The sequence below is a fragment of the Bacillus sp. BML-BC051 genome (assembly GCF_019656175.1).
Classification (GTDB): domain Bacteria; phylum Bacillota; class Bacilli; order Bacillales; family Bacillaceae_G; genus Bacillus_A; species Bacillus_A mobilis.
In genome coordinates this window covers 1-57,671 of the sequence record NZ_BPLI01000013.1, presented here as the reverse complement: position 1 = coordinate 57,671, position 57,671 = coordinate 1, and the positions used below count along the sequence as shown (strand labels likewise).

Annotated in this window: 55 protein-coding genes, 1 pseudogene and 3 riboswitches (1 of these 59 running past the window's edge); of the genes and pseudogenes, 34 read left to right on the top strand and 22 right to left on the bottom strand. The window is 36.1% G+C overall.

Annotated elements, in window-relative coordinates; genetic code table 11:
* Positions 1–36 carry the beginning of a cysteine hydrolase family protein gene (locus K5S59_RS05850; RefSeq protein WP_097844158.1) on the bottom strand. It extends 528 nt beyond the left edge of the window, so 36 of the gene's 564 nt are visible here — the first part of the coding sequence; it begins with the start codon at positions 34–36; its stop codon lies beyond the left edge, outside the window.
* A gap of 393 nt (positions 37–429) precedes the next feature.
* Positions 430–534: riboswitch (SAM riboswitch) on the top strand.
* A gap of 123 nt (positions 535–657) precedes the next feature.
* Between K5S59_RS05850 and K5S59_RS05845 the strand changes: the two genes are divergently transcribed.
* From K5S59_RS05845 to K5S59_RS05835, 3 genes are read left to right on the top strand one after another with little or no spacing between them, the layout of a single operon-like run.
* Positions 658–1,677 carry a methionine ABC transporter ATP-binding protein gene (locus K5S59_RS05845; protein ID WP_000622990.1) on the top strand — a complete coding sequence of 340 codons (1,020 nt, stop codon included), beginning with the start codon at positions 658–660 and terminating at the stop codon, positions 1,675–1,677.
* Complete coding sequence (locus K5S59_RS05840; RefSeq protein WP_001261881.1) at positions 1,667–2,332, top strand: methionine ABC transporter permease; 666 nt, start codon at positions 1,667–1,669, stop codon at positions 2,330–2,332. Before K5S59_RS05845 ends, K5S59_RS05840 begins: the two co-directional genes overlap by 11 nt.
* A gap of 21 nt (positions 2,333–2,353) precedes the next feature.
* On the top strand, positions 2,354–3,196 hold the full coding sequence (locus K5S59_RS05835) for a MetQ/NlpA family ABC transporter substrate-binding protein (protein ID WP_000721611.1): 843 nt from the start codon (positions 2,354–2,356) through the stop codon (positions 3,194–3,196).
* 167 nt (positions 3,197–3,363) lie between these two features.
* On the opposite strand, the gene K5S59_RS05830 is transcribed toward K5S59_RS05835, so the two are convergent.
* From K5S59_RS05830 to K5S59_RS05815, 4 genes are all read right to left on the bottom strand, one after another.
* Positions 3,364–3,834 (bottom strand): HXXEE domain-containing protein, encoded by a 471-nt coding sequence (locus K5S59_RS05830; RefSeq protein WP_097844157.1) that lies wholly within the window; start codon positions 3,832–3,834, stop codon positions 3,364–3,366.
* A 58-nt stretch (positions 3,835–3,892) separates the two neighbouring features.
* Positions 3,893–4,084: a DUF3926 domain-containing protein gene (locus tag K5S59_RS05825; protein ID WP_001206439.1), complete on the bottom strand. Its 192-nt coding sequence runs from the start codon at positions 4,082–4,084 to the stop codon at positions 3,893–3,895.
* Positions 4,077–5,258 carry an ArsA family ATPase gene (locus tag K5S59_RS05820; RefSeq protein ID WP_098258340.1) on the bottom strand — a complete coding sequence of 394 codons (1,182 nt, stop codon included), beginning with the start codon at positions 5,256–5,258 and terminating at the stop codon, positions 4,077–4,079. Before K5S59_RS05820 ends, K5S59_RS05825 begins: the two co-directional genes overlap by 8 nt.
* Before the next feature lie 76 nt (positions 5,259–5,334).
* The gene (locus tag K5S59_RS05815) at positions 5,335–5,817 is read right to left on the bottom strand and encodes a MarR family winged helix-turn-helix transcriptional regulator (protein ID WP_000942464.1); all 483 of its coding nucleotides are present in this window, start codon (positions 5,815–5,817) and stop codon (positions 5,335–5,337) included.
* A 231-nt stretch (positions 5,818–6,048) separates the two neighbouring features.
* Here K5S59_RS05815 and K5S59_RS05810 point away from each other — a divergent pair, with 231 nt between their 5' ends.
* The 10 genes from K5S59_RS05810 to K5S59_RS05765 all read left to right on the top strand — a co-directional run bounded on the left by K5S59_RS05810 (position 6,049) and on the right by K5S59_RS05765 (position 16,709).
* The gene (locus K5S59_RS05810) at positions 6,049–6,285 is read left to right on the top strand and encodes a YiaA/YiaB family inner membrane protein (protein ID WP_001254393.1); all 237 of its coding nucleotides are present in this window, start codon (positions 6,049–6,051) and stop codon (positions 6,283–6,285) included.
* A 141-nt stretch (positions 6,286–6,426) separates the two neighbouring features.
* On the top strand, positions 6,427–6,717 hold the full coding sequence (gene gatC, locus K5S59_RS05805; protein WP_000086999.1) for an Asp-tRNA(Asn)/Glu-tRNA(Gln) amidotransferase subunit GatC: 291 nt from the start codon (positions 6,427–6,429) through the stop codon (positions 6,715–6,717).
* Positions 6,718–6,732: 15 nt separating this feature from the next.
* Complete coding sequence (gene gatA / locus K5S59_RS05800) at positions 6,733–8,190, top strand: Asp-tRNA(Asn)/Glu-tRNA(Gln) amidotransferase subunit GatA (RefSeq protein ID WP_000051449.1); 1,458 nt, start codon at positions 6,733–6,735, stop codon at positions 8,188–8,190.
* Between the two features lie 14 nt (positions 8,191–8,204).
* A complete protein-coding gene (gene gatB, locus K5S59_RS05795) occupies positions 8,205–9,632 on the top strand; it encodes an Asp-tRNA(Asn)/Glu-tRNA(Gln) amidotransferase subunit GatB (protein ID WP_046958896.1) in 1,428 nt (475 codons plus the stop codon).
* Between the two features lie 470 nt (positions 9,633–10,102).
* Positions 10,103–11,008, top strand: a complete 906-nt coding sequence (locus K5S59_RS05790) for a diacylglycerol kinase (protein WP_000977668.1) — start codon at positions 10,103–10,105, stop codon at positions 11,006–11,008.
* 137 nt (positions 11,009–11,145) lie between these two features.
* On the top strand, positions 11,146–11,892 hold the full coding sequence (locus tag K5S59_RS05785) for an HAD family hydrolase (RefSeq protein WP_000416673.1): 747 nt from the start codon (positions 11,146–11,148) through the stop codon (positions 11,890–11,892).
* Positions 11,893–12,046: 154 nt separating this feature from the next.
* Positions 12,047–13,411, top strand: a complete 1,365-nt coding sequence (gene gabT / locus K5S59_RS05780; RefSeq protein ID WP_174718021.1) for a 4-aminobutyrate--2-oxoglutarate transaminase — start codon at positions 12,047–12,049, stop codon at positions 13,409–13,411.
* Between the two features lie 115 nt (positions 13,412–13,526).
* Positions 13,527–14,894, top strand: coding sequence for a sigma-54 interaction domain-containing protein (locus K5S59_RS05775; RefSeq protein ID WP_000225128.1), 1,368 nt, complete (start codon positions 13,527–13,529; stop codon positions 14,892–14,894).
* Positions 14,887–16,338, top strand: a complete 1,452-nt coding sequence (gene gabD / locus K5S59_RS05770; RefSeq protein ID WP_000358097.1) for an NADP-dependent succinate-semialdehyde dehydrogenase — start codon at positions 14,887–14,889, stop codon at positions 16,336–16,338. Before K5S59_RS05775 ends, gabD begins: the two co-directional genes overlap by 8 nt.
* Before the next feature lie 47 nt (positions 16,339–16,385).
* The gene (locus K5S59_RS05765) at positions 16,386–16,709 is read left to right on the top strand and encodes a DMT family transporter (protein WP_000263259.1); all 324 of its coding nucleotides are present in this window, start codon (positions 16,386–16,388) and stop codon (positions 16,707–16,709) included.
* 40 nt (positions 16,710–16,749) lie between these two features.
* Here the strand turns inward: K5S59_RS05765 and K5S59_RS05760 are convergent, their stop codons facing one another.
* The 4 genes from K5S59_RS05760 to K5S59_RS05745 form a co-directional block, all read right to left on the bottom strand.
* Positions 16,750–17,979, bottom strand: a complete 1,230-nt coding sequence (locus K5S59_RS05760; protein WP_000007353.1) for an aminopeptidase — start codon at positions 17,977–17,979, stop codon at positions 16,750–16,752.
* A 116-nt stretch (positions 17,980–18,095) separates the two neighbouring features.
* A complete protein-coding gene (locus tag K5S59_RS05755; protein ID WP_001233704.1) occupies positions 18,096–19,178 on the bottom strand; it encodes a polysaccharide deacetylase family protein in 1,083 nt (360 codons plus the stop codon).
* 305 nt (positions 19,179–19,483) lie between these two features.
* A complete protein-coding gene (locus K5S59_RS05750) occupies positions 19,484–20,587 on the bottom strand; it encodes a polysaccharide deacetylase family protein (protein WP_000760995.1) in 1,104 nt (367 codons plus the stop codon).
* Positions 20,588–20,868: 281 nt separating this feature from the next.
* Positions 20,869–22,065 (bottom strand): NupC/NupG family nucleoside CNT transporter, encoded by a 1,197-nt coding sequence (locus tag K5S59_RS05745; protein ID WP_001200509.1) that lies wholly within the window; start codon positions 22,063–22,065, stop codon positions 20,869–20,871.
* Between the two features lie 202 nt (positions 22,066–22,267).
* Positions 22,268–22,369: riboswitch (purine riboswitch) on the bottom strand.
* Between the two features lie 121 nt (positions 22,370–22,490).
* Here K5S59_RS05745 and rlmD point away from each other — a divergent pair.
* From rlmD to K5S59_RS05720, 5 genes are all read left to right on the top strand, one after another.
* Positions 22,491–23,867, top strand: a complete 1,377-nt coding sequence (gene rlmD, locus K5S59_RS05740) for a 23S rRNA (uracil(1939)-C(5))-methyltransferase RlmD (protein ID WP_000105061.1) — start codon at positions 22,491–22,493, stop codon at positions 23,865–23,867.
* 96 nt (positions 23,868–23,963) lie between these two features.
* The gene (locus tag K5S59_RS05735; protein WP_120449402.1) at positions 23,964–24,953 is read left to right on the top strand and encodes a tRNA dihydrouridine synthase; all 990 of its coding nucleotides are present in this window, start codon (positions 23,964–23,966) and stop codon (positions 24,951–24,953) included.
* Positions 24,954–25,135: 182 nt separating this feature from the next.
* Complete coding sequence (locus K5S59_RS05730) at positions 25,136–27,154, top strand: GAF domain-containing sensor histidine kinase (protein ID WP_000947547.1); 2,019 nt, start codon at positions 25,136–25,138, stop codon at positions 27,152–27,154.
* Between the two features lie 398 nt (positions 27,155–27,552).
* On the top strand, positions 27,553–28,071 hold the full coding sequence (locus K5S59_RS05725) for a YehS family protein (RefSeq protein WP_097844151.1): 519 nt from the start codon (positions 27,553–27,555) through the stop codon (positions 28,069–28,071).
* Between the two features lie 94 nt (positions 28,072–28,165).
* Positions 28,166–28,873, top strand: a complete 708-nt coding sequence (locus K5S59_RS05720) for a M48 family metallopeptidase (protein WP_120449405.1) — start codon at positions 28,166–28,168, stop codon at positions 28,871–28,873.
* Between the two features lie 160 nt (positions 28,874–29,033).
* Here the strand turns inward: K5S59_RS05720 and K5S59_RS05715 are convergent, their stop codons facing one another.
* Positions 29,034–29,729, bottom strand: coding sequence for a hypothetical protein (locus K5S59_RS05715; RefSeq protein ID WP_000217573.1), 696 nt, complete (start codon positions 29,727–29,729; stop codon positions 29,034–29,036).
* A 14-nt stretch (positions 29,730–29,743) separates the two neighbouring features.
* Positions 29,744–30,853 (bottom strand): mandelate racemase/muconate lactonizing enzyme family protein, encoded by a 1,110-nt coding sequence (locus K5S59_RS05710; RefSeq protein WP_098872616.1) that lies wholly within the window; start codon positions 30,851–30,853, stop codon positions 29,744–29,746.
* 92 nt (positions 30,854–30,945) lie between these two features.
* On the opposite strand from K5S59_RS05710, the gene K5S59_RS05705 reads away from it, so the two are divergent.
* On the top strand, positions 30,946–32,217 hold the full coding sequence (locus K5S59_RS05705) for a hypothetical protein (protein ID WP_000972833.1): 1,272 nt from the start codon (positions 30,946–30,948) through the stop codon (positions 32,215–32,217).
* On the opposite strand, the gene nhaC is transcribed toward K5S59_RS05705, so the two are convergent.
* The gene (gene nhaC / locus K5S59_RS05700) at positions 32,206–33,627 is read right to left on the bottom strand and encodes a Na+/H+ antiporter NhaC (RefSeq protein ID WP_120449407.1); all 1,422 of its coding nucleotides are present in this window, start codon (positions 33,625–33,627) and stop codon (positions 32,206–32,208) included. The two genes, K5S59_RS05705 and nhaC, sit on opposite strands and share 12 nt — an antisense overlap.
* Positions 33,628–33,904: 277 nt before the next feature.
* Between nhaC and K5S59_RS05695 the strand changes: the two genes are divergently transcribed.
* The gene (locus K5S59_RS05695) at positions 33,905–35,020 is read left to right on the top strand and encodes a M20 peptidase aminoacylase family protein (protein ID WP_087982264.1); all 1,116 of its coding nucleotides are present in this window, start codon (positions 33,905–33,907) and stop codon (positions 35,018–35,020) included.
* Positions 35,021–35,214: 194 nt separating this feature from the next.
* Complete coding sequence (locus tag K5S59_RS05690; RefSeq protein WP_098872614.1) at positions 35,215–35,823, top strand: SAM-dependent methyltransferase; 609 nt, start codon at positions 35,215–35,217, stop codon at positions 35,821–35,823.
* Positions 35,824–35,871: 48 nt separating this feature from the next.
* Here the strand turns inward: K5S59_RS05690 and ahpF are convergent, their stop codons facing one another.
* Both ahpF and ahpC read right to left on the bottom strand, forming a co-directional pair.
* Positions 35,872–37,398, bottom strand: a complete 1,527-nt coding sequence (gene ahpF / locus K5S59_RS05685) for an alkyl hydroperoxide reductase subunit F (RefSeq protein ID WP_000599495.1) — start codon at positions 37,396–37,398, stop codon at positions 35,872–35,874.
* A 14-nt stretch (positions 37,399–37,412) separates the two neighbouring features.
* Positions 37,413–37,976 (bottom strand): alkyl hydroperoxide reductase subunit C, encoded by a 564-nt coding sequence (ahpC, locus tag K5S59_RS05680; protein ID WP_000924420.1) that lies wholly within the window; start codon positions 37,974–37,976, stop codon positions 37,413–37,415.
* A gap of 580 nt (positions 37,977–38,556) precedes the next feature.
* Here ahpC and mtnK point away from each other — a divergent pair.
* Genes mtnK through K5S59_RS05665 form a run of 3 tightly spaced genes read left to right on the top strand, consistent with a single transcriptional unit; the run spans position 38,557 to position 41,538 of the window.
* Positions 38,557–39,786 carry an S-methyl-5-thioribose kinase gene (gene mtnK / locus K5S59_RS05675; protein WP_212981669.1) on the top strand — a complete coding sequence of 410 codons (1,230 nt, stop codon included), beginning with the start codon at positions 38,557–38,559 and terminating at the stop codon, positions 39,784–39,786.
* 12 nt (positions 39,787–39,798) lie between these two features.
* Positions 39,799–40,842 (top strand): S-methyl-5-thioribose-1-phosphate isomerase, encoded by a 1,044-nt coding sequence (mtnA, locus tag K5S59_RS05670; RefSeq protein ID WP_120449409.1) that lies wholly within the window; start codon positions 39,799–39,801, stop codon positions 40,840–40,842.
* Positions 40,843–40,896: 54 nt separating this feature from the next.
* Complete coding sequence (locus tag K5S59_RS05665) at positions 40,897–41,538, top strand: L-fuculose-phosphate aldolase (protein WP_000926561.1); 642 nt, start codon at positions 40,897–40,899, stop codon at positions 41,536–41,538.
* Positions 41,539–41,719: 181 nt separating this feature from the next.
* On the opposite strand, the gene K5S59_RS05660 is transcribed toward K5S59_RS05665, so the two are convergent.
* The 5 genes from K5S59_RS05660 to K5S59_RS05640 all read right to left on the bottom strand — a co-directional run bounded on the left by K5S59_RS05660 (position 41,720) and on the right by K5S59_RS05640 (position 45,968).
* Positions 41,720–41,890, bottom strand: a complete 171-nt coding sequence (locus K5S59_RS05660) for a hypothetical protein (RefSeq protein WP_162937124.1) — start codon at positions 41,888–41,890, stop codon at positions 41,720–41,722.
* A 20-nt stretch (positions 41,891–41,910) separates the two neighbouring features.
* Positions 41,911–42,627 carry a hypothetical protein gene (locus K5S59_RS05655; protein WP_098239720.1) on the bottom strand — a complete coding sequence of 239 codons (717 nt, stop codon included), beginning with the start codon at positions 42,625–42,627 and terminating at the stop codon, positions 41,911–41,913.
* A 330-nt stretch (positions 42,628–42,957) separates the two neighbouring features.
* On the bottom strand, positions 42,958–43,965 hold the full coding sequence (locus K5S59_RS05650; protein ID WP_098258332.1) for a FecCD family ABC transporter permease: 1,008 nt from the start codon (positions 43,963–43,965) through the stop codon (positions 42,958–42,960).
* Positions 43,962–45,002 carry a FecCD family ABC transporter permease gene (locus K5S59_RS05645; RefSeq protein ID WP_002070316.1) on the bottom strand — a complete coding sequence of 347 codons (1,041 nt, stop codon included), beginning with the start codon at positions 45,000–45,002 and terminating at the stop codon, positions 43,962–43,964. The genes K5S59_RS05650 and K5S59_RS05645 overlap by 4 nt, the downstream gene beginning before the upstream one ends.
* 48 nt (positions 45,003–45,050) lie before the next feature.
* Positions 45,051–45,968 carry an iron-hydroxamate ABC transporter substrate-binding protein gene (locus K5S59_RS05640; protein ID WP_000732586.1) on the bottom strand — a complete coding sequence of 306 codons (918 nt, stop codon included), beginning with the start codon at positions 45,966–45,968 and terminating at the stop codon, positions 45,051–45,053.
* A 332-nt stretch (positions 45,969–46,300) separates the two neighbouring features.
* Between K5S59_RS05640 and K5S59_RS05635 the strand changes: the two genes are divergently transcribed.
* On the top strand, positions 46,301–47,350 hold the full coding sequence (locus K5S59_RS05635) for an NAD(P)/FAD-dependent oxidoreductase (protein ID WP_001078271.1): 1,050 nt from the start codon (positions 46,301–46,303) through the stop codon (positions 47,348–47,350).
* Between the two features lie 194 nt (positions 47,351–47,544).
* Here K5S59_RS05635 and K5S59_RS05630 read toward each other — a convergent pair whose 3' ends face one another.
* Positions 47,545–47,913 carry a hypothetical protein gene (locus K5S59_RS05630; protein WP_097844138.1) on the bottom strand — a complete coding sequence of 123 codons (369 nt, stop codon included), beginning with the start codon at positions 47,911–47,913 and terminating at the stop codon, positions 47,545–47,547.
* A gap of 179 nt (positions 47,914–48,092) precedes the next feature.
* Here K5S59_RS05630 and K5S59_RS05625 point away from each other — a divergent pair, with 179 nt between their 5' ends.
* From K5S59_RS05625 to K5S59_RS05595, 7 genes and pseudogenes are all read left to right on the top strand, one after another.
* Complete coding sequence (locus tag K5S59_RS05625; RefSeq protein ID WP_000993176.1) at positions 48,093–48,332, top strand: helix-turn-helix domain-containing protein; 240 nt, start codon at positions 48,093–48,095, stop codon at positions 48,330–48,332.
* A gap of 236 nt (positions 48,333–48,568) precedes the next feature.
* A complete protein-coding gene (locus K5S59_RS05620) occupies positions 48,569–49,093 on the top strand; it encodes a spore coat protein (protein ID WP_098872611.1) in 525 nt (174 codons plus the stop codon).
* A gap of 20 nt (positions 49,094–49,113) precedes the next feature.
* Positions 49,114–49,563, top strand: coding sequence for a PI-PLC domain-containing protein (locus K5S59_RS05615; RefSeq protein ID WP_063262205.1), 450 nt, complete (start codon positions 49,114–49,116; stop codon positions 49,561–49,563).
* A 163-nt stretch (positions 49,564–49,726) separates the two neighbouring features.
* Entirely contained in the window at positions 49,727–50,395 is a 669-nt protein-coding gene (locus K5S59_RS05610) for an LSm family protein (protein ID WP_098872610.1), read from the top strand.
* A 237-nt stretch (positions 50,396–50,632) separates the two neighbouring features.
* On the top strand, positions 50,633–51,898 hold the full coding sequence (locus tag K5S59_RS05605) for an S-adenosylmethionine decarboxylase related protein (RefSeq protein ID WP_098872609.1): 1,266 nt from the start codon (positions 50,633–50,635) through the stop codon (positions 51,896–51,898).
* 146 nt (positions 51,899–52,044) lie between these two features.
* A pseudogene (locus tag K5S59_RS05600) lies at positions 52,045–52,372 on the top strand (ATP-binding protein); the annotation flags it as partial.
* Between the two features lie 224 nt (positions 52,373–52,596).
* Positions 52,597–52,977 carry a hypothetical protein gene (locus K5S59_RS05595; protein ID WP_098872608.1) on the top strand — a complete coding sequence of 127 codons (381 nt, stop codon included), beginning with the start codon at positions 52,597–52,599 and terminating at the stop codon, positions 52,975–52,977.
* Between the two features lie 27 nt (positions 52,978–53,004).
* Here the strand turns inward: K5S59_RS05595 and K5S59_RS05590 are convergent, their stop codons facing one another.
* Positions 53,005–53,637 (bottom strand): cyclase family protein, encoded by a 633-nt coding sequence (locus K5S59_RS05590; RefSeq protein WP_098258330.1) that lies wholly within the window; start codon positions 53,635–53,637, stop codon positions 53,005–53,007.
* An 85-nt stretch (positions 53,638–53,722) separates the two neighbouring features.
* A riboswitch (SAM riboswitch) is annotated at positions 53,723–53,835 on the bottom strand.
* 149 nt (positions 53,836–53,984) lie between these two features.
* On the opposite strand from K5S59_RS05590, the gene K5S59_RS05585 reads away from it, so the two are divergent.
* Positions 53,985–55,094 (top strand): PRK06851 family protein, encoded by a 1,110-nt coding sequence (locus tag K5S59_RS05585; protein ID WP_098258329.1) that lies wholly within the window; start codon positions 53,985–53,987, stop codon positions 55,092–55,094.
* A 120-nt stretch (positions 55,095–55,214) separates the two neighbouring features.
* On the top strand, positions 55,215–55,997 hold the full coding sequence (locus K5S59_RS05580) for a nucleotidyltransferase domain-containing protein (RefSeq protein WP_098258328.1): 783 nt from the start codon (positions 55,215–55,217) through the stop codon (positions 55,995–55,997).
* Positions 55,998–56,011: 14 nt separating this feature from the next.
* Here K5S59_RS05580 and K5S59_RS05575 read toward each other — a convergent pair whose 3' ends face one another.
* Positions 56,012–57,313: an MFS transporter gene (locus K5S59_RS05575; protein ID WP_001183108.1), complete on the bottom strand. Its 1,302-nt coding sequence runs from the start codon at positions 57,311–57,313 to the stop codon at positions 56,012–56,014.
* Between the last annotated feature and the right edge of the window lie 358 nt (positions 57,314–57,671).

Sequence of the window (57,671 nt, the reverse complement as noted above, 5' to 3'; positions counted from 1 at the left end):
ATTTTGAATATCAACGAGTAAAAGAGCTGTTTTCATATATTTATCTTCCTCCGATTTCATATTCAAATAATGGTATTCAATTTATCCGACATTAACGGGCAGTAAAACTCCCACCTCAAAATTCGGCTGGAGCAAAGAAGTTAGGTGGGAGATCAACTGTCCGTAAATGTCCGATTGGTGAGGGCTGATAATCAGTGGGGGATGAACAAAACCCCCACTGATTATAGTTTCACTTTATAGAGAGGATTCTCCTTTTAAAAAATATGAGGGAAGGGAATTTAACATAACTTTAAAAATTACTATTGTATGTGATTTTTTATTTGAAAATTTTAATAGAGAAATAATTAATATTTTTCTAAAAAATGTATTGACTCTTATTATTCTGAGTTCTATAATGAGAATTAATTAAACGACAATTAAATCGATACATTCTTATCCAGAGAGGTGGAGGGACTGGCCCTACGATACCTCAGCAACGGGTTTTTTAATACCGTGCTAACTCCAGCAAGCCTATAAAGGCTTGGAAGATGAGAAGATGTGAACGAGTACATATAAGTGCTCTCCTTCTTATCTTTATGGTTGATAAGAAGGAGAGCACTTTTTATTTTACCTCGAAAGCTCTACTTCAAGGTTTTACAGCGTATAGGAGGGGAAAAAATGATTTCTTTTAACAATGTAAGTAAAGTATATGAATCAGGTGGGCAATCAGTTCATGCGGTGGAGGACGTAACATTATCCGTTAAGAAAGGTGAAATTTTCGGTATTATCGGTTTTAGTGGTGCTGGAAAGAGTACATTGTTACGATTAGTAAATATGTTAGAAAGACCAACAGCGGGAACGATTTCAATAGATGATAAAGATATTACATCGTTATCGACGAAAGAATTACGGAAGCTAAGACAAAGAATCGGGATGATTTTTCAAAGTTTTAATTTATTTAATTCAAGAACAGTGTTTGGAAATATTGCTTATCCATTAAAATTAGCGAAAGTACCAAAGAATGAGATAAAAGAAAGAGTAAATGAACTGCTGAAGTTTGTAGGATTAGAAGATAAAGCAGACTATTATCCAGAGCAACTATCGGGTGGTCAAAAACAACGTGTTGGTATTGCAAGAGCACTTGCAACATCACCGGATATTCTTATATGTGATGAGGCAACATCAGCTTTAGATCCAGAAACAACGACAGAGATATTAAACTTATTAAGGAAAGTTAATCGAGAATACAATGTAACAATTCTTCTTATTACACATGAAATGCACGTTGTGAAAGAAGTATGTCATCGTGTAGCTGTTATGGAGAAGGGGAAAGTTATTGAAGAAGGAAAACTGTTTGACGTTTTCACACAACCGAAAACAAAGACGACTCAAAACTTTGTACGTTCTATTATTAATGATCATTTACCAGAAAGTGTTCTAGCGAAAATTCAAAACGGAGGACAGATTTATCGCTTAACATTTACTGGTGAGGAGACAGGGCAACCAGTACTATCATATATCGCAAAAAACTATAACGTCGATGTAAACGTGCTTTATGGAAATATTATTGAACTTCAAAATGTGCTATTTGGAAATCTACTTGTAGAACTGCAAGGTGAGCAAAAAGAAATTCAAAAAGCATTACAACATCTAAGACTGCAAGTGCAGCTGAAGGAGGTAGAAGCTCATGCGAGTTGATTGGAGTATATTTTGGCCCCGCATAGTAGATGCGACGGGGGATACCCTCTTAATGGTAATTGTAACCCTTATATTCGCTACAATTCTTGGTATACCTCTAGGTTTACTATTATATGTAACGAGAAAAGGGAACTTTTTAGAAAATAAATGGGTCTTTTCTATTCTTAATATCATTATTAACACAATTCGTCCGGTTCCATTCATTATCTTCTTAGTAGCTTTAAGCCCACTAACAAGAAGTGTTATCGGAACGACGATTGGAACAGCAGCAGCAATCTTTCCGATGACGTTAGTTGCATCAATTGGTATTGCTAGAATGGTTGAAACAAATCTTGTTTCAGTTCCAAAGGGAGTCATTGAAGCAGCTCAAGCGATGGGGGCTTCACCAATTAGAATTGTTTTTGAAATCCTTGTGCCAGAAGCGTTAGCGCCATTGATTTTAGGTGTTACGTTTATGACAGTTGGTTTAATTGAATTTTCTGCAGTTGCTGGGCTTGTCGGTGGTGGCGGTCTTGGTGACTTGGCAATGACATATGGTTATCAACGTTTTGATACATCAGTTATGTTCGTAACGGTCGTTTTACTTATTATTCTCGTACAGGTAGCTCAAAACTTAGGGAACTACTTTGCGAAAGTCTTTTTACGCAGATCATAAAAGGGAAGAGGGGAAAAAGAAATGAAGAAAATTTTAGCATTTGCATTATCAACAATTGTAGGGATTTCAGCGTTAAGCGGCTGCTCGGATGCAGGAGCAAAAGAGAAAACAGTTCGCATTGGTGTAACTGGAACGGATGGAAACGCTTGGGAAATTGTAAAGGGAAAAGCTGAAAAAGAAGGGATTAAAGTTAAACTGATTGAGTTCTCTGATTACACAACGCCGAATAAAGCGTTAGCTGATGGAGATATTGAACTAAACTCATTCCAGCACGTTGCTTTCTTAGAGCAATTTAAAAAAGAGCATAAGTTAGATATTACAGCTGTCGGTACAACGCAAATTGCGCCAATGGGCTTATACTCTGAAAAACATAAGAAAGCAAGTGAAATCCCAGATGGTTCAGAAATTGCGATTCCAAATGATCCAACGAACCAAGCTCGTGCATTAAAACTTCTTGATGCAGCAGGTTTATTAAAGCTTAAGAAAGACTTTGGTTTATTCGGAGATCCAAGCGGCATTGCTGAAAATCCGAAGAAGTTAAAAATTACACCGGTTATCGCCCAGCAAACACCTCGTGTATTAAAAGATGTTGCAGCCTCAGTTATTAATAACGGTGTTGCTGGTCAAGCTGGATTAGATCCAGCGAAGGATCCAATTTTCTTAGAAGATCCAAAGAATGAAAATGCGAAGCCATATATTAATATTTTCGCAGCTCGTACGAAAGATAAAGATGATCCAACACTGAAAAAAGTAATTGAACTCTATCATTCAAAAGAAGTAACAGATGCAATTAAGAAAGAAACAAATGATGGTTCCATTTCAGTAGATCTTTCACTTGAGGAGCTTGAAAAAATCGTAAAATAATTATCGGGTTTAACGATTAATAGTAGGAACCCCTCCGCTGTTAGCTCGTTCAACATATAATCTACTTAACAAACAAAACCCTAATTCTGTACCTTCCAATTTTGTATAATGTAGAATCCAATGTTTGTTAAGTAGAGTGATGGACCAGGAGTTTTCCTGGTCTTTTTTTATGAATGAAAGTAGCTAGCGAATAGTAAAGTAATCCAAATTATAAAAGGATAAGAAAATAAGCTGAAAATGAGTGTAATTATAAATTGTTTTTTATGAATGAGGTGTTTTTCGAATGAAAAAAAGAAAATAGAAAAGATCATAATGAAAGCTGCCGATATTACGCCAGGGTTATAGGAACGGTAAATGAAAAACAAAATAATATGTTGAACGGAGTTGAAGAATATAGCCCCTTGTATAAAAATAACCCAGTATATAGAAGACAAGAAGTTTAGTTGATATAGAAAGACGATAAGTAAGACAAAGATTGTTAATGCGGAAATGGCAATGAAAAATTGTTGGCTTGTTATAAAATGAATTGAAAATTGATTAGCAAGATATTGTGGCATTTGGAAAGATTCTTCTAGGTTATGAATGAAAAATAACAAGGGAATAATCCAAAGCATAATAGTGGAATGTTTTTTCAACAACTTAGATCACTCCAATATGGAGATAGAAAGCCTACAAAGGCCCTCTATCCAGAGATGCTCATTCAATTATGATACTTTTTAAAGTATCTTTATGATGCTCTTGTTCTTGGGGATAAGCAGCTAGCTCCTCTTGTAAAATATTTAACATTTGCTTAGCTGATTGCTGAATTGGGGCAGGTAATTCTTCTAATATATTCATACCGACTTTTATTTTTGCATGAATCACCTTTCTTAGTAGTTCCTCACGCATGCACTACACCTCCAAACCGAATGTTTAGTACATCATCTTCGAATTTTGCTCCTTGAATAGAAAGGTGTGTTAAAGTTTTGGGTAATGTGATGTTCCGCTTAACGGAACCAGCACGAATGATAAGCTCATCACCTTTTTGATTTAATGCAAGTTCACTTTTGTTAGAGAAGGGAATGGACAGAACGAAAATATATTCATCACCATCTTTTTTTACATATTGAGTGCGACCGTTAAATTTCACTTCCGTAGGAGAAGAATCTGATTTAAATAAAGCATCTCCTACACGCTCTAACATAGACAAACCAACAACTTCTTGTTCAAACATAGGGGCTTCGTAAATAGGAAGTGGATCAAAACTATTTTGAATTAATGTTTTATATTTCTTTTGAGTATCTTTCCATGCTTGAAAATAAGGATCGGTGACAGTGTTAGGGATGACGCGGTTGATCATAATCGCATCTACGTTATAATCATATAAGTTTAAATAAGTAAAGCTACGCTGAGCTTCTTTAATGACCATCTTTTCGGGATTTACAACGATGCGGATACTTGTTGCGTCTCGGTTTGATAAAATATCTCTCATTTCCCCAAGCTGTTCAAGTGTACTCGTTAATTCGTCCATAATATCATCGGTTGGAAGGGGGACACCAAGAAGTGGTTGAGCTACAGGACGAACAACTTTTAAAACTTTTCTTTTAATAGGAAAGAGTTTTTCCATCCACCAGCCGAGCATGTCTGGAAAGCTGAGCATTGCTAATGTCTCTCCTGTTGGAGCACAATCAATAATGATGACGTCGTAAGTGTTTTGTTTATAGTAATCGAGTACGCGAAGTAAGCTAATTAAATCTTCCATACCAGGGAACATTGTTAATTCTTCTGTTGTAATATCATCAGCTGCTTTGGAAGTGAAGAGTAGTGTAATATATTTCTGTAATTTTCCCCAGCCTTTTTCCATCTCATAAATTGTATTAATTTCTTGTGCCCACAAATTTTTACGAATTTCTAGTGGCTCAGAAGATAACTTTATACCAAATGAATCTCCTAAACTATGGGCTGGGTCTGTGCTCATTACTAATGTTTTTAATCCCTGTTTTGCGCTTTGAAGTGCTGTTGCTGCTGAAATGCTAGTTTTCCCTACGCCGCCTTTACCTGTATACAAAATAATTCTCATCATTCTATCCCCTTTGTTTCGAATGTCGAATATTACGAGTAACGAAATAATTTTTTGAATAAAAACCCTAATAGGGTTTTTATTCAATCGGAATGTTTTTCATTTTAGGTGTAGAAACCTTTTCTTCAGTTTTTTGCTGTGACGTAGCAATGTGATTCATAATCTTTTGGAATATTTGTAGTAAGAATGCTTTTTCTTCTTCTGATAATGCTTCTGTCACTAGGTTAAAGTAATGGGCTGCATTTTGTTTTACTTCTTGAACGAGCATTACACCGTCTTCTGTTAAACGAATTAATACAATGCGTCGGTCGTTTTCATCACGGTACCTTTCAATATATCCCTTTTTTACGAGGCGATTTACAACACCTGTCGTTGTACTCATCGGTATATCGAGAAGGTCAGCGATTTTTGTCATTGTAATATCTGTATTTCGTTCCATCCAAAGTAAACAAAATACTTCTGTCTTAGAAAGTGTTAAATCTAGGCTTACCCATTCCTCAGGATAGAAAAGTTTCTTGGCGTTATCTAGCAGTAAGTCTAAAAAATGTTCGTATTGCAACAATTAATTCCACTCCCGTATATTTCGAGGTTCGTAATATTTGTTTTTATTTTATGTAGAATTGAAATAAATGTCAATGTTTTTAACTGTTTTTTCAGATTAGACAGAAAACTAACTTTAAAATAGTATTATTTTATGATAGATTTATAAATATAAAACTAGAATTTACATAAAAATCCATCATGATAAATATACTTATCTATAATGGATGTACAGCTAACGAGGGGGAGAACGATGAGAAGACGTAATACGCAAGCGTTCACGTTTTTAGCATGGACTTCATTTGTTTGCGCGCTTTCAGGTATGCTAATTGGAATTTATACGTTAGATGAAACGCTTAGTGTAAAAGGATATTATTTAATTGGAACATTATTTTTAACGATGTCTTGTTTTGTATTACAAAAAACAATTCGTGATAATGAAGAAGATAACGAGAGATTTCCGAAAAATAAACCGTTAGATAAAGAGTAAATTGTAAAGAAAGGCGTTTGCCTTTCTTTTTTTATGTAAAAATGCCGTAAGTGCCGTGTGTTGACTTGCTTGAAGTACTGAAAATTTGGTATCATCAATAGTATTGTAGATTGAACGATATATTATGGAGGTGGCCTAGCCGTGTCAAGAATTTCCGTTGAGAATGTAAAGCACGTAGCACATTTAGCACGTCTTGCAATTACTGATCAAGAAGCTGAAAAATTTCAAAAACAACTAGATGCAATTGTTACATTTGCAGAACAGTTAAATGAATTAGATACAACTGATGTAAAACCAACAACTCATGTATTAACTATGAAAAATGTTATGCGTGAAGATGTACCAGAAAAAGGTTTACCAGTTGAAGAAGTATTAAAAAATGCACCGGATCACAAAGATAATCAAATCCGTGTTCCAGCAGTATTAGAATAGAGGAGGGGAATTTCGATGTCATTATTTGATCATTCCGTATCAGAGTTACATAAGAAATTAAACAACAAAGAAATTTCCGTTACGGATTTAGTAGAAGAATCTTACAAACGTATTGCGGATGTTGAAGATAACGTAAAAGCTTTTCTTACATTAGATGAAGAAAACGCACGCGCGAAAGCGAAAGAATTAGACGCAAAAATTGGTGCTGAAGATAATGGTTTATTATTCGGTATGCCAATTGGTGTAAAAGATAACATTGTAACTAACGGTCTTCGTACAACTTGTGCGAGTAAAATGTTAGCAAACTTTGATCCGATTTATGATGCAACAGTTGTGCAAAAGCTAAAAGCTGCTGACACAGTTACAATCGGTAAATTAAATATGGACGAGTTCGCAATGGGTTCTTCAAATGAAAACTCAGGTTTCTACGCTACGAAAAATCCATGGAACTTAGATTACGTTCCAGGCGGATCTAGTGGTGGTTCTGCAGCAGCTGTAGCAGCAGGAGAAGTATTATTCTCTCTAGGTTCTGATACGGGTGGTTCTATCCGTCAGCCAGCTGCATATTGCGGCGTTGTAGGTTTAAAACCAACTTACGGACGTGTATCTCGTTACGGATTAGTTGCATTCGCATCTTCACTTGACCAAATCGGACCGATTACACGTACAGTAGAAGATAATGCATACTTATTACAAGCTATTTCAGGTATTGACCGTATGGATGCAACTTCTGCAAACGTTGAAGTAGGAAACTACTTAGCTGGTTTAACAGGCGACGTTAAAGGTTTACGTATTGCTGTACCGAAAGAATACTTAGGAGAAGGTGTTGGCGAAGAAGCTCGTGAGTCAGTACTAGCTGCTTTAAAAGTATTAGAAGGTATGGGCGCAACTTGGGAGGAAGTATCTCTTCCACACTCTAAATACGCTCTAGCAACGTATTACTTATTATCTTCTTCTGAAGCATCTGCTAACCTTTCACGCTTTGATGGCGTACGTTACGGTGTTCGTTCTGATAATGTAAATAATTTATTAGATCTTTACAAAAACACACGTAGCGAAGGTTTCGGTGATGAAGTAAAACGTCGTATTATGCTTGGTACATTTGCACTTAGCTCTGGTTACTATGATGCATATTACAAGAAAGCACAACAAGTACGTACATTAATTAAAAACGACTTTGAAAATGTATTTGCTAACTACGATGTTATTATTGGACCAACAACGCCAACTCCGGCATTTAAAGTGGGCGAAAAAGTTGATGATCCAATGACAATGTATGCAAACGACATTTTAACCATCCCAGTAAACTTAGCGGGTGTTCCAGCTATTTCTGTTCCATGTGGATTCGGTGCTAACAACATGCCACTTGGTCTACAAATCATTGGTAAACACTTCGATGAAGCGACAATTTACCGCGTTGCACATGCGTTTGAGCAAGCAACAGACTATCATACAAAAAAAGCAAGTCTGTAAGGAGGCGAGCATAGATGAATTTAGAAACAATTATTGGTTTAGAGGTTCACGTTGAGTTAAAAACAAATTCGAAAATTTTCTCTGCGAGTCCAACAGAATTCGGAGCGGAGCCAAATACACAAACAAGTGTAATTGACTTAGGATACCCAGGGGTACTTCCTACTTTAAATAAAGAAGCAGTTAACTTTGCAATGAAAGCTGCAATGGCATTAAACTGTGAAATCGCAACGGAAACGAAGTTCGACCGTAAAAACTATTTCTACCCAGATAATCCGAAAGCTTACCAAATTTCTCAATTCGATAAGCCAATTGGTGAAAATGGTTGGATTGAAATTGAAGTAGACGGTAAAAAGAAACGTATCGGTATTACACGTCTTCATTTAGAAGAAGATGCTGGTAAATCAACGCATACAGCTGATGGTTCATTAGTAGACTACAACCGTCAAGGTATGCCTTTAATCGAGATCGTATCTGAGCCAGATATGCGTACGCCAGAAGAAGCATATGCATACTTAGAGAAGTTAAAATCAATCATTCAATACACTGGCGTATCTGATTGTAAGATGGAAGAAGGTTCCTTGCGTTGTGATGCGAACATTTCCCTTCGTCCAGTTGGACAAGAGAAGTTCGGTACAAAAGCGGAACTGAAAAACTTAAACTCATTCACTTACGTACAAAAAGGTCTTGAGCACGAGCAAGTGCGTCAAGAGAAAGAATTGTTATCTGGTGGTATCATCCAACAAGAAACACGTCGTTATGATGAAGCAACGAAGAAAACAATCTTAATGCGTGTGAAAGAGGGATCTGACGATTATCGTTACTTCCCAGAGCCAGACTTAGTTGAACTTTACATCGATGATGAGTGGAAAGAAGAAATTCGTGCTTCGATTCCAGAACTTCCAGATGCACGTAAAGCTCGCTACGTTGCAGAAATTGGCTTACCGGCTTATGATGCACACGTATTAACATTAACGAAAGAAATGTCTGATTTCTTTGAGGCAACTGTTGCAGACGGTGCTGATGCGAAATTAACATCAAACTGGTTAATGGGTGAAGTGCTTGCATACTTAAACAAGCAACAAAAAGAATTAAAAGACGTTGCATTAACGCCTGCTGGTTTATCTAAAATGGTTCAATTAATTGAAAAAGGTACAATTTCTTCTAAAATCGCGAAGAAAGTATTTAACGAATTAATTGAAAAAGGTGGAGACCCAGAAGAAATCGTTAAAGCGAAAGGTCTTGTTCAAATTTCTGACGAGGGTACACTTCGTAAAGTTGTTACAGAAATTCTTGATAATAATGAGCAATCTATCGAAGACTTTAAAAACGGTAAAGACCGTGCAATTGGCTTCTTAGTTGGTCAAATTATGAAGGCCACAAAAGGACAAGCAAATCCACCGCTTGTTAACAAAATCTTACTTGAAGAGATTAATAAGCGATAATAGTAATAACTTTTAAAGATTAAGCAGAAAAACACCCGTACATGGGTGTTTTTCTAGGTTAATCAAACGTTTGTTTAAATGAGAGAAGATCGTTTAAACAAACGTTTGATTAACTGTCAAAAGTGGAAAAATGTTTGTATAGCAACTATGGTATGATAGTTGCAAAAAGGTGGGAATAATGATAAATCTAGACATAGAGGTTTTTTTCATCTCATGAAATAATAGATAATCATTATTCGTTATATGTAAATTGTTGTGAGGAAATAGATGGACATAAAATTTTTGTCAAATAAAACAAAACCATTGAAATGAATATTTACTTTTGATGGACTACACGAATCGGGTTCTTACTGCCTGTTTGAGCGAGATAAAAGAAGGATAGGAAGATGAGAGGAGGTAGGCATGGGAATACTGAATAGAAGTTCGGTATGTTCTTTTTCGATACATAAAGAAATTTCCTGTGCTAATAAATGATGAAGCGAGCAAGAATTATTTATAATCCTACTTCTGGGCGCGAGCTATTTAAGAAGAGCTTACCGGAAGTATTACAAAAATTAGAACAAGCTGGATATGAAGCGTCTTGTCATGCGACAACTGGTCCTGGAGATGCGACTGTGGCAGCGAGGCAAGCTGCGGATCGTAAATTTGATGTTGTTATCGCAGCTGGTGGTGATGGTACATTAAATGAAGTGGTGAACGGTTTAGTAGGACATGAACATCGTCCGAAGTTTGGAATTATTCCAGTTGGAACGACAAATGATTTTGCACGTGCGATCGGTGTACCTCGTGCTATTGAAGAGGCTGCGGATATTATTTGTGAAGGGAAAACAGTTCCGTTAGATCTTGGTAGAGCGAATGATACATATTTCATTAATATCGCTGGTGGCGGCCGTATTACAGAATTAACATATGAAGTACCTAGTAAGCTAAAGACAGTATTAGGCCAACTTGCTTACTATTTAAAAGGAATCGAAATGTTACCATCATTACATCCAACATATGTTGAAATTGAGTATGATGGAAAGTTGCTACAAGAAGAAATTACGATGTTTTTAATTACGAATACTCGTTCAGTGGGCGGCTTTGAAAAGGTAGCACCATATGCATCAATTAACGATGGATTATTTGATTTATTAGTACTGAAAAAAGGTTCTATCGCTGACTTAATTAAAGCTGCAACACAAGCACAGCGTGGTGAACATATTAACAATCCAAAAGTGCTATACACACAAGCAAATCGAATTAAAGTGCATTCACCAGATAAACTAATGATTAATTTAGATGGTGAATACGGTGGAGATGCACCGATGGAATTCGAAAATATATATCATTGTCTCGAACTATTTGTTCCTGAACATCAAGAGGATGCCCTATAAAGGCATCCTTTTTATTATATAGAGGAATTGTAAATTGGAAGTTAGTTTGATTTTTATGGTATTTTTACAATTCGTTTATGTTATATCCATACTTTATTGCTACACTGTAGGAGATAAGAAACGAGAGGTAGGATGCTATGGAGAAGGTAAAAGCAATACTATTTGATAAAGACGGGACGTTAATGGATTTTCACTCAATTTGGATAAAAGTAGCTGAAGAACTGGTGGCAGAATGTATAAGTTTATATCAACTTCCAAAGTCAATGCAGCCTACTTTATTAAAAGAGATCGGTGTAGATGGGGTATTTGTGAACCCTCGTAGCGCAATAGCGGCAGGAACAAGCCTTGATGTTGCAAAAGGGCTTTGTAAGTATATTACGTCATCTAAGGAAGAAGAGATGCATGAGTGGGTAAGTGAAAAATTATTTTCCCTTATGTACGAGCACCGTTCCTATATGAGAATGACGGCGGATTTACCGAGAATTTTACAAAGTTTAAAGGATAAAGGATTTATTTTAGGTGTTGTTACAGCTGATGATTTCGCACCGACGGAATTATTTTTAAAACAGTATCAATTAGAGTCTTATTTTGATTATGTTGTAGCTTCAGATACGTTTCCGGCACAAAAACCAGATAAAAGAATTGTAGAGTCGTTTTGTGAAAGGTTTCATTTAGAGGCGTGTGAAGTAGCCGTCGTTGGGGATACTCCAACTGATTTGCATTTAGCGAAAAATGGCGGTGATTGCTATGCGATTGGAGTACTATCTGGTACAGGAGATCGTCAAACGTTAGAACCACTTGCTGATTTAGTAGTACAATCTGTTGGGGAGTTTATTTCTCATTCGGGTGAGTTCATTTGGGAACAAGGAAAGTCTAATGTGTAAGAAAAATAAGTCTATAAGGACTCTTGATGAGTCTTTATAGACTTATTTTTTATGTCGACATAGAAGGTATGTAGGATGAATGCTGGAAAAGAATGTTGGCATACATTTTGCAATGAAAAAAGAAAACAATGTAAAGAAAAGGATGGGGTACGTAATGAACACAAAAAAATTTGCTAAAGTAAATGAAAAAATTCCTGGACCGAAAGCAGCGTCTTTATTAGAACGCCGCCAAAATATAGTACCAAAAGGAGTAAGTAACGGCATCCCAACGTTTGTACAATCTGCAAATGGTGCTCTTGTAACAGATGTTGATGGCAATCAGTACATTGATTTCGCCGGAGCAATCGGAACAATTAACGTAGGACATTGTCATCCAGCTGTGAAAGAAGCGCTTCATAAACAAGTAGATCAATACATTCATACTGGATTTAATGTCATGATGTATGAGCCATATATTGAATTAGCAGAAAAACTTGCGGCATTAGCGCCAGGAAGTTTTGATAAGCAAGTACTATTTTTAAATAGTGGTGCAGAAGCGGTTGAAAATGCGGTGAAAATCGCTCGTAAATATACAAAAAGACCTGGTATTATCGCATTTTCTAAAGGGTTCCATGGGCGTACATTAATGACAATGACGATGACAAGTAAAGTAAAGCCATATAAATTTGGATTTGGCCCATTTGCTCCAGAAGTATATAAAGCGCCGTTTCCGTACGAATATCGCCGTCCAGAAGGATTAACGGAAGAGCAGTACGATGACTTTATGATTGAAGAGTTTAAGAATTTCTTCATATCAGAAGTAGCACCAGAAACAATTGCAGCCGTTGTAATGGAACCTGTTCAAGGGGAAGGCGGATTTATCGTTCCAAGTAAGAAGTTTGTGCAAGAAGTAAGCAATATTTGTTCAGAACACGGCATCTTATTTGTAGCGGATGAAATTCAAACAGGATTTAGTCGTACGGGAAAATACTTTGCCATTGATCATTATGATGTCGTTCCAGATTTAATTACGGTATCTAAATCATTAGGTGCTGGTGTACCGATTAGTGGTGTTATTGGGCGCAAGGAAATTATGAATGAGTCTGCGCCGGGAGAGCTTGGTGGAACGTATGCAGGAAGCCCACTAGGATGTGCAGCAGCGTTAGCAGTACTTGATGTAATAGAAAAAGAGAATTTAAATGATAGAGCGATAGAATTAGGAAAAGTCGTAATGAACCGATTCGAAGAGATGAAAAATAAATATAATTGCATCGGTGATGTGCGTGGTTTAGGAGCGATGTGTGCATTCGAGCTCGTTCAAGATCGTAAGACGAAAGCACCTGATAAAACGTTAACAGCTAACTTGTGCGCAGAAGCAAACAAACGCGGATTACTTCTACTATCAGCAGGGACATACGGTAATGTTATTCGTGTGTTAATGCCATTAGTTATTACAGATGAGCAACTTGAAGAAGGATTAACAATCATTGAAGAATCATTGCAAGTCTGTTATGAGAAAGCAAATACTGCGCATGTTTAAAAGCTAAATAATAAATCGCAAACATTCTAGCTGACTCTATATAAAATGCAGAAAATTCACTTTATAATAAAGGTAGTGAAGTGAATCGATGGATTGGAAGTTAGGGGTGGCTAGGATGGTTGCAGAAAAGGAACGAATGTTAATGGATTTACAAGATGTATTTGAATATGCGTTTGACGAAATTTTTGTAACTGACGAAAAGGGAATCGTTGTGCGTGTAAATAGTACATGTGAAGGGCACTATCAATTAGCTGCTAAAGAGTTAGTAGGTAAGCATGTAAAAGAATTGCAGAAGGATGGTATCTTTTATCCATCGGCAACGTTAGAAGTAATTGAAAAAAAGAGGCCGATTGAACTCGTTCAAACGACAAAATCAGGAGAGTATTTACACGTTCGTACAAGGCCTGTTTTTGACGATGAGGGAAATTTAAGAAGAGTAATTAGTTATTCTCGTGATCTTACAGAACTCTACCAATTACGTCAAAAGGTAGAGGAAATGGATAATCAGTTAAAAACATATAAAAAAGAATTAAGAGAAACGTATGAGCATGAAGGACTTATTTTTAAAAGTATCGCTATGCAAAAAATAGTCGAGACAATCAAGAAAGTATCCGTGGTAGATAGTACAGTTCTCGTTTTAGGCGAGACAGGAGTAGGGAAGAGTCGATTAGTACGTCATTTACATGAAGTGAGTAACCGGAAGAATGAAAGTTTCTATGAAATTAACTGTGCGGCATTGCCAACGAATTTAATTGAATCAGAGCTTTTTGGATACTCAGGTGGATCTTTTACAGGTGCGAATCGTGAAGGGAAAAAGGGATTATTAGAGTCAGCGCATAGAGGAACTCTTTTCTTAGATGAAATTGGCGAAATGCCGCTTGAAATTCAGGCGAAGCTTTTGCAAGTGTTGCAAGAAAAAACGTTTCGCCCTATAGGCGGAAGGGAATTAAAAAAGGTGGACGTTAGAATTGTAGCGGCAACAAATCGGGATTTAAGTATGATGGTGAAACAAGGAACATTCCGGAAAGATTTATATTATCGTCTGAATGTCATTCCAATTGTAATTCCGCCACTCCGGGAAAGAACCGAAGACATTTTGCCACTCATTTATCATTATTTACAGCACTTTAACGAGAAATATGGCCGGAATGTAAAATTAGCACCTAGCACATTGCAAATGTTTGTTAGTTACCCGTGGGAAGGAAATAATAGAGAGATTGAAAATGTGATTGAGCGAATTGTTATAACTGCTGACGATATCGTTACGATAGAAGATTTGCCAATAGCGATGCAAGAATCAACGGTTGAACAGTCCGGTCAAAGTCTCTATAAAATGTTAGAAGAAGTAGAACGGAATATTATTTTGAAGGCGTATAAAACATATGGGTCGAGTTATAAAGTAGCGGAGTTTTTAAAAATAAGTCAATCTGCTGCCACTAGGAAAATAAAGAAACTTATAGAGGAGGAAGAAAACATTGGATAAAAAAGCGACGTTTGTAAATGTAGAGAAAAAGGCGATGTATATAAATGGTGAGTGGATTACGTTGCAAGAACAAATCGAAATAAATAATCCAGCAACGAAGGAAATATTTGCGACGGTACCAAAGGGTGGGGTAACAGAGGCAAAGCAAGCTGTTGATGCGGCCCATGAAGCTTTTAAATCATGGTCTAAGTTAACAGCAGCAGACCGTGCAGTGAAGTTGAAAAAATGGTTCACACTTATTGATGAAAATAAGGAAGAGATTGCAGCAATCATGACAAGAGAACAAGGAAAGCCGTTTGCAGAAGCACTTGGTGAAGTGAATTATGCAAATAGCTTTGTTGAATGGTATGCAGAAGAAGGAAAACGCGTATACGGTGAAATGATTCCTGCTTCTCATCCGAATAAACGTATTTTAGTTATGAAGCAACCAGTTGGAGTTATGGCAGCTATTACACCTTGGAATTTCCCGGCTGCTATGATTACGAGAAAGGTAGCTCCGGCGCTTGCAGCAGGATGTACAGCGGTTGTAAAACCTGCAAGTCAAACGCCGTTAACTGCGTTAAAATTAGCTGAATTAGCTCATGAAGCGGATATTCCAAAAGGCGTAATAAATATTGTAACAGGCAGTGCGAAAGCAATTGCTGATACGTGGATGGAAGATGGACGTGTTCGAAAGGTTTCCTTTACAGGATCAACGGAAATTGGGAAAGAATTAATGGCCAGTGCTGCACAAACGATGAAAAAGGTTTCACTTGAGTTAGGTGGTCACGCACCGTTTATTGTTATGAATGATGCGGACTTAGATAAAGCGGTAGAGGCGGTAATCGGTTCGAAATTCCGTAACGCAGGACAAACGTGTATATGTACAAACCGAGTATTTGTTCAGGAAGAAGTGTACGAAGCATTTGTAGAGAAGTTCCAAAAGGCAGTAGGGCAGTTGAAAGTAGGGGATGGTTTCGGTGACGGAACGACTGTAGGACCACTTATTGACGAGAATGCAGTTTCGAAAGTACAGGAACATATTGAAGATGCTATTCAAAAGGGGGGAACAGTTTTATTTGGTGGCCAAAAGGTTGCGGAGTTAGATGGACACTTTATGCAACCAACTGTAATTGGATTGGCGAACGATACGATGCTTTGTATGAATGAAGAAACATTCGGACCAGTGGCGCCAGTTGCGAAATTTAAAACGGTTGAAGAAGTAATTGAACGTGCAAATCATACACCATATGGATTGGCTGCTTATATTTTCACAAAAGATATTAGTCAAGCATTCCAAATTAGCGAAGCATTAGAGTACGGCATTATCGGATTAAATGATGGACTTCCATCAGTTGCACAAGCACCATTCGGTGGCTTTAAAGAAAGTGGTATTGGCCGTGAAGGAGGCCATTTCGGTATCGAGGAATATTTAGAAATTAAATATATTTCATTAGGACTATAAGTAGTATACTAGAATCTCTATAAGGTAACAGAGAAGGAGATTCTAGTATGGTATATTGGCTATTATTACTCGTAACAATTATTTTTGAAGTAGCTGGAACAATTGCGATGAAACTATCAAATGGTTTAACAAAGCTTGTTCCCAGTGTACTTATTTTCGTATTTTATGGAATTTGTTTCAGCGTATTTGCTATCGTTGTCAAAAAAATTCATTTAAGTATCGCTTATGCCATTTGGTCTGGTGTAGGAACATTACTTATTACAATCATTAGCGTGTATTTCTTCAAAGAGCACATTAACTTATTTCAAGCATTTTGTATTCTCTTTATTGTTTTAGGAGTAATTGGGCTTAAGGTTTCATCAGCATCATAAAAGGCTACCTTCCGGTGTGGAAGATAGCCTTTTGTTTTTATTAAAATGCCCAGTTACCTTTACGGAAGATTGGTTCATGTCTTCCATCATCTGTAATACCATCGATATCAAGCTCAGCTGATCCGATCATAAAGTCGTTGTGTGTAATACTAGTGTTTGCTCCATTTTCAGCAAGTTCTTCTTTAGACATTGTTTTTCCACCAACTAAGTTGAATGCATAAGCACTTCCGATTGCAAGGTGGCAAGATGCGTTTTCATCAAATAGCGTATTGTAGAATAAAATATTTGTGTTTGAAATTGGTGAGTCATGAGGTACTAAAGCCACTTCTCCTAAGAAGTGAGAACCTTCATCTGTTTCTACTAAATGTTTTAGAGCCTCTTCACCAGTTTCTGCTTTATAGTCTACGATACGTCCGTTTTCAAATGTTAACGTGAAGTTATCGATAATGTTACCTGCAAATGCTAACGGCTTTGTGCTAGATACTTGGCCGTTTACACCTGTTTTAAGTGGCATTGTAAATACTTCTTCAGTTGGAATATTCGCCATAAACGGTACGTTCTTTTCATTTAAGCTACCAGCACCAGCCCATACATGCTTTTCTGGAAGTTCGATTGTTAAATCTGTTCCAGGAGCTGTATAGTGAAGAGCTTTATAATGCTTTTCGTTTAAGTAATCAACTTTTGTATGTAATGTTTCATCGTGTTCTTTCCATGCTTCCACAGGATTTTCTAAATCAGCACGAGTAGCTTTGAAAATAGCATCCCATAGTTTTGCTTCCTGTTCTTCTGGTGCAACGTCAGGGAATACTTTCGCAGCCCATTCTTTCGTAGGGACAGAAATGACACACCAGCTTACTTTATCAGCTTGTACGTAATCACGGTATACTTTCATTGCTTCACCAGCTACTTTATGAGCTGTTGCGATACGCGTTGCTTCTACACCTTTTAATAAATCAGGGTTTTCTGCATAAATAGACATAAATGCAGCGCCTTCTTTTGCTAATTCTTCACGAGCGTGTGCTTTCCAAGATGGGAACTCAGCGAATGCTTCTTCAGGAGCTAGATCGAACTTTAAGCGTGTTAACGTCTCATCATTCCAATCCACATATACGTGTTTTGCACCAGATTTATATGCTTTTTCTGTAACGAGGCGTACAAATTGTACAGCTTCAAGAGGTGCACTAATTGATAATGTTTGTCCTGGTTGAATATTAACACCAACATTGACTGCAAGGGCAGCATATTTCTCTAACGTTTGTTCAAATGACATATGTATAATCTCCTTTAATTTGAAAGATTTCTTACTATATATAATACAAGAAAATTCAAAAAATATATATAAATATAGCGTAAAAAGAGAGCTCAAAATATATTGAGCTCTCATCGTTATTTAATCGAAGAAGCAAATTGTTCTATAGTCGTCGAATTGTGTATGCGAACACGCTTCATTTTTAACAACTCATCGGGTTCACCTTTTGTGATGAACTTTCCGGGTTTTGTTGTCGTCGCAAATTGATAATATTTTTTCGTTTCTGCAACGACTTTATCATCTACATGACCGAATGGATAAGCAACTGCGATAACGGGCTTACCTGTTATTTTTTCTAGCTTTTCTTTCGATCCCTTTAATTCTTCTTCATAGTTTGTAATCTTCGGTAAGTCTGCATGTGTTGCAGTATGAGATTGCATGGAGAAAATGCCGGAATCAACCATTTCTTTTATGTCAGATGTAGAAAGAGATCCTTCAGCATCAACATTATTAACAATCATATATTCCGTTGCTGTTGGTTTAAACGTATCATTTTTTAGCTTTTGCAAAATATGAAATGCATTCATATTATTTTTCATACCGTCATCAAATGTAACGAAGATAGGTTTATTCACTTTATTTATATCGCCCCAGCGTTCAAAAGTTAGTAATGTATAGCTGTTGTCTTTTAAATATTTCATTTGGGCTTCAAAGTTAGCGGGGGATACGAATAAATCTTTAATGCCTTGTCCGTGATAATCATCGATTGCATGGTACATAAGAACGGGAGCCTTTTGCTCGAAAGTAATTGCAGATTTTGTGAGTGGAATGGTTTTCCCATCTTCTTTCATTCCTATTGCTTCAATTTGGAATTCACCGCGTTTTCCTTCAAATTCTTTTATGTCAAAAGGAAGTGAAAATTGCTTTTCCTTTTCGTTAGAAGAAAAAGATTTAGTGTGTTCCTTTCCATCAGCGGTGCGCCAAATTTTATATTGTACCTCAGTTAAAGTATCCTTTATATCTGTCATATGAATAGTAGTATTTGTAGATTCGTGTGTAATTGGATGATAAGAAATTTTGCCTTGTTCTTGTACAACCACTTCTTGTTTCTTAGTCTCTTGAACCTTTTTCTCTTTTTTAGGTTCAGGACTTACATTGCTACTGTTACAGCCAGCTAAAATGGCAGACGTACATAAAGCGATTGCTGCGTATTTTCTCATAAAATCACCTTCTATTGTGTATTATGTTGCATGCTTATATTTAAAATCCCCACCGCTGTTAGAGAGGTGGGGATATACCCTTGTTCATCATATCATTTTCGTAATGAGATAGGTTTTTAATAGAGTTATTTCTACCATCTTTTAGTAAGGTTTACTTTATCCCACTATTTGTGGGCAGTAAGACTCCACCTCAGAATTCAGCAAAAGCAAAGAGGTTAGGTAGGGGGGATCAACTGCCCGTAAAAGCCCGATTGGTGAGGGCTAATAATCAGTGGGAGTGAACAAAACCCCCACTAATTAAAGTTTCACTTTATAAGAGATATGAATTTTTCCATTGATGTATTAGGCCCTACAAAATGGCGTTTAATTAAGTATTGTTCGTTTGGCATCCCTTTTGTAATGTGATTACCGTGATCAGTAGTTACTGCGAACTCATAATGTTTTTTTGTTTCTTGAACAGCTAGGTCATTATAAGAACCTACTGGATAGGCGAGAGCGATGACCTTTTTACCAGTAAGGGCTTCGATTTTTTCTTTCGAACTACGTAATTCCTCATCATAATTACTAGAATAAGCCATCATCGTATGATTAGCAGTATGCGATTGAATAGAAAAAATGCCTGAATCCATCATTTGTTTTATCTCATCTGTTGATAGACGATTAGGTTTGTCTATCTCATTTGCAGTAAGAAATTCAGTAGCTGTAGGTTGAAATCTATCATCCTTTAATTTTTGTAAAATATGAAGAGCGTTCATATTATTTTTTCGACCATCATCCATTGTTACAAAAACAGGTTTATTTACACGATTTATATCATTCCAACGTTCAAATGTAAGCATCGTATAACCGTTATCTTTTAAATATTGCATATGTTTTTCGAATTGTTCAGGTGGTACGTATAAACCGTAATCCCCATCACTTGGTCCAGGGTATTTTTCAATTGCATGGTACATTAATACGGGTACACTTTGCTGGAATGTAATTTTAGATGTTACTAGATTTGTTTCAGTATTATCTTCTTTGATTCCTACTGTTTCAATTTGGAATTCGCCACGTTTTAAATGAAATGATTTTAAATGTAGTGGGAGGGCAAAGTCACGTTCTTTTTCTTGTGAAGTAAAAGTTTGTTTGCTTTCAGGACCATCAGCAGTACGCCAAATATTGTAACGTACTTGTGTGAATGAATCTCTTAAATCCTTTGTATAAAGCGTGGTGTTTTGTGCGTTATATTCATACGGATCCCATGTAATAATCCCTTGTGTTAAAGGAAGTTCAACTGCTTTCGCTTTTTTTTGTTCAACTGTTTGTTTCGCTGTTGCTTCTTTTATTTGTTTATCACTAGTGCTACTAGTGTTACAACCTACGAGAATAGCAGAAGAAAGTAAAGCGATATATGTATATTTTTTCATTCTATCATCCTTCTATTGTGTTTTAATTATCATCAATTATGTCATGCAATCATCATTCGTATAAGTGACACTAACTCAAATTTTCGATTTTAAAAATTTGAATTATACCCTTGTACATCATATCACTATAGAATATATAGGGGAATACATTTTTGGAATAATTCGGAAATAATAACTTATATTTTTCTGGTGGGGTTTACATAAAAATACATATAGAAGAAAGTAAAAAAACTCCACCTGAATTTCCTTTTGGGAAAGGAGAAGTAAGGTGGAGTTTTTTATTAAATAAATAATCCAGCGATTGTTGCAGATAAAATAGAAGCAAGTGTTGATGCAAATAACATTTTCCAACCAAATTTAGAAACGATGCTTCCTTGTTTTTCAGAAAGGGCACGGATTGTACCAACAATCGCACCAATTTGGCTAATACTTGCGAAGCTAATTAAGAATACAGTAACGATTCCAACTGTACGTGGAGATAATGTTGATGCAACATCTTTTAAATCAAGGATTGCTACAAACTCGTTTAATACAATCTTCGTACCCATAATACCACCAGCTGGGATAATATCTTGAGTTGGAATACCCATTAAGAATGCGAATGGAGAAAGTATATAACCGAAGATTTGTTGTAAAGTAACAGCATATCCCATTGCACCTGAAGCTGCGCTAATTACGTAGTTTACAACTTCCATCACACCGATGAAGGCAATCATTAATGCGGCAACGATACCAGCTACTTTTAAACCATCAAGCGCACCGTTAATCATTGCGCCGATAAAGCTGTCTCCGAATAAAGTTCTATCAAATTTTTGAATCACTTCATCTTCTTTCTTCGTATCAACGGGTGTTAATAGCGAACAAACAATCAAGCTTGAGAATAAGTTTAGCGGAAGAGCTGCTAGTACATATTTCGCATCTAACATCATTACGTACGATGCTGTAACAGAAGCAGAAACTGAGCTCATCGCAGAACAACAAATGATAAACATACGGTTTTTGTTAAAATGCTGTAAATCGTTTTTTATAACGATTAACGCTTCACTTGAACCGAAGAATACAGAGTTTACTGCGTGGAATGACTCGACGCGTGGTAAACCAGTAATTTTTGAAATTGCACCGCCGACAACGCGAACGATGAATGGTAAAACACCTAAATAACTAAAGATAGAAAGTAGTGCTGAGAAAAATACGATAATTAATAGTACGTTTAAGAAAAAGACAAAATCTCTTTGAATTCCGTTAAAGAGAAAATCGACACCTGTCGTACCAAGTTTAATTAGTTTGTTGAAAACTTTACCAATGAAAATAATGATTTGTTGACCAATCTTTGTGCCAAACATAAACCAACCGATTAAAATTTGAAAACCAATCATAATAGCAATTGCACGGAAGTTGATTTTACTTCTATTGTTTGACAAAGCAAAGCATAAACCTAAAACGACAAGAATACCGATAATGCTCATTACATATTGCATGTAGTTGCCCCTTTCAGAAGTTCGTATAAAGTTTGTACATAAAACGCTCGTTATATTACTAAAAATAAAACAAAGAGGTTTTATGTCATACGTAAGATGTCTGACCTTTTAGAAAAATAAAAATAAAAAAAGACCCATATGGATTCACTTTCATCTATGAGAGAAAGCTAATCAATATGAGTCCTTTTTTGCACATAGGCTAATATTCATTAGTTTTCCCCATAGTCCAGCAATTTAAGGTTGCCGGGTAGAAACTCTCGATCCATATTATCGAATATATATGAGGTAACATCGTCCGTATTAAATTAGTAGTAGCGTAACATTAACAGAGAACTATCGTCAATAGCTTTTTTTCTTCCGATAGAAATAGACCATATAAGTATGATAAAATGTAACGCAGTGTTATGAAAAAGAGAGGTCGGAAAATGAGTACAAAAATGACGCCACCAGTTGAGAAAAACGAGTTTATAGATGTAGTATTTGAAGATTTAACACATGATGGTGCCGGTGTTGCGAAAGTAAAAGGCTATCCTATTTTCGTTAAAAACGGATTACCAGGTGAAGAAGGACAAATTAAAATTATTAAAGTGAAGAAAAACTTCGCATTCGGTCGTTTAATGAAGCTTCATACAGAGAGCCCGTATCGTAAAGATGCAGAATGCCCAGTGTACAATCAGTGCGGCGGTTGTCAGCTTCAGCACTTAACATATGAAGGACAATTACAAGCAAAAGAAAAACAAGTACGTGACGTTATGCAGCGCATTGGCGGACTAAGCGATGTTCCTGTGCACCCTGTACTTGGCATGAAGAACCCATGGGTATACCGTAACAAAGCACAAGTACCAATTGGAGAACGTGAAGGTGGACTTGTCGCTGGTTTCTATCGCCAAGGAACACATGACATCATTAATATGGAATCATGTTTAATTCAGGCAGAAGAAAACGATACATTAATCCAGGAAGTAAAACGTATTTGTGAAAAACACGGTATTTCGGCATACAACGAAGAGCGTAATAAAGGAACACTTCGCCATGTAATGGCTCGTTACGGACAAGTAACAGGAGAAATTATGCTTGTCTTCATTACTCGTACAGCAGAATTACCAAACAAGAAAGCAATCATTGAAGAAATTGCTGCAAAATTCCCAGAAGTAAAATCGATTGTTCAAAACGTAAACACGAAACGTACAAACGTAATCTTCGGAGACACAACGACAGTACTGTACGGATCAGAATACATTTATGACTTTATCGGTGACATTAAGTTTGCAATTTCAGCACGTTCATTCTATCAAGTAAATCCAGAACAAACGAAAGTGTTATACGATAAAACGTTAGAATATGCAAAATTAGATGGCAACGAAACAGTAATTGACGCCTATTGTGGAATTGGATCAATCTCCTTATTCCTAGCGCAAAAAGCGAAAAAAGTGTACGGTGTTGAAATCGTCCCAGAAGCAATCGAAGACGCAAACCGAAACGCAGCACTAAACAACATGACAAACGCTGAATTTGGCGTAGGAGAAGCAGAAGTAGTCATTCCAAAATGGTACAAAGAAGGCGTAATCGCTGACACAATGGTCGTAGATCCACCGCGTAAAGGTTGTGATGAGGCACTACTAAACACAATCATCGACATGAAACCGAAACGCGTCGTATACGTATCATGCAATCCAGCAACATTAGCACGTGACTTAAAAGTACTAGAAGAAGGCGGATATAAAACGCAGGAAGTACAACCTGTTGATATGTTCCCGCATACGACTCATGTGGAGTGTGTGGCTTGGCTTAAGTTGGTATAATAGGAAAGCAGTTGATATAGGAAAATCTATACCATCTGCTTTTTGGTTTATTGAGAGTTTGAAATTGCATTCATATTGAGAGGATTTGAATTTGAAATGATAGATAATTTTTGGCGTGATTTACCACGACCATTTTTTGTACTTGCACCAATGGAAGATGTGACAGACGTTGTTTTCCGTCATGTAGTAAGTGAAGCTGGTCGCCCAGACGTATTCTTCACAGAGTTCACAAACTCGGATAGCTATTGTCATCCAGAGGGTATGAAAAGTGTACGTGGTCGTTTAATTTTTACAGAAGATGAACAACCGATCGTGGCGCATATTTGGGGAGATAATCCTGAATACTTCCGCCAAATGAGTATTGGCATGGCAGAGTTAGGATTTAAAGGCATCGATATTAACATGGGGTGCCCTGTACCGAACGTAGCATCAAGAGGAAAAGGTAGTGGCCTTATTCTACGTCCAGACGTTGCGGCAGAACTTATTCAAGCAGCAAAAGCGGGCGGACTACCTGTCAGCGTAAAAACGCGACTGGGCTTTAAAGAGTTAAGCGAATGGGAAGATTGGTTAACGCATATTTTCAAACAAGATATCGCAAACCTTTCTATTCACTTACGTACAAGAGAAGAAATGAGCCAAGTGGATGCGCATTGGGAACTAATTCCGGAAATTAAAAAATTACGTGACCGTATCGCACCAAATACGCTAATAACAATTAACGGAGACATTCCTGACCGTAAAATCGGACTGGAACTTGCTGGAAAATATGGCATTGATGGTGTTATGATCGGACGAGGTATCTTTAAAAATCCGTTTGCTTTCGAAAAAGAGCCAAGAGAGCATAGCAGTAAAGAACACCTTGATCTTTTAAGACTACAACTTGATCTTCAAGATCAATATGCAGAAGTATTACCACGCTCTATCACAGGACTACATCGCTTCTTCAAAATTTATGTAAAAGGCTTCCCTGGAGCTGCTGAACTAAGAAATCAATTGATGAGCACAAAATCAACTGATGAAGTACGCGCATTACTTGATAAGTTTGAGGCGAGTGCAAATGCGGTAGAAAGTAGTGAAACGGTGTAACTTTTGAAAGTTACACTGTTTCATTTTAATTAAGGTGAACCGTATCATAAGTAAGTGAGGTATTCTATGTAAAAAGGGGTAAGAAAAGAATACAGGAGAAAAGTGAAAATGGTAGGTTGGTCTTGATTTTCAATGATAGTATCATGTTTACTTTATTATGCCTATAATTGGAGGCCATGTGAATGTTAAGTGATCAGGCGAGATATTCTAGGCTCGCGAATATAACAAAAATAATAAATACAAAATTAGAACTACGTGAAGTATTGCAGCGTGTAACAATGGCGATATCAGAGGAGATTGTTAAGTGCAACGCTGTTGGAATCTATTTACCCCAGGAAGATGGAACATTTAGAGGGTTTGCAGGAAAACCAGAGACAATAAATGGCGTAACGCTCGATACTCAGGTAATTGATCCTGAAATAGACTTACTGGCAAAAGAAGTTATTGAAACCCAAAAAACCATTTATATTCCTGATACATCAAAGGATCATCGGCCGGATCCGAGACCAGTTGCTGCGTTCAAAATTAAGTCCTTATTAGCTCTACCTATCTCATTTGGGCAAGAGTTATTTGGTCTGGTTTTTTTATTTGATTATGGAATTCCAATGAACTTAACAAATTCAGAAATTCAAAGTGTTGAAGCTTATGTAAATATGGCTGCGGTTGCAATTCAAAACGCAAATAATTTAACGCAAAAGGAAAACCTTATTGCCGAGAAGCAGCTGTTACTAAATGTTACCCGTGATTTATCAATGTGTTCCTCGATACAGGAGAGTTTTGATAAATGTTTTTTTTACTTAGGGCAGATTTTAGAGAGTAACAGCATGGCAGCCCACCTTTTAGACCCCCTAGACAAAACAACGATTAAAACAACGAAGTTAAGCAAGGACTGTGATTGGACAGAAGCGGATTGGATGGAGGAAAGTTATGAAGCTAAGATCCAAGAGGTTATTCAAACAAAAAATATAGATAGTAAGGGTCTACTGATGATTCCATTGGTTTTAATGGGAGAAGTGTTAGGAGTAATCGTCGTTGACAAAGAGGGAAAAGCTCACAATTATGATAATTCCCAAATGCAACTGGCAAAATCTATCGTTGATGCCACAGCGCCTACGTTTTCAAACTTGTTATATATGGATCGACTTGAAAGCATGGTGGAAGAGCGAACGAGAGAACTAGCTGTTGCTAATGAAAAAGTTACAAGTGTGATTGAAAGTATTACGGATGGATTCTTTACTTTAAATAATACATGGGAATTTACGTACGTAAATAAGCATCAATATTTTCCACAAAGAAAAACAGCAAAAGATGTATTAGGCAAGAATATATGGGAGATTTTCCCGAGTAGCATTGACGAAGTAATGTATAAGGAACTTCATCGTGTAATGTCAGAGCGAACTACAGTGTATTTTGAATTTTTTTCTGGCTCTGATGAATATTGGTACGAAGTTATTGCATACCCGTATGATGATGGTATTTCTTGTATTTTTAAAAACATAACGGGAAAAAAGCAATATGAGCAGGAATTGAAAAGGTTATCCAACATAGATTTAATAGGGCAAATGGCAGCTGGTATCAGCCATGAGATTAGAAATCCAATGACAACAGTACGAGGATTTTTGCAGTTATTAAAAGAAGAGCCCACCTATGAGAAACATAATAAGCACTTTAATTTAATGATTGAAGAACTTGACCGTGCCAATTCTATTATTACTGAATTTCTCTCAATGGGTAATACAAGGAAATCGGATTTGCAGATGTTAGATTTAAATTCAATTATCCGCGATATTATTCCTTTAATAAAGATTGATACGCATAATCAAAATAAATATATTCAAGTCGATACAAATGACATTCCGGAATTACTTTTAAATCGTAATGAGATACGGCAATTATTAATAAACTTATACCGTAATGGCTTAGAGGCGATGGACACAGAGAAAGTTCTAACCATTAGCACCTACAAAGAAGATCAAGATTGTGTGGTGCTTGCAGTGCGGGATCAAGGAAAAGGTATCAGGCCTGAAGTATTAGAGAAACTGGGTACGCCATTTTACACGACCAAGGATAATGGAACAGGATTGGGATTAGGTATATGTTATGCTATTGCTGCCCGTCATAAGGCAAAAATAGAAATTCAAACAGGATCGGAAGGCACTACCTTTTTTGTTAAATTCAATTATGAAAATAATAAAAAATAAACTTATTTAGATTAGTTTTGTTGAACTGTACCACAAATATTCATATTTGAGTTGCATAAAAAAATGGACAAATTTATATCAGGTTTGTCCATTTTCAATTGTGTTAATTAATAGTGAATTCTCAACAGAGGTTTCGTTCAGCATCTTTATAATCAATTAAATAATTCAATATTGATCTTTTCCCATATTAACTCTAGTATCAGTATGATTTAATTGGAAGAAAATATGAAATAGAAATACCTAAACAGCATATGTTGCAGTTTTAAAATCATCCCCACAAGCATTAATCCACCTAAGACTACAAAACCTCCCCCTAAAATGTTAAAGTAGTAACTTAACGACATTCATTTATACATGCTAAAAGCATTACTATAATCAACATTTCAGGAGGCAAAACAATGGCAATGAGCAACAACGATATATTAAAAAGAGTAAGGTACGCTTTAGATATAAGAGATATAGATATGGTAGAAATCTTTAAACTTGGTGGTATGGAAGTAACGAAAGAAGACGTAGTTGATATGCTTACAAAAATAAAGAGAGCTCCTCAGCATGAAGCTGAAAATGATGATGTGCCTGAAGATGAGTACGTATTAACATGCGATATGATGATGTTAGAGGCATTTTTCAATGGATTTATTACTTTAAAAAGAGGGAAGCAAGATCCGAAACCAGGACAACCGGCACCTGTACAAAGCAAAGAGAGTGCGAATAACCTTCTTCTAAAGAAAATGAAAATTGCACTATCTTTAACGAGTGAGGATGTACTTGATATATTAGATAGCGTAGGCGTTACGGTAACAAAGGGAGAACTAGGAGCCCTATTAAGAAAAAAAGGTCATAAAAATTACAAAGAGTGCGGCGATAGATACGCAAGGAATTTCATTAAGGGATTAGGCGTAAAGTATAGAGGGTAATGAGTCTGCTAAAGCGGTAAATGATATAATAGATAGAGTAGGGCGTTCGTATCCTACTCTTTTTTATTTGTAAAATAATACACTAGGTGATGAAATGGTACATACATATTTAGGTGAAACGATTAATTTTCATATAACTTATAAAAAGAAAAAGTCGGTGCGTCTTTTTGTAGATTCATACGGAAATGTAGAAGTGCAGGCTCCAAAGGGAACCCCTGTTGAATACTTAGTCCAGTTGCTAGAGGAGAAATGGGATTGGATTCAGAAAACACGTAAGGAAATGCAGGAGCGAGAGCTTGGACCACAGGAAAAGGATTACGATCAAGGAGAGGGCTTTCTGTATTTAGGAAATACGTATCCGATACAGATTTCCCAAGATGCAAGTATTACGCAAGACAATGCAGTGTTTGAAGGCAATAAGCTACATATTTATGTGAAAGAGCTTAAGGATGAGAAGATACAACAAGCGTTAAAACGATTTTACTATAAGCAGTGTAAGTCATTAGTAGAGAAGAGTATTAAAGCGCATCAAAGTAACTTCAAAACAAAGCCTCGTTCTATTCGTATTACAGATAGTAGCCGCACATGGGGCACTTGTGATTCAAATTTACAGCTAACATTTAATTGGAAGCTGGCGATGGCACCACAGCAAGTAATTGATTACGTAGTTGTTCATGAAATGTGCCATATGGTTCATTTAAATCATGATCGCTCTTTTTGGCGTCTTGTCGGGAAAATAATGCCTGATTATAAGGAAATGGAGAATTGGTTAGCGTTATCTAGTTGGAAGATGACGGTTTAGTAGTGCGCTTTATATAGGTTGCGGTTATTGTCAATACTTGTCGTTAAGTCGATATATCTCAAAAATCGCTGATATATTTGGAGTTGCAATCGATATGTTCAATGAAGAGAAAGTGAAAGGAGATGTCACAGTAGACATCTCCTTTTTTCTTACGTAGCAATCATCGCCCAAACTTCACAACAAAATCTCCGTCCACTTTCTCCATTTCATACCCGCGATACCCCTCCGAAAGCAACGCCTGCTGTCCACCAGCATCGCTCATCGGAATGCTCTTAATATCTATCCAATTTTTCTCTTTGTCCCCGCGTAATTCCTTCACAAAAATATACCGCATACTTCCGCTATACTTCTCTTTCAGCGCAGCAATCTTCATCCCTTGCGCGAACTTATCCTTTAAACTCGGAATGTTAAAAGGGGCAACGGTGCAGCAAACATAGTCGTATTTGCTATCTTCTTTTTGTAATTCGTTCATAATAACTGTCGCTAATATTTTTTGCATCCCATTTCCTCGGCAGTTCGGATGAACATTTGAGATTTCTTGATAGATGACGCGATGTAGTTCGCTTTCTGGTATGCCAATATCAAGTCCTAAATGTTCATCGTCGATAGGAGGGACGAGTAGGGCACGAAATGCTATAAGTTCGTTTTCGATAAAAGCACCGATCATCATGCCGTTTCCTTCTAGAATGTATTGAAATTCTTCTAACGAGAGTGGTTGTAAGCGACTTTTATCCTCTAGCGCTTCAACTACAACGTTTTGTAGTGATAAGATTTGATCGATGTGCTCTAGTGATAGTAATGTAACGTGAAATGGATCGTTATTTTGTTTTAATGATCCTTTGTATAGAACTGTCATGCGTTAGTCCTCCTTTAGCGTACAACGTCTTGAAAGACGGTTAGTTCTTGTAATGTATCTTCATTTATTTCAATGCCGAGTCCTGGCTTTTCGTTTAAGCGAATAAATGGTACATCGTAATGTAAGTTTCCGATGTCTTTTGTGAACTTTAATGGGCCTGTAAGTTCAACGCTCGTAATGATTTTTTTCGAGAAAGCGACATGGAATCCTGCGGAAGAGGCAACGGATGATTCGACCATGGATCCAACTTGGCATTCAATGCCGGCCATTTCTGCTTGGTGAGCGAGTTTTACAGCGGGATATATGCCACCGCATTTCATTAGTTTTATATTTACTTTATCAGCCGCGTCTAATTTAATGATTTGGCGCATTTCACGAGAACCTTTTAATCCTTCATCAATCATAAGCGGAAGGTCTGTTTTAGAACGAATGTGAGCCATTGCGTCAATATCGTCTGCGACAACAGGCTGTTCAATCCAGTCGATGTTTACATGACCTAATGAACGAAGTGCGGTTAATGTGTTGGCGCTATTTTTCCACCCTTGGTTTACATCAACACGAATTGCAATATCATTTCCTACACGTTCACGTACTGCTTCAATTCTTTTTACATCTTCTATTACATTTGTACCGACTTTCATTTTGAAAGATTGGTAACCTTTTTGAATCATGGAAGCAGCTTCTTCAGCCATGTCTTCAGGTTCGGCGATACTTAAGACGTGAGTGACAGGGAAGTCTTCATGGTAGCGTCCGCCAATTAATTGATATACAGGTTGATTTAGTTTTTTGCCCATTATATCAAAACAAGCAATATCAATCGCGGCCTTCGCGGTAGGCACACCGTAAATTGTATTGTCCATCATATCGTGTATTTTCTCGATATTCATTGGATTTTGCCCGATGAGCGCAGGAGCAAGTCTATGTTTTAAAGTATGGAAAGTACTTTCCCATGATTCGCCTGTAACGTGATCATCAGCAACGCCCTCACCGTAACCGATAATGCCATCATCTGTTTCCATTTTGACGATAATAGAAGGCATATCAGAATAAGAACCATAACTAATAACAAATGGATCGCGAAGTGGTAAACGAATTGCATAAAGATGAATAGCTGTAATTTTCATTAGGTAGAGACCCCTTCCTGTTTACAATAGTTTTGTACATTTGATATAGTTGACGTTAAATAGTCGTTAATTAATGATAAGGAGTTAGAGAAATGATGATAAAAATTGCAGTCGTCGGTTCAAAAGAGTTTATGGAGACACTTTTACCTATTGCTCATAAACTAGAAGAAATAGAGATTGATCCATATATTTACCTTCATCCTGCAGAATCTTCTGAACTATTAAAGCGTTTAAAGCCTTGTGACTTCATCTTTTTCTCAGGTGCTTTACCTTATTATATGGCAAAAGAAATAAGAGAACAATTACGAATTCCAAGTACGTATTTACAGCAAGATGAGACAACTGTCGTATCTTCTATTCTTTCTGTCATGTATCACCAAGGTATTCAACCACATAAAATTTCAATTGATTTAGTAGACCGCTCATTCATTACAAATGTGTTCCATGATATTGGTATAAAAGAAAGTCCACAAGTGTTTGATTATGAAAATATGCTGTGGAGTAAAGATGAAATAAATAGAGTGATTGATTTTCATGTAGCTAAATATCAATCTGGAGAAGCTCATTTAGCTTTAACTAGTATTCATGCTGTCTATGATGAACTTCAAAAAATAGGTATTCCTTCAGAGCGTATGATAGATCCGAAGCAATCCATTATACATGGGTTAAAAGATGCGAAAATAAAAGCTGAGTTAGCAAAAAGCCATTCAGCTACTGTTGGTGCTTGTATGATTTCTTCTTTAGACTTACGAGAAGGTTTGCTTGCGCAATTAGATGTCATTTCAAAAGAATTGCGTGGTTCATTTAAAAGAGTTGATGAAATGACGTTCATTTTGTATACGACTCGTGGTGATATTGAATCGATTATAAAAACAAATGTGATAAATAATTTATTTGCGAGTATAGAAGGAACGATAGCTATTGGATTTGGTTACGGAAAAACTGTGAAAGAAGCGGAGCAAAATGCTAAAATCGCTCAAAGTTTCGCGAAGAATAATACAATAGACCACTGCTTTTATATACTAACAAGTGATAAAGAACTATTTGGTCCGTTCCCGAAAGAACAGAGAGTACAAAGTTTGAAGAATGAAAACCCGGAACTCATGAAAATAGCGAAGGAAACGAAACTTAGTCCAGCAAACTTATCAAAAATTATTCAATTTAGTCAATCACATCCGTCATTGAAGTTCACAGCAGCAGATCTTTCTGAATACTTACAAGTGACTCGCCGATCAACAGAAAGGCTATTAAAGAAACTAGTTGATTATGGGTATGCTCATATTTGCGGCGAGGAAATGCCCTATCAACAAGGGCGCCCTCGCGCAATATACGAACTGAATTTACCATTATCTTTAAGCTTCTAGTTGAGCTTTTTGTTTTTTGAGTAGTTCTTCTTTTTCAATATCAGATAGTTTCGTAATTGTGAGACCAGTTATGCCGTAAATGATTGAAATAATAGGTACGATGAAATTCAATATAGCATAAGGAGCATATTCGAATGCGCCCACTCCAAGTGTTGCGAGTATAAATACACCACATGTATTCCAAGGTACGAAAACGGAAGTTAATGTTCCGCCATCTTCTAATGCTCTGGATAAATTTTTAGAATGTAGTCCTTTTTCTGTATATGCATTTGCGTACATTCTTGAAGGAACAACAATTGAAATATATTGTTCAGAGCAAGTAAGGTTTGTTGCAAAGCAAGATGCGATAGTAGAAGCGATAAGTCCTTTTGCTGATGTCGCTAATTTTAAAATTTGATTTACAATTGAGCGAAGAATACCAGTATGCTCTAGTACTCCTCCGAAAGTCATAGCGACAATTGTCATAGAAACGGTATTCATCATCGAATCTAAGCCACCGCGGTTAAAGAGTTCGTCTACTAGCTTGTTGCCAGTGTCTATAACAAATCCATTTTGGAGTGCACCGACAGAAGCGGAGACAGAACCGCCTTGAATAAAGACTTGTGATAAGAATCCTAAAATAATACCTACGAGAATAGCTGGGATCGCAGGAACCTTTTTAGCGACCAATACCATAACGACTACAGGTATGATTAATAGGAAAGGTGAGATAACAAAGTTTTGTTGCAATACTTGTAACGTTTGATCGATACCTTTTGCATCAATATTGTTAGCGCCGAAGTTTTTTCCTAAGAATGCATAAACGATAAGAGTAATAATTAAACCTGGAATTGTAGTAAATAACATATGACGAATATGTGTGAATAAATCTGTATTTGTTAATCCTGCGGCTAAGTTTGTCGTGTCTGAAAGCGGTGACATTTTATCGCCGAAATAAGAACCGGAAATGATAGCACCGGCAACCATTGGAGCTGGGATTCCCATACTTAGGCCAATTCCCATTCCTGCAACACCAATTGTTCCCATTGTAGACCAAGAGCTACCGATAGCTAATGCAACAATAGAACAAATAATTGTAATTGAAACTAAAAAGAGCGATGGAGTTAAAAGATTTAAACCGTAATAAATCATTGTTGCGACGATTCCGCCGCCAATCCAAGCACCGATCGTTAAACCTACTAGGATAATGATAACGATAGCGGGTAATGCGAGGCGAATTCCTTTATACATTGCTTCTTCAATATCGTGCCATTTGTAACCGTAACGCCAAGCGACGATAGAAGCAACGGTTGTACCAATAATAAGTGGGACGTGAGGGCTTTGTTTTAATACAACAATGGTAACCATCATAACTGCAACTGTAATGATAATAGGGATTATTGCTACGCCAAAAGGTATTTCTTTTTTCATAAACTGCCTCCTCATTATGTATGTTTGTATTTTTAGAATTGTCGCAAAATAGACGTTATTAAATTATAATAACTAAAAACTGATATGAGCGTCAATAAAAAACAGAAAATAAGGAATGTTCTATCGTTATAAAGTGAGTGGAAATAAGTTGTCGATCATATTTAAAAAATAAACAATTGACTTTTTTCTTAAAATTCAATATGTTCATAAAAACATCTGTTTTTCATAAGTATAATTAACCTGAATGGTTTTGGAATTTGGGAAGGAGAATGTAGCTTTGAAAACATTAGAACTACAAGAGAGGTTAACTGAAATTTTTCAGCATTTACATGAAAACCCTGAAGTGAGTTGGAAAGAGTATGAAACGACGGCGTATATTACTAACTTTTTAAAAGAAGAAGGAATTTCATATAAAATATTTGATGATTGCCCAGGTGTGATTGCTGAAATTGGAAGCGGAAATCCAGTTATTGCGATTCGTGCCGATATGGATGCACTTTGGCAAGAAGTGGACGGAGAGTTTAAAGCGAATCATTCATGTGGTCACGATGCTCATATGACAATTGTGATGGGGCTTATTTTACAATTGAAAAATATGAGATGGGATAGTGGAACGGTTAGATTTATTTTTCAGCCGGCAGAGGAAAAAGGAAATGGTTCTTTAAAGATGGTAGAGAAGGGTGCCGTGGATGATGCAGATTTCCTATTCGGTGTTCATTTGCGCCCTATTGAAGAACTACCTTTGAAACAAGCTGCCCCATCTATTCGTCACGGAGCAGCAGGATTTTTAGAAGGAACAATTCATGGAGATGATGCACATGGGGCACGCCCGCATCAAGGGATAAATGCAATTGATGTCATTTCTATGATCAATATCGGTTTAAAAAATATATGGCTACCACCGCAAAGTTCATATTCAGTGAAGATGACAAGGTGCCAAGCTGGTGGGGATAATCTAAATATCATTCCTGGTAACGGGCATTTTAGTTTAGATGTAAGGGCAGAAAATAACATATTACTAAATGAATTGAAGCAAAAAATAGAGCGAGTAATTCTGTCGGCTGAATCAATGGGATCTAAAGTATCTTATGAGTGGATCGATCTCGCACCAGGAGCTGAAGTTTCAGAAGAAGCTGAGCGCTTTATGCGAAAAGGCATTCTTGAAGTATACGGGGAAGAGGGATGCACTGGACCACTGTATACGACAGGAAGCGATGATTTCCATTACTACACAGTGAAGAGACCGCATTTAAAAGCTGTCATGCTGGGACTAGGGGCAAACCTACAACCTGGATTACACCATCCGTATATGAAGTTCGATCATAGTTGTATTATGGATGGAGTAGAAATATTAAAACAAACTGTATGGAAAGTATTAGAGGACAGGGGCTAGATAGCTCCTGTTTTTTTGTAGGAATTTGTCGGCAAGTCGATATCTCTTGTCGAAACGTCGATATATTTGAAGTTACGATAGATATATTCAGAAAATCGTCGATATAATTTCACGTATCAATTAATTCCATGGGAAATTCCTCTCCAGTACATGGTGTATAATAATAAGTACCATTTTCTAATAGGAGCAGACGAATGAACGAACAATATTACGATGCTGTATTACATATAAAAACTGTCGGTGAGCAAAAGGGCTTTAATAAATCTATGCATTATCACCGTTATGAACCGACGCCATATAACGGATTAGATGAACTATTAAATCAATATGAAATAAGAAGTAGCGACCGAGTTGTAGACTTTGGATGTGGAAAAGGACGATTAAACTTTTACATGCACCATAAGTGTGGTGCTTCAGCGGTTGGAATTGAAATGAATGAAGAGTTTTATAAAGAAGCAATGGATAATCTAGAGCGCTATGCAAGAAAGGTAAGAAACAGTAAGGATAAAATTGGGTTTGAATGTTGTTTAGCGCAGGAATATGAGATTGATCCGCGTGATAATCGGTTTTATTTCTTCAATCCATTTTCTGTACAAGTATTTATGAACGTAGTAAATAACATTTTACTTTCGGTAGAGGAAACAGCGAGAGAAGTGGATATTATTTTATACTATCCTTCTGAAGATTATATTTTCTTCTTGGAGAATCAGACTGCGTTTGAGCTGAAGAGGGAAGTAAGGTTGCCTGGGGCTTATGAGAAGAATGGGAATGAGAGGTTTTTAGTTTATATATTAAGATTATAAAAAAGCAGGTGCCTGGGCACCTGCTTTTCTTTACTCACGTCTATATAATTAGTTACGGATTAAGTAATCAAATGCACCTAAAGCTGCGTTTGCACCTGAACCCATAGAGATGATGATTTGTTTGTACGGATTATTTGTACAGTCACCTGCAGCAAACACTCCTGGTACGTTGGTAGCGCCGTGCTTGTCTGTTACGATTTCACCGCGAGCGCGTTCAACTGTTTCGCCTAACCAGTCTGTGTTTGGAACAAGACCGATTTGTACGAATACACCTTGTAATTCAACGTGATGAACTTCTTCAGTTTCACGATCGATGTAAGAAATACCGTTTACTTTATCAGTACCAGTGATTTCTTTCGTTTGAACGTTTTTCAGAACAGTTACGTTTGGTAAGCTGTTAAGACGCTCTTGTAATACAGCATCAGCTTTTAATTCTGGCATGAATTCAAGAACAGTTACGTGCTTAACAATACCTGCTAAGTCGATAGCTGCTTCAATACCAGAGTTACCTCCACCGATAACTGCTACGTCTTTTCCAATGAATAATGGACCGTCACAGTGTGGGCAGTATGCTACACCTTTATTTTTGAACTCAGCTTCACCTGGTACGCCAACGTTACGCCAGCGAGCACCTGTTGAAACGATTACGCTCTTACTTTTCAGAATAGCGCCGTTTTCAAGTTCCACTTCAATAAGTTCTTTTTTCTCTAAACGTTTTGCACGTTGTAGATTCATTACATCGATGTCGTATTCTTTTACGTGCTCTTCAAGGCTTGCTACTAGCTTAGGACCTTCAGTGCGTTTTACGCTGATGAAGTTCTCAATACCCATAGTATCCATTACTTGACCACCGAAGCGCTCAGCAACGATACCAGTGCGGATGCCTTTACGTGCTGCATAAATTGCTGCACTTGCACCAGCAGGGCCGCCACCAACAACAAGAACATCGTATGGATCTTTATCAGAAAGCTCTGATGCATCTGGACCGTTACCCATTTTAGCTAAAATTTCTTCAAGAGTCATACGACCGCTTCCGAAAGATTCGCCGTTTAGGAAAACTGTTGGTACTGCCATAATGTCTTTGCTTTCTACTTCCTCTTTGAATGCAGCTCCATCAATCATAGTATGTGTAATACTAGAGTTTAGAACGCTCATTACGTTAAGAGCTTGTACAACATCAGGACAGTTATGACAACTTAGGCTGATATAAGATTCAAAATGATATTCGCCTTGAATGCTTTTAATTTGATCGATTAATTTTTGTTCAACTTTTGGAGCGCGTCCACTTACTTGTAGTAAAGCTAACACTAATGAAGTAAATTCGTGTCCTAATGGAATACCAGCGAATACGACACCAGTGTCTTCACCAGGGCGATTTACGCTAAAGCTTGGTGTTCTCTCTAATTCAACTTTTTCTACTGTAATCTTAGATGACATAGTAGCTAATTCGTCTACTAGAGCTAACATATCTTTAGATACGTCATCGTCTCCAGCGCTTACTTTAAGTAAAATATCGTTCTCCATTAACTGAAGGTATTGGGATAGTTGTGTTTTTATATCTGCATCTAGTATCATTTTGATCGAACTCCTTAGATTTTGCCTACAAGGTCAAGGCTTGGTTTAAGTGTTGCAGAACCCTCTTGCCATTTAGCTGGGCAAACTTCACCTGGGTTGTTACGTACGTATTGAGCTGCTTTAATTTTGTTTACAAGAATGCTTGCGTCACGGCCGATACCGTCAGCATTGATTTCCATAGATTGGATAACGCCGTCTGGATCGATGATGAATGTACCACGAGCAGCAAGACCTTCTTCTTCCATTAAAACGTTGAAGTTTGTAGTGATTGTGCGAGTTGGGTCACCAATCATAATGTATTCGATTTTGCCGATAGTTTCTGAGCTATCGTGCCATGCTTTGTGAGTGAAGTGAGTGTCTGTAGATACAGAGTATACTTCAACGCCTAAGTCTTTTAGAGTTGCATATTGGTTTTGTAAGTCTTCAAGTTCAGTTGGGCAAACGAATGTGAAGTCAGCTGGGTAGAAACAAACTACACTCCATTTTCCTTTTAAACTTTCGTCAGTAACTTGGATAAATTCTCCATTATGGTAAGCATTAGCTTTAAACGGTTTTACTTCTGTGCCGATTAATAACATATTAAAATTCCTCCTAAATGTTGGTTTTGAGCATCAAAAAATAGTGTGCTCATAAAATATATTTTTTAATTAACTATAATAATTCTAATTCGATATTAATTATCATATAGAAGTGGTTATTTTGTCAAGAGAATAAACCAACTTTATATCAATTTAATTAATATTTATTCTCAATTAAGGTTGTTAGAGAATGAAAAGGTAGTTTTCATGTAATCGATTTTCAATGAGTATATAAAAGAGTAGTGTGTATGTTAGAGACATGGTGTAAGTATAAATTGTTAGGAAGAGAATACTTCTTAGAAGTTGTGGAGTTGAAAAGGATTGCTTATTTCTATTTTACAAAGAATTGTGTGATAAATAAAATGAATTAGAATCTTTTTGAACAATTTTTGTCATCTCAAATATATAATTAGGAAGTATATTGCAATGATATAGAAACATTGACTCAAGGTGCTAACAAGATATAATAAAATCTAGATATACCTTTCAAAAAGAAGATATAATATAGGATGAAAAAATTTCAACCTATTATTTTTTATAGCTTTTAGAAAACGCTTACAATTGGTATGGAGGGGAAACCATGTCTAAGTTCACGAAGTATTTTTTAATGGAAGCTAATGATGTAATTGTATATGTGAAAGAGAAATTATGTAAGTTTGAGGATGCAAAGGGGTTACAGTGTAAAGAAATAGGCGATGGTAATTTAAATTATGTATTCCGCGTTTGGGATGAACAGAAGAATATTTCTGTCATTGTAAAGCAAGCTGGGCATACAGCAAGGATTTCAGATGAGTTTGAGTTGTCGACGAATCGTATTCGTATAGAATCAGATGTTTTGCAGTTAGAGGAGGAGTTAGCACCTGGGCTTGTTCCAGAGGTGTTTTTGTTTGATAGTGTGATGAATTGTTGCGTGATGGAGGATTTATCGGATCACGCAATATTGCGTACAGCACTTATAAATCATCAAATGTTTCCAAAGCTTGCGGATGATTTAACGACCTTTTTAGTAAATACACTTTTATTAACATCGGATGTTGTAATGAATCATAAAGAGAAGAAGGAGCTTGTGAAAAATTATATAAATCCTGAATTATGTGAGATTACAGAGGACCTCGTATACGCTGAGCCATTTACAAATCATAATAAGCGTAATGAGTTGTTTCCGTTAAATGAAGGATGGATTAGAGAGCATATTTATAGTGATAAAGAGCTTCGTATGGAAGTAGCAAAACTTAAATTTTCTTTTATGACGAATGCACAGGCGCTTATTCACGGTGATTTACATACTGGTTCTGTTTTTGTAAGAGATGATTCTACAAAGGTTATTGATCCTGAGTTTGCTTTTTATGGACCGATGGGATATGACGTTGGGAATGTAATGGCGAATTTAATGTTTGCTTGGGTAAATGCAGATGCAACCATGCCGCCCGGTGCTGAGAAAGATACGTATATGGATTGGCTACAATCGACAATGGTAGAGGTAATTGATTTATTTAAGAAGAAGTTTTTAGATGCTTGGAATATTCATGTGACAGAAATTATGGCGAAGGAAGAAGGCTTTAACGAAGTATATTTACAATCTGTATTAGAGGATACAGCTGCAGTGACGGGCCTTGAGTTAATTCGTCGTATTGTTGGGCTAGCGAAAGTAAAAGATATTACTTGTATTGAGAATGAGGAAGCACGTGCTAGAGCAGAACGCATTTGTCTTCAAGTAGCGAAGAAATTCATTTTACAGGCGAATCAATATAAAACAGGCACAAGCTTTGTAGAAACGTTAAAAGAACAGTCAATGCACTATGCGAAGTAAGGGGAGAAGATGATGGAAGAACAATTAATACCAATTCAGTGGAAAGATGATGCTTTAGTTTTATTAGATCAAACATTACTACCGAATGAGATTGTCTATGAATCTTTCAAGACAGCTGAAAGTGTGTGGGATGCCATTCAAGTAATGAAAGTAAGAGGGGCGCCAGCGATTGGTGTTTCGGCAGCTTATGGTGTGTATTTAGGAGCCAAGGAAGTTACTCAAAATACAGTGGAAGAATTGATAGAGGAAGTAAAAAAGGTATGTGCATACTTAGCAACATCAAGACCGACAGCAGTAAACTTATTTTGGGCACTTGAAAGAATGGAGGCAGTCGCGGCAGAGAACTCACATTTATCAATCGCTCAGTTGAAAGATAGATTACTAGAAGAGGCAAAAGAGATTCATAGAGAAGATGAAGAAATTAACCGTCAAATCGGAGAACATGCATTAACATTATTCCATGATGGAATGGGAGTATTAACACATTGTAATGCTGGTGCGTTAGCGACGACTAAGTATGGTACTGCAACAGCTCCAATGTACTTAGCGAAAGAAAAAGGATGGGACTTAAAAATCTATTCAGATGAAACACGCCCTAGATTACAAGGTTCAACGTTAACAGCATTAGAACTACAGCGGGCGGGAATTGATGTTACAGTCATTACGGATAACATGGCAGCTATGGTCATGTCACAAGGGAAGATTGATGCGGTAATCGTTGGGTGCGATCGTGTGGCAGCAAACGGTGATGTAGCAAATAAAATTGGGACATTAGGCGTATCTATTTTAGCAAAATACTACAACATTCCGTTTTATGTAGCAGCACCAACACCGACAATCGACTTAAAAACACCGACAGGAAAAGAAATTCCAATCGAGGAAAGAGATGCTTCTGAAGTGATTAATCGTTTCGGACAATATTCTGCTCCAAAAGAAAGTAAAGTATATAATCCGGCATTTGATGTCACACCACATGAAAATGTAACAGCGATTATTACGGAAAAAGGGATTGTAAAAGCACCGTTTACGGAGAACTTAAAAAATCTATTTCAATAAGTAGGTAGATTTAAAAAGTCAGTCATCATAAGCTTCATACTTAGGGGGATGTATATGTTATTACAAAAAGAAAGAGAAGAAATTGTAGCGTATGGAAAGAAAATGATTTCTAGCGGTTTAACAAAGGGGACAGGCGGCAATATTAGTATTTTCAATCGCGAGCAAGGTCTTGTTGCGATTAGCCCAAGTGGTTTAGAGTATTATGAAACAAAACCTGAAGATGTAGTTATATTAAACTTAGATGGTGAAGTGGTAGAGGGAGAGAGAAAACCGTCAAGCGAGCTCGATATGCACCTTATTTATTATAGAAATCGTGAAGATATAAATGCGCTTGTGCATACACATTCACCTTATGCGAAGACAATTGCATCATTAGGGTGGGAGCTTCCTGCTGTATCATATTTAATTGCTTTCGCAGGCCCGAATGTACGCTGTGCACCGTATGAAACATTTGGTACGAAGCAATTAGCAGATGCTGCTTTTGAAGGCATGATCGATCGCCGTGCCGTTTTACTTGAGAACCACGGTTTAATTGCAGGTGCAAATAACATAAAAATGGCGTTTACTGTTGCAGAAGAAATTGAGTTTTGTGCGCAAATTTATTATCAAACGAAAAGCGTCGGAGAGCCGAAGCTATTGCCAGAAGATGAGATGGCGAATTTGGCGAAGAAGTTTGAAGGATATGGGCAGCAGTAGAGAGTTATAGATTGTTTTTCTTCTGCAATAGTATTGAGGGGCTATTGCAGGAGATTTTTTATTTATAAATATTTAATCGGTTAAGATTATCGATTCACTGGAAAATGCTTTTCAATACTAATTAATATGTATCAAAATAGCCGTGAGCGAAAATATAATCACGGCTATTTTAGGAGTGTAATTATTTAGTTATATTTTTTAGCTGAGAATCCAATTTCCAGAAACCAATCCCAGAGAATAATGCTGCTAATGAACCAATAATTGCGGCAATACCGATATCTCCAAACATCATGCCACCCATTAATATACCGAAAATACCAATTAATATAAGAATAATAGCGATAGCTTTCATTTTATCTACCTCCTGTTGTTTTATTGTGCAGCAATATCGATAGTACTTCCTAATAAAATTATACTTTGTGTAGTACCACCACTCACATTATCAAAAGCATTTGTAGAAAGAGGCAATCCGACTGCTGTTACATAAGAGTCTTTAAATATATCCTTTAAATTACCTGAAAATATAAGTTGGAAGCTTTCGAAATCATCAGTTAGTATGTGAACATAGGTAAATGTTTCATTATTGAAGAGGTCTTCTTTAATTTCTACTACGGTTCCATTAATAGTTATTAATTTTTCCAAGTAAGGTGTTATATTCTTATCTAAATGTTTATAACTGATTGAATGATCAATTAAGCTTTTAGTTGCATTTACATCGGCATCTACTTTTGCTGGAAATAAATTCAAATGCCCATTAATAAATGTACTGCTAGTTTTATTTAGAGAAGAATGTTGCCCAGGTAAAGATGATAGGTATTGTTTATATGTATCTACTTGAGGATTTTTTGTGTTTGTTGTATTGTTTTTGACACTATCTTTAGGGTCCTCAGAAGCTTTAACTGGTGTATCGCTAGAGTTTGACGAATTATTTGATCCTAAGGCAACAGTAATGAAGAGTATTCCAAAACATAGTCCCATATACTTTAACCACTGTTTAGTTTGATTGTTCTTTTTAATCATTGATATTATAACCATGATTAAGCATACAATAATACCAATTAAAGATGTTAAACCTAAAAAAGCCTCCATGTAAGAGTATTCCTCCTTTAATATAATAAAAGCACTATATAATAATATATTATTTGTAAGATTATTTCTACCATATAAAGTAAAAAAACAGTATATTTTTACTGTTGAATGTAATAAGTAAGGCATTAATTGAGAATGAGTTGTATCAATTATTGAAGTATATGACGATTATAATTTTGATGGATAGTGTGATTATTATATATAACAAGAGACAGTGTTTATTTACTTTGGCTGGGCTCATCGATATGTATAAGAGCAAGCAGATAATAACTCTAACATTGTAAATGAGTATAAAGAAACACCCTCAAGAAAAAATCTTGAGGGTGTTTCTTACGCCTTTTTAAGCAACAAATACATAAAGTAAGGAGCGCCAATTAAAGCAACAACAATACCTGCTGGGATGCCATTAGGTTCAACGATGTTTCGGCCAATTGTGTCTGCTAATAACAATAGCCATCCGCCGATTAAAAGAGAAATCGGCATGAAAATTTGATGTCTTGGACCTACTAAAGATTTTGCGATATGAGGAGCCATTAGTCCGACAAAGCTAATTCCTCCTGTTACGGAAACAGCTGCAGCAGCAAGCGCAACGGCTGCAACTAATAAGTATCGGCGTTCTTTTTCAATTTCAATTCCAACGCCGATTGCGACTGGTTCGTTTAATGCTAGAATGTTTAATCGATTTGCTTTATAGAAAACGAACGGAATTAATACGATTAACCATGGGAGCATTGCTAAAACGAAGACCCAGTCATCTCCCCAAATATTTCCGGCAATCCATTTGGCGATAAAGTCCACTTTCATACGATCAGCGGATGAAATAAGGACAATCATCATTCCAGATAGTGCAAATGAAAAACCAATACCAGTTAATGTTAGTCGGATTGGTTGAAGTCCAGTTGATTTACTATAAGAAAATACGTAAATTAGAACAGCTGTCAGAAATGCGCCGATAAATCCAACAACAGGTAGTAAGTAAAGAAATGAACCTACATCTATTGGAAAGTATAAAAAGAAAATAGCAACAGCAACACCAGCCCCGGAGTTGATTCCGAGAATACCAGGTTCCGCTAAATCATTTCGGGTAATACCTTGCAGGATAGCACCTGATAAAGCGAGAGCCATACCAGCTAATAATGTAATAACAATTCTAGGTAGTCGTAAAGAGTATAAAACAAACTCCTCTTTAAAAGTCCCTTGTCCCATTAATGTTGGGAGTAGTCGATCATAAGATAAAGATGCTGAACCAAGTCCCATTCCAACTACAATGGTGGTGATGGTCAGTATTAGTAAGGCGAGTATAATAAGACGTTGTTTTCTTAGAATAGATTGCATCATGAGAATGTTTTTCCTCCTTTACGTACAACGAATAGGAAGAATGGCAGTCCAACAATTGCGACAATAGCGGCAACTGGTGTTTCGTACGGAGCGTTAATAGTACGTCCGACTGTATCTGCAAGTAGCATAAAGGAAGCTCCAGCAATTGCTGACATCGGTATAACAAATCGGTAGTCCGGCCCAACAATTGGACGTACCATATGAGGCACCATTAAACCGATAAATGCCATATTTCCGACAAGAGCTACAGAAGCACCAGCAAGTAAGATAATAATGATAAAGAGAATGGTTTTAATAACAATAATTTTTTGACCTAGCCCAACAGCAACTTCTTCACTGAAACTAAGTACTGTCAATTTTCTTGCAAATAAGATAGCGATAAAGATACTAATTGAAATGACTGGAATAATAATTTTTAATTGGCCCCAAGTTGTTCCAATTACGCCCCCAGCAGTCCAAAGTGATACCTCTTGTGAAATTTTAAAATAAATGCCGACACCTTCTGAAATTGCAAGCAAAAATGCTGAAACGGCAGCCCCTGCTAATACAATTCGAAGAGGAGAAAGTCCGCCTTTTTTCACCATGCCAATGCCAAATACCATAATTGCGCCAATTGCAGCACCGATAAAGCAAGCAAATGTTAAGTAAAGATAGCTAATGGAAGGGTTAAAGGCTAGCGTTAACGCAAGTGCAGCATTTGCTCCACCAGATAGCCCTAATAATCCAGGGTCTGCAAGTGGGTTTCGTGTTAATCCTTGCATAATTGCCCCAGAAACAGCAAGTCCAGCTCCTACAAAAATAGCAGCTACTTCACGTGGTAAACGAATTTCGCGAATAATAGATAGTTTGTCCCCTTTAGCGGAGGAAGTGAGTGCTAACCATACATCTTTTATTGAAGTATCTGCAGCCCCTAATACCATTGCCACCATAAAAATAAGAAAGAATGCAATTATGCTCAAAATGAGTTTGTATGTAAAAGCTATAGAACGTGGATTGTCGTGATCTTTTGTCATTCGTTTCACATCTTTTCTGTTCATAGAATAAAGGAAGAGGAATTCTTAATTTAAGAATTCCTCATGTTTGTATTATTTACCAAGAAAGCTCTTCTTGAAGAAGTCTAGTTGGAAATCTAATGTAAGTGGATCATTGAAATAGAATTCCATCATGTTTGCTTCGTATACGCGATTATTTTTTACTGCTGGGATGTTTTTATATGATTCTGTCTCTTGGAATGAGTTATCAGTATCTTTGTTTTTACTTACGATTAAGTAATCACCAGCAAACTCAGGTAATACCTCAGTAGATAATGCGTAGTAACCTTCTTTTAATGCTTTTTCTTTTACTTTTTCAGGCATTTTTAATTTCATTTCTTGGTACAGAATTTCTGTTCCACGGCCCCAGTTTTCGCCGTATACATAAAGCTGTTTGTTGAAGTTTTCTACAACAGAAACTGTTGCATCTTCACCGATTTTTGCTTTAATTTCTTTACCAGCGTCTTGTGCACGTTTCTTGAAGTCATCAACCCAAGTTTTTGCTTCTTTTTCTTTGTTTAATAACTTACCGATTTCTAAATGCTGTGTTAAGTAATCAACTTTTCCGTAAGTGTATGTTACAGTAGGAGCGATTTTCTTTAACTTATCAACATTTTTAATATTTGATAAACCAATGATTAAATCTGGATTTAGTTCAGCGATTTTTTCAACGTTTTCATCTGATACTTCAGCAACATCTTTAAGTTTGCTATCAAAACGTGGGTTTTGTTTAGACCATGAATCTACCCCAACAAGATTTACATCTAATGACATTACGTTACCAGCGAATGATGATAAAACAACAACACGTTTTGGGTTTGCGGGAACTTCTACTTTACCATTTTCAGATCGGTATGTAATTGTTTCTGATTTACTGCCTTTTGCATCGTTCTTTTTGTCTGTAGAGCCATTGCTACAAGCACTCATAACAAGAACGAAAAGAACTGTTAGTGAAATAAATAACTTTTTCATCGTCTTTCTCCTTTAACATAGATGATATGTGTATACAATAATTTGTTTAACTGCGATCTTTTTGAATGAGTAGTGGTAATGCAAAATGTTCATTAAAAATCTTGAATATGAGATTTTGTAATATAGTATTAACCATATTAATAAAAGAAGATGTAATCTCAAATTTGCTAATTATTAACAAATTGATAATGATTATCACTATTGATTCTTTAAATAATATAATTTTATATAGGTGTATTGTCAATAGTAATTTTGATTGTAAAATTTGCGGAAACAGGTTATATTTTATTGAGAATGATAATCAATGATTAGTAGCTGAGGAGTGAAGGTTAATGAATAGAGAAGAATTGTTTGATGTAACCGTGATAGGCGGGGGACCTGCAGGGCTTTATTCAGCTTTTTATAGTGGACTCAGAGAGATGAAAACAAAAATAATAGAATTTCAACCACAGTTAGGTGGAAAAATACATGTTTATCCGGAGAAAATGATTTGGGATATTGGCGGATTATTACCGGTTACTGGTGAAAAGTTAATTGAGCAACTTGTACAACAAGGGTTAACATTTCAGCCGGAAGTTGTATTGAATACAAAGATAGAATCAATTATTCGTAATAAAGATGGTATTTTCACGTTAAAAACAAGTACTGGAGAAGAACATTTTTCAAAAACAGTGATCGTTGCAACTGGAAGTGGTATATTAAATCCACAAAAGTTATCAATAGAAGGTGCGGAGCGATTTGAAGTATCAAATTTAAATTATACAGTTAAATCGTTAAAACGTTTCAAAGATAAAACGGTCATTATTTCAGGCGGAGGTAACTCCGCAATTGATTGGGCAAATGAGTTAGAACCAATTGCGAAAAAAGTTTATTTAACATATAGAAAAGAAGAATTATCTGGTCATGAAGCACAAGTGAAGCAACTTATGAATAGCTCAGCGGAGTGTTTCTTTAATACCTCTATTACAAAATTAATTGCTGGTGATAATCATGAAGCGATTGAATATGTAGAATTAACAAATCACGAGACAGGTGAAGTTGCCCATTTGCCTATTGAGGAAGTGATTATTAACCATGGATATGAGCGTGACATTACATTATTAGAAAATAGTGAATTAGACGTTGCAATTATAGATAATTATTATATTGCAGGGAATGCAAATAGCGAGTCTTCAGTAGATGGATTATATGCTGCGGGAGACATTTTAAAGCATGAAGGGAAATTACACTTAATTGCGGGAGCATTCCAAGATGCTGGAAATGCTGTAAATAAAGCGAAACAATTTATTCAGCCAGATGCAAGCGAGTATGGAATGGTTTCTTCGCATAATGAAGTATTTAAGAAGAGAAATCGTGAATTGATCAAGCAGATGATGAAATAATAAAAAACAAGTATACCCCCATTTACTTCTCTATTCGAATGATAAGAGAGGCAAATGGGGGTTTTCCTGTTTACTATATTTTCAATCATTATAATGACACCGGTTTCATTAGTTCATGTGGAATGAACGTTTTATTTGTAAATCTGCCTAGAAAACAATGAATCTATGTTTTGCTGACGCAGAACAGTATTACATTATGCTGTCCCTTTAGCTCGTTCGTTAGGAAATGGCATATTTAATATAGAAGCAATGTACTGTTTGCCATGCATGCGAGCTAATGATTCTAATATTTGACGGACGCGCTTTGTAAGATGTCCTTGTTCCTTTATAGCTTCACAATATGCGTCATAGAAAGCGTATTTAGCCCAAAGGAAATCATCTTGTTGGAATAAGAAATGATTTTTGTACCACTCCCTAATTGTATGGTAACAATTGTTTTCATGTATTGCTGTGCTTTGAGAAAGAATACGATCAGATAAAGATGTAGTTAAATGAGAAATTGTGTTTTCTGTTTCAGCCTGTAATGTTTTTTCTAACATTGTAATGATGTGACGAGTAGCCATATGTTAACTCTCCTTTGTGTAAATGGGTAATACCATTCTATATTTAAAAAATCCTTACTATATTATTATACAATAAATGGAATGCATCCACCTTCTTTTTAAATTGCATTTACAAAATCTTTTTTATTTGTTTACAAAAATAAAGTAAGATACAGTATATAGGAAAAAACAATAAAGGAATGAACGCGTTGTATATAACAGTAGAAGAAGCTGCGGAGTATTTGAATTTACCAAAGTCGTATATTGAAGAGCTAATTCAGCAAAAGAAAATTCGTGCGCTATTTGATGGAGAGCAATATTTATTAAATAAAGAACAATTCAATACACATTTAGAACAAATGGAAAAATATAAGCAATTAGTGGAAGAAATATTAAACGAACCAATTCCAGAAGATATGGATGTTAAAGACGAAGATTAAACGATGGGAAATCCCGTATGAAGATATGCAGAAATGTATATCCATACGGGATTTTTTTGTTTAAAGATATCAAAAGCCTAAGGAGCTTTTAGCATTTCTTCGAATATTGATAGGTAGTAGTCTACCATGTTAAAAGCATATTTTTTTCTAGTTAGGACAAACATAGAGAACGTAACCTGTACAGATACATATACTATCAGTGCAAAAGCTTATAAATTAATGGAAGGGGTTTTCTCGTGAGTTTATTTCATTGGGATTTTTTGAAAGACTTAATTGGATCTTTTGTGAGAGTAAACAGGGGTGGTCCAGAATCTCAAAAAGGAACAATAATATCAGTATGTTCGGACTACTTCGTATTGCAGAATGAAAAAGGTGAACTGTATTACTATCAACTTAATCATCTAAAAAGTATTACAAAAAATGCGAAAGACTGTGGATCAAGTGATTGCGATTGGGAAGATTGCGCATGTGCAGAAGACTTTGAAGCACTACTTCAAAGCTTCAAATATTGCTGGGTGAAAATTAATCGCGGTGGTCCAGAGAAAGTAGAAGGTATCTTACAAGATGTTTCTTGTGATTTCGTGACATTGATCGTAAAAGAAGAAATTATATTAGTTGCAATAAAGCATATTAAAAGCGTTAACTATAATGCTTTAGCATGCGGAGAGAGCGATGAGAGCGACGATAGTAGCAGTAAAGAAAGTAGTAGCAATAATTCAGGTCGCGCTCGTGCACAAAGACAATCAAGTAGAGGAAGATAATAAGAAAGGGGGATACAAAATTGGAGAACGTATTATGCTGTGACCAAATTAAATGTTTAGTTGGTGAGACTGTAAAGGTAAACCTTCGTGGACCAGAAAGTCGAGTGGGTGAGCTCGTATCGTTAGGAAAAGATTATCTAACGTTACAATTACCTCATGGTGAATTAGTGTATTATCAGTTGAAACATGTGAAGAGTCTAGTTAAGAAAGTGAAAGAAAGTAAATGTGGCGATTGCTATAGTTCATGTTTCTGCTCTGATGAGGATACTTTTTTAGATATATTAAAAGACTTGAAGTATAAGTGGGTAAAAATTAATCGTGGCGGTCCAGAATGTGTGGAAGGTTTATTAAGCGAAGTACATGCTAAATGTATTACACTAGTAAACTGTGATGAAGTTATTTATGTAATTAAGTCTCATATTAAGAGTGTGAGCCAAATAGTTAAATGTAAAAAGAATGAAGAAGAATAATGTTTGATAAATAAGAGGGGCATTATGGTTGAAGGTGAAGAACGATTTCTTATTTCGGATAGTACGAAAAGGAAGTCCTTACTATTCAGACGGAACATTGCCCCTGATTATTTTTTGAAATGAAAAATAGGAAAGCAAAAAATTTATAGGAAGGAGGATATAGATGAATGAGTTAAACAAAAGTATTGGAGAAAATATATATGTTAAATTAATCGGTGAAAAAAGATTTAAAGGTGTATTAATAGACGTGGGAAATGATATTGTTGTTCTTTACAATGGACAAGACTACGTATATATATCTTTATATCATGTACAATATTATAAATTTTTAAGACCACATGATGAAGAAATATTAAAACCAGATGTTGATTCTGTAATTAAGAGGGAGTCGCCTACCATTTCTTTAAGAAAAGTATTAAGTACTTCTAAAGGAATTTTTACAGAAGTTTATGTAGCAGGAAATGCTCCAATACATGGTTATGTTACAAGTGTAATGAACGATTATATTGTTTTTTATAGTCCAGTTTATAAAACAGTATATATATCTTTAAAGCATTTGAAATGGTTAATTCCGTATAAAGAAAATCAAGTCCCTTATGCCCTCAATAAAAATGAACTCCCCGTGAATCCGTTAAATATTACGTTAGCTAGAACATTTGAAGAGCAACTTATTAAAATGGCTGGCAAAATCATGGTGTTTGATTTAGGTGAGGAATCTAATAAAATCGGAAAAATGGCGAAGATTGATGAGGGGCATATTGAAATATTAAAAGCACGTGATGCAAAAATGTATGTGAATATTCAACATGTGAAATCTGTCCATTGTCCGTAGATTCGTTGAAAGGGCTGGCTTTTTCTTTTATATGTAGAAGAAAAGGTCGAGCCTATTTGTTTAGCTCGATTTGAATATGAGGGGAAAAATGAATTGAATAGAAATATGTTAGCCTGATCTATGAAGAGCTAATCTTGTGCAAAATTATAAAAAATATGTACGAGCCATTTTTTCATATATTCGATTTGTTTTTTTGAGGGAGAACTGTTCAACTACTATATTAAAGGGGTTTTGTTTGTGGAGCAGTTTTCAAATTCGTTATCGATTACATTACTTGGTAGTGCTGGTGGAGCAGCAAAAGCAGTTTTAGCCATTTTAAATCAAGCGATAGTAAATGAAAAGGACCCGATTTATGAATCGATAAAGAATGTTACATTTCATTTGGTTGATATAAAACAAAAAGATAGGACTTATTATGATGAGTTGTTTCCGAATTTGAAAGATCAATTGTTTTTATATGAAATCGACCTTCAAGATGTAGTGAAATTCAAACAACATTTGAAAGAAAAAAGTACGGGTGTTGTTATTGATGTTTCGGGGGCAGATACGATCAGAGTATTAAGCTGTTGTAATGAACTTGGAATTTGTTATATTAATTCAGCTTTGGAAAATGAAGCAGTAGATCAGGATGATAGTTTAATCGGTTTTCAGCTTACGGAAAGATATACGAGGTTTGAGAAGGAGAAAGAGAAATTTACAAATACAAAAGCAATTATAGGCTCAGGTATGAATCCAGGTGTTGTGCAATGGATGGTCGTTGAACTTATGAAGGAACGACCAAATGAAAAGCCAAGGGCATGCTATATAGTGGAACATGATACTTCATTTTTGAATGATACAGCACTGATAAAGCCTCATACACTTTATGCTTCATGGGCAGTAGAGCGATTTCTAGATGAAGCGATATGGAGCTATCCGATGTATATGAGTCATCATCGTCCCCTTTACTTTTATGAAGATGTATATGCTTCAGAGTATAAAGTAAAGTTAGGAGAGAAAGAGTTTCATGGTTGTTTAATGCCACATGAGGAAGTTTTAATTTTAGGGAAAAACTTCAATATGGAAGTGGGTTTTCTGTACCGAATTAATGAGTATACGACCAATGTAATTAGACAGAACTTAGATCGAGTAGAAGATTTATGGAATTGGAATCGTAAAGTATTTAATCCAGCGGAAGAAGAGATTGCAGGGGAGGACCTGGTTGGTGTGCTACTCGTTTATGAAAATAGCGAGACGTATATGTACAATGTAATGAATAGTAGCCAAGTTTTTCATAAATATAAAACGAATGCAACTTACTTTCAAGTAGGGTGCGGGATTTATGCAGGTCTGTGCAGTTTATTATTAGATCACTTTGGACAAGGTGCTTACTATGTCGAGGAATTATTATTAAATACAGAAAGTAAGTACGGCGAATATCTAAATTTATATATGAATAATTTTGTAATAGGACATAATAATTTTACGGATGGTCTGCTACATGATCGGGTAAGATGGATATAAGTTATAGCGAAAAGGAAGGAGAAATCTCCTTCCTTTTCGTATGATAAGGTTGTATATTGCCCTGAAAGCAATAATTTAAGGAGATAACACGTAGAGTTTTTGTATGGATCATAAGGAGTATTTATATGAACAAATTTAAAAGCTTGATACAGGAAATCCTTTTATATGTTGTACAACTAATGGAAAGTTATGCAGCGCAATATAGAGTGAGATTTCATTTGCAAGTAGATGGGAATCTACCTGTTATAAATGGTGATGATAAACAAGTAAAATAAGTGTTATTAAATATTATTAAAAACGGGATAGACTCAATGCCAGAAGGTGGGGAAGGCTTTTTATACAACAAAGGAGAATGGTACGGGACTGGGGTTAATGATTACATATAAAATTATTAAGGAACATCAAGGAAGTATCGCGATTCAAAGTAGCGTGGGAATAGGAACGAAAGTGGAAATTTCTTTACCGACAGTATAATGTACTAGAAGAAAATATTTTTCAGAAAAGTGTTCTTGTTGTGTAAATATAAACATTTTATAAAATGTTTAAAGAAGGGTTTTTTTTATAAAATACTTCGTTTATAATGGAGGAAAATATCGACATGAGATTTGTTATTCATGTAACGGTTCGGTAGTGTTAGGAAAAGAAGGGGTGCACGCGCATCCTTTTTTCTATGCAGATATTATGAAAGAGGTGGTATGATGGAATTAACATTAAATTCGACTGTATGCTTGCACACGATTCAATTTCGAAAAGAGCAAAAGAATTATATTGTAAAAGATACAATTACAGGAGAAAAATATGAAATGCCGCCACTTTGGATTGATGCATTGGCAATGATGCGTGACGGTTTTTTATTGGGAGAAATTGAGGAGAAATTAAAAGAAGATTATCCAGACGAAGAAATAAATATGTTAGCATTTACGAGGCAACTGTTAGAGCTAGAGCTTGTCGGAATGGTAGATGGAGAAGAAATAGCTTGTACAAAGAAGAAAGAGAAAGATTATTTAGCTTGGTTACGTCCTCGTGTTGAGCAATTCTTTCTTAGTTTAAATAAAAAAAATAGAAGCAAAGGTCAATGATGACCTTTGCTTTTTTGTATAGTTTGTTTAAAAAATTACAGCGAATGCCCTTGCAAAAGCACCGTCGCTATCTTTAATTTTTAAAGGTGCCGCTGAGAAAAAGAAACGTTTCGTGTGAATGGCATCTAAGTTTGTTAAGTTTTCAATTAAATAAATATTATTCCCAAGTAGTATGTGATGAATTGGTGATGTTTCTGTCGTTACCTCATCAGGAGAAATGAAATCTAGGCCGACCGATTTTACTTTTAATTGAACTAATTCCTCGGCTAATTCTTCAGAAAGATAAAAAGCTTCTTGTTCATACGCTTCTGTGTTCCATTTAGTAGATAGATTGGAGTGAAAAATAACAATATCTCCTTCTTTTATGTCAGCATTGTGCAATACTTCTTTAGGTAGTTTGCGTTCTTGTACATGAGTTACATCAATAAGAACAGCTTCGCCTATAAATTGATCTAGGGGTAATTGATCAATAGTCGTTGCGCCTGAAATGAAATGCGCAGGAGCATCACAATGCGTGCCAACATGAACGACAGAATGAAAATCTGTAACTTGATAGCCTGTCTCTTCAACGCTTGTAATGGCTCCTAAATTGATTTTTGGTGTTCCAGGGAATTGGGACATATTGTTTTCAAATGTTTGTGATAGGTCAATTACTTTCAATTTAAATACCTCCAATATATGTTTTGAAATATAAAAAACTCACCTTTCATAATCAAGAAAGATGAGTTTTGCACACAATAGTTACGTTTTATCTTTCAAAATGCAATGCATTTTGCAGGAATTAGCACCTATTCAGTTTGTATAAACTGAGGTTGCTGGGCGTCAAAGGGCCGGTCCCTCTGCCTCTCTTGATAAAGACATATTAAATTTTTGGTTCTGAATATTCATTGTATTTAAATTGTAATTCATTTCCTTTTTTCGTGCAATACAAAATAGGTATTCACCCAAATAAAGTTACTCGCATATTGTAGCTTATGTAAATAGAATGCTGCGAAGGAGTGAGTGCAGTGACAGGGAATGTATTGAATTATTACGCTGGTGGAAATACAGCTAGAGGATTTCATAATTTATATGATGAGAATTTGAAAGGGTTAGACAGATTATTTATTTTAAAGGGTGGTCCTGGAACCGGGAAATCTTCTTTAATTAAGGCAATAGGTCGTGAATGGGTTGAAAAAGGATATGATATTGAATTTTTACATTGTTCTTCCGATAATAAATCGGTTGATGGTGTAATTATCCCGAAGTTAAAAGTAGGAATTGTTGATGGAACATCTCCCCATGTTATCGAGCCGAAAATGCCAGGAGTTGTTGAGGAGTATATTAATTTAGGAGTTGCTTGGGACTCAGATAAATTAAGAAAGCAGAAGGTGGAAATTGAACGATTTGTTTCAGAAGCAAGCAAAGCTTTTCAAGCTGCTTACGCTTGTTTTCAAGAGGCGCTAATTATACATGATGAGTGGGAGAAAATATATATTAATAATATTGATTTTAATAAAGCAAATGACCTAACAGATCAGCTGATTCAGAAGCTATTTACAGATAAAGGCGGGAAACAATCGCTTGTGAAACATCGCTTTTTAGGAGCAGCTACACCAAAAGGAGCAGTTGATTTTGTTCCTAATTTAACAGAAGGATTACCACATCGTTATTTTATAAAAGGACGCCCAGGCTCTGGGAAATCAACAATGCTCAAAAAATTAGCTAAGGCAGCAGAAGAAAAAGGCTTTGCGGTTGAAGTATATCATTGTGGATTTGATCCAAATAGTCTTGATATGGTTATCGTAAGAGAGTTAGGGTTTGCCATTTTTGATAGTACCGCACCACATGAATATTTTCCGAGTCGCGAAGGTGATGAAGTTATAGATATGTATGCCCTGATCGTGACACCAGGGACAGATGAGAAGTATGCGACAGAAATTCGCGACGTGTCGATTCAATATAAAGCAAAAATGAATGAGGCGATGTCTTTCTTAGCGAAAGCGAAATCAGTTCGTGATAAATTAGAACGAATTTATATTGCTGCTATGGATTTTTCAAAAGTAGATGCATACAAAGAGGAGATTCAAAAAGAGTTTGAACGAATTGCGGTTAGTGTAAGAGAAAAGAACAAGTAAAAATAAGGAACTTTGGCAGGCTGTCGGGAATTTTCTGACAGCTATTTTAGTATGTAGTAAACTTAGTAATATATTTGTCGAATTTCCAAGGAAATAATCAAAAAATGGAGAGGGTATGAAATGAGAGAGAAAATTAGGTCGGAGTTAGAAAGAATTGAACAAGAGAATGATGTGAAAATTTTATTTGCGGTAGAATCAGGGAGTCGTGCTTGGGGATTTCCATCGAAAGATAGCGATTATGATGTTAGGTTTGTTTATATGCATCCGGTAGAGTGGTATTTATCAATTCATGATAAACGAGATGTAATTGAGTATCCGATTAGTGATGATTTAGATATAAGTGGATGGGATATTAAAAAGGCGTTACAACTATTCGCAAAGTCAAACCCAGCTTTACTTGAATGGATTCGATCACCAATTTTTTATTCGAAAAACACTCATTTTCCAGAACAGCTTCAGCAAATGAGTGATAAGCAATTTGATCCAAAAGCAACGATATATCATTACTTACATATGGCTTCAAAAAATTATCGTGAATTTTTGCAAGGTGAGAATGTAAAATCGAAAAAGTACTTTTATGTATTACGTCCTATTTTAGCTTGTAAGTGGTTAGAGGAGAAAACAACTTTGCCTCCTGTAGAATTCGATCGATTGATTACAGAATTATCATTAGAACGTAGTGTACTAGATGAAATTGGACAGTTGTTAATAAAGAAAAAGGCAGGTACTGAATTAGATATTGGATTGAAAATTGAGGTGTTGAACCAATTTTTAGAAGAACAAATTCATTACTATGAGCAATATGTAAAAGGAATTGAAAAGGGATCAGGGATTGATATTGAGAGTTTGAATACATTGTTTCGAGATATGTTGTTTGCAGTATATGAAAAAGAGCACAAGTGAGTTTGTGCTCTTTTTTATTTTGTAGGAATAAAGAAAACGGATATAGCTGCAAGAAGACCTGCAAATGAGAATAAGTAAAAATTCCATGCTAAGTCGTATTGCATTGTCATAATAATACCGACAAGAATAGGACCAGCAATTGCACCAACTCGGCCAAGTCCAAGTCCCCAACCTAAGGAAGTAGCCCGGATATGGGATGGGAAGTATTGTGTTACATATGCATTTAATATTTGAGTAATGCCGACTGATCCAATTCCAGCAAGACCAATTAAAAGATAGATGATTGTAACAGATGGTTTAATTGTTAATAGTCCAATACATATAGATGCCATAAGATAGGAGATGCTAATAACAATTTTAGCTCCTATACGATCCGCGATTGCTCCAGCAAATAACGCACCGATAGCGGCAGTAATATTTAGCATAAGTAGAAATGATAAACTAGATCCAAGAGGGTATCCTGCTTGGCGCATCATCTGGGGTAACCAAGTATTTAAACCGTATATTAAAAACATTCCCATTATATAAGTAATCCAAAAAAGTAGCGTTGCTTTTATGTATTCTTTTGAGAATAGAGTAAGAAATCCGTTTTTCTTTTGTGTATTAGCTGGTGTTTCAGGAATTTCATCTTTTTCATGGAATTCAATTTGAAAACGATTAAGAATTTGGTTCACTTCTTCTTGGCGATTACGTGATAATAAAAATTGAATGGATTCAGGTAAATAACGAATGATGAAAGGAATGAGGAGCAGTGGAATCATTCCGATGCCAAACATAATTCTCCATCCGAAATCTTCTAACATAAACATAGACAAAATAGCCCCTAACACGATCCCTAAAGGATAGCCAGTAAACATAAGAGCATAAATAAAAGATTGTCGCTTTTTTGGTGAATATTCAACAGTAAGTGCTGAAGCTGTTGGAATAACACCGCCTAATCCGATTCCTCCAATAAATCGAAATAGCCCAAATAATTCGGGGGAAGGAGCAAGTGCAGCTAGACCCATTGTGATAGAAAAAAGTGCTAAACAGCATATAAGTGTCCATTTTCGTCCAATTAGATCTGTAATGGTTCCAACTAGAATAGCACCAATAAACATCCCAAATAAAGCATAGCTAGCAATTGTACCAGCGTGTGTCGGTGAAAGTGCCCAGCTTTTGTCTTCTAGGAGTTTTGGTAGAACGGCACCGTAAATACCTAAATCATATCCATCAGCTAGAATGGCTAGCCAACAAATAAAAACAACAAGTTTTGTAATAGAGCTTGAAAAGACAGTTTCTGTAGATTCTAGATGAGGTGGAGCTGAAGGTTGCATAATGTTCACTCCTTTTGATTTATAGATAAATATATTATTTTATTTAATGTTAAAATTCATCTTCTTATGTCGAAATTTATCCCGCTTTAATGGGCAGTAAGACCCCCACCTCAAAATTCAGCGAAAGCAAAGAAGTTAGGTGGGGGATCAACTGCCCATAAAAGTCCGATTGGTTCAACTAATAATCAGTGGGGGATGAAGAAAACCCCCACTGATTAAAGTTTCACTTTATATCGATTTGTATTTTCATTCAGTAGGGTAATAATCTCATACAAGTAATTTGCCGCTCTATTTATTTTTAAAATACCTCTTGACACCAAATTAAATTATATCGCATAATATAAAAAATTAAACCGAA

Coding starts and splice junctions, on each gene's coding strand:
- mtnK (WP_212981669.1), top strand. CDS start 38,557: ATGTCTAAGTTCACGAAGTATTTTTTAATGGAAGCTAATGATGTAATT.
- K5S59_RS05640 (WP_000732586.1), bottom strand. CDS start 45,968: ATGAAAAAGTTATTTATTTCACTAACAGTTCTTTTCGTTCTTGTTATG.
- K5S59_RS05835 (WP_000721611.1), top strand. CDS start 2,354: ATGAAGAAAATTTTAGCATTTGCATTATCAACAATTGTAGGGATTTCA.
- K5S59_RS05820 (WP_098258340.1), bottom strand. CDS start 5,258: ATGATGAGAATTATTTTGTATACAGGTAAAGGCGGCGTAGGGAAAACT.
- K5S59_RS05810 (WP_001254393.1), top strand. CDS start 6,049: ATGAGAAGACGTAATACGCAAGCGTTCACGTTTTTAGCATGGACTTCA.
- K5S59_RS05635 (WP_001078271.1), top strand. CDS start 46,301: ATGAATAGAGAAGAATTGTTTGATGTAACCGTGATAGGCGGGGGACCT.
- mtnA (WP_120449409.1), top strand. CDS start 39,799: ATGGAAGAACAATTAATACCAATTCAGTGGAAAGATGATGCTTTAGTT.
- rlmD (WP_000105061.1), top strand. CDS start 22,491: ATGAGTACAAAAATGACGCCACCAGTTGAGAAAAACGAGTTTATAGAT.
- K5S59_RS05655 (WP_098239720.1), bottom strand. CDS start 42,627: ATGGAGGCTTTTTTAGGTTTAACATCTTTAATTGGTATTATTGTATGC.
- K5S59_RS05645 (WP_002070316.1), bottom strand. CDS start 45,002: ATGAACAGAAAAGATGTGAAACGAATGACAAAAGATCACGACAATCCA.
- K5S59_RS05595 (WP_098872608.1), top strand. CDS start 52,597: ATGGAATTAACATTAAATTCGACTGTATGCTTGCACACGATTCAATTT.
- K5S59_RS05710 (WP_098872616.1), bottom strand. CDS start 30,853: ATGAAAATTACAGCTATTCATCTTTATGCAATTCGTTTACCACTTCGC.
- K5S59_RS05610 (WP_098872610.1), top strand. CDS start 49,727: ATGAATGAGTTAAACAAAAGTATTGGAGAAAATATATATGTTAAATTA.
- K5S59_RS05760 (WP_000007353.1), bottom strand. CDS start 17,979: ATGTCATTTGAACAAACGTTAGAGAAATATGCTGCCCTTGCAGTCAAT.
- K5S59_RS05690 (WP_098872614.1), top strand. CDS start 35,215: ATGAACGAACAATATTACGATGCTGTATTACATATAAAAACTGTCGGT.
- K5S59_RS05575 (WP_001183108.1), bottom strand. CDS start 57,313: ATGCAACCTTCAGCTCCACCTCATCTAGAATCTACAGAAACTGTCTTT.
- ahpF (WP_000599495.1), bottom strand. CDS start 37,398: ATGATACTAGATGCAGATATAAAAACACAACTATCCCAATACCTTCAG.
- K5S59_RS05750 (WP_000760995.1), bottom strand. CDS start 20,587: ATGAAAAAATATACATATATCGCTTTACTTTCTTCTGCTATTCTCGTA.
- K5S59_RS05705 (WP_000972833.1), top strand. CDS start 30,946: ATGATGATAAAAATTGCAGTCGTCGGTTCAAAAGAGTTTATGGAGACA.
- K5S59_RS05775 (WP_000225128.1), top strand. CDS start 13,527: ATGGTTGCAGAAAAGGAACGAATGTTAATGGATTTACAAGATGTATTT.
- K5S59_RS05630 (WP_097844138.1), bottom strand. CDS start 47,913: ATGGCTACTCGTCACATCATTACAATGTTAGAAAAAACATTACAGGCT.
- K5S59_RS05660 (WP_162937124.1), bottom strand. CDS start 41,890: ATGAAAGCTATCGCTATTATTCTTATATTAATTGGTATTTTCGGTATA.
- K5S59_RS05755 (WP_001233704.1), bottom strand. CDS start 19,178: ATGAGAAAATACGCAGCAATCGCTTTATGTACGTCTGCCATTTTAGCT.
- gabT (WP_174718021.1), top strand. CDS start 12,047: ATGAACACAAAAAAATTTGCTAAAGTAAATGAAAAAATTCCTGGACCG.
- gatA (WP_000051449.1), top strand. CDS start 6,733: ATGTCATTATTTGATCATTCCGTATCAGAGTTACATAAGAAATTAAAC.
- K5S59_RS05650 (WP_098258332.1), bottom strand. CDS start 43,965: ATGATGCAATCTATTCTAAGAAAACAACGTCTTATTATACTCGCCTTA.
- K5S59_RS05765 (WP_000263259.1), top strand. CDS start 16,386: ATGGTATATTGGCTATTATTACTCGTAACAATTATTTTTGAAGTAGCT.
- K5S59_RS05725 (WP_097844151.1), top strand. CDS start 27,553: ATGGCAATGAGCAACAACGATATATTAAAAAGAGTAAGGTACGCTTTA.
- K5S59_RS05745 (WP_001200509.1), bottom strand. CDS start 22,065: ATGCAATATGTAATGAGCATTATCGGTATTCTTGTCGTTTTAGGTTTA.
- K5S59_RS05785 (WP_000416673.1), top strand. CDS start 11,146: ATGGAGAAGGTAAAAGCAATACTATTTGATAAAGACGGGACGTTAATG.
- K5S59_RS05825 (WP_001206439.1), bottom strand. CDS start 4,084: ATGCGTGAGGAACTACTAAGAAAGGTGATTCATGCAAAAATAAAAGTC.
- ahpC (WP_000924420.1), bottom strand. CDS start 37,976: ATGTTATTAATCGGCACAGAAGTAAAACCGTTTAAAGCTAATGCTTAC.
- K5S59_RS05790 (WP_000977668.1), top strand. CDS start 10,103: ATGATGAAGCGAGCAAGAATTATTTATAATCCTACTTCTGGGCGCGAG.
- gatB (WP_046958896.1), top strand. CDS start 8,205: ATGAATTTAGAAACAATTATTGGTTTAGAGGTTCACGTTGAGTTAAAA.
- K5S59_RS05845 (WP_000622990.1), top strand. CDS start 658: ATGATTTCTTTTAACAATGTAAGTAAAGTATATGAATCAGGTGGGCAA.
- K5S59_RS05735 (WP_120449402.1), top strand. CDS start 23,964: ATGATAGATAATTTTTGGCGTGATTTACCACGACCATTTTTTGTACTT.
- K5S59_RS05715 (WP_000217573.1), bottom strand. CDS start 29,729: ATGACAGTTCTATACAAAGGATCATTAAAACAAAATAACGATCCATTT.
- K5S59_RS05840 (WP_001261881.1), top strand. CDS start 1,667: ATGCGAGTTGATTGGAGTATATTTTGGCCCCGCATAGTAGATGCGACG.
- K5S59_RS05625 (WP_000993176.1), top strand. CDS start 48,093: ATGAACGCGTTGTATATAACAGTAGAAGAAGCTGCGGAGTATTTGAAT.
- K5S59_RS05730 (WP_000947547.1), top strand. CDS start 25,136: ATGTTAAGTGATCAGGCGAGATATTCTAGGCTCGCGAATATAACAAAA.
- K5S59_RS05580 (WP_098258328.1), top strand. CDS start 55,215: ATGAGAGAGAAAATTAGGTCGGAGTTAGAAAGAATTGAACAAGAGAAT.
- K5S59_RS05665 (WP_000926561.1), top strand. CDS start 40,897: ATGTTATTACAAAAAGAAAGAGAAGAAATTGTAGCGTATGGAAAGAAA.
- nhaC (WP_120449407.1), bottom strand. CDS start 33,627: ATGAAAAAAGAAATACCTTTTGGCGTAGCAATAATCCCTATTATCATT.
- K5S59_RS05720 (WP_120449405.1), top strand. CDS start 28,166: ATGGTACATACATATTTAGGTGAAACGATTAATTTTCATATAACTTAT.